Origin of the sequence: Rhizobium sp. CB3090 (assembly GCF_029714285.1) — a bacterium.
Lineage (GTDB): Bacteria > Pseudomonadota > Alphaproteobacteria > Rhizobiales > Rhizobiaceae > Rhizobium.
In genome coordinates, this window is the sequence record NZ_CP121662.1 from 675766 (window position 1) to 733436 (window position 57671).

Sequence of the window (57671 nt, forward strand, 5' to 3'; positions counted from 1 at the left end):
CGGGCCGCGGCGGCATTGACGACGGCGCGTTCCGTGCCCGGCACCAGCACATTGTCCGGAAGGCCGTAAGCCTGCTGGAAATGGCCATTGCACATGACCAGGCGATCGTTCTTGTCCCAGAGCACGAAAGCTTCCGAAGTGCACTCGATCGCATCGGCCAAGCGCTGGTCGGCCTCGGCATAGCGCTGTGCCAGCCGATGCTGTTCGGTGACGTCCATGGCGATGCCGATCATGTGGACATGACCCGAATTGGTGCGGATGACCTGGGCGCGGGCACGCATCCAGACATAGTGTCCCTTGGCATGACGAATGCGCAGGATCTGATCCACCTGGCCGGCGGTGCCGCGGGTAACCGATCGGGCCAGCACATGTAGGCTGTTGTCATCGGGATGCATCATCCGGGCCGCATCGGTGAAGGACAGCGGCCGGTCGGCAGCCGGCAGGCCGAGCATGTCGTACATCGACCGCGACCAGAAGAATTCGCGGCTGGCGAAATCGAAATCCCAGAGACCACAGCGCCCGCGCGACAGCGCGGTCTCGACGCGCAGGTTGGATTCGAGGAATATCTCGTCGGCGTCGCGTGCGCGTTTCACCTGGGTATAATAGGCGTAGAGAATGACGAGCAAGATGGAGGAAATGCCGGCGAAAAGCGTGACATTGAGCGTCAGCTCATCGCGCCAGAGCTTGTCGATCTGCTCCATTGAGGCGGCAGAGAGGACGAAATCGCCCTTGTCTCCGATCAAGGAAATCGCCGCATAGAAGGGTGCACCGTCGATCATCGTCTCGATGACGCCGGCATGGTCGCCGAAACTTCTGATTGTTGACACTTCGGGGAAGAAATCCGAGATCGTCAGGCCGATATAGCCGGAGCCGGCGGCCGATGAACCAAAGACACGGCCGCTCGCTTGCACGAGCAGGACGAATGCGCCTGTGTCGAGCCGGTCCTGCGGAAGGTAAGCCGCGAGTTTCTTTTCGGCGCCGTTTCTATCGCCGGCCTGGAACAGGCTGGCATCGTTGGAAAAGGCCGCAGAAGCGGCGGCAATGGAGAGCGATGTCGCGCGCCGCGCCGCAGCCGCCATTCGCCCATGTTCCATCATCATGCCGAAGAAATGCGAGGCGGCGACGACCATCAGAAAGGAGACGATGAGGACGGGAATTACCCGTTTCAGTATATGTTCCGCCTGCGGAAAACGGCGGGAGACCGTCTCCGCCCGTACACCCGCTCGATCGGTAACACCGCTATGCCAGGATTTCAGACCGTCGAAATTAACACGCAGCCGTCCATCGGCCGCGGTTGTCCGCCGCACGTCCACCATCGCTCTAGCCTTGTCCCTCGTGTGATTCGCAACGCCGCTCGCCCGAATCTGCCTTAATGAATCACTCGTGATTCGCCTTGTCCAGAGGGTTAGGTAAAACTTTCTTAACCATCTGCGATTTCGTGCTTTTTATGCTCGCAATGGTAAGGCGCAGGTATCTGGAGACTCGTTCCGGCTGAAAAAGGCGGGCCCAAATCACCCGCCTTGATCTTAGATAGACAAGTAAAAATCATTCCTTGAGGATGCGGTCCACGATATCGCGAACATCTGTCGAGAGGTTGCCGGCGCGTTCGATTTGCATCAAAGCGGAGCGGGCATGATCGGCGCGGACTGGCTCCAGCAAGCGCCAGGAACGCATGGAGGTCAGTATGCGTGCCGCCAACTGCGGGTTGCGCTGGTCGATGTCGAGGATTTCCTGCGCGAGGAAGCGGTAGCCGGCTCCATCCGCACGACCGAAGCCGGTGGGATTGGCAAAGGCGAAGGTGCCGAGGAGGGCGCGCATGCGGTTCGGATTGGTGCGCTTGAAAAGTGGCGTTTCCATCAGGTCCTGGATACGCTCCAAGGTCGCAGCACCCGGAATAGCCGCCTGAATGGCAAACCACTTGTCGATGACCAGCGCATTTCCCGCGAAGCGATCGTGGAAGGCCGCGAGCGCAGCCTTGGCTTCTGCGGTCTCCGGGAACCGGTGAGCGAGGATCGTCAGAGCGGCACTGAGATCGGTCATGTTGTTAGCCGCATCGAAGGCTGCTTTGGCGCGAGCCGGGGCATTGTCCGACTGCGACAGATAAGTGAGCGCGGTATTCCGCAAGGCTCGCCGTCCGGCGCTGGCGGCATCCGGGCTGAAAGGCCCCGATGTCTGCATGGTGTCATGGAGGGCGGCAAAGACGTTTCTTCCGGCTTCGGCGACTAGTGCAAGGATCGCCTGACGGCCCGCATGGATCGCGTCCGGATCGTTGTTGCCGCCGAGTTCGCGGGCGATGTCGGCCTCACTCGGCAGGGCGAGCGCCTGGGCGCGAAAGGCTGGCTCCAGGCTTTCATCGCTTGCCGCCGCAAGAAGCGCATCGACGAAGGCTGAGTCGCACGTGACCGGAATGCCCTGACGCGCGTCGCGAGCGGCTTGCAGCAGGTTGGGAAGGCCAAGGTCGATCAACGCCTGCCAGCGGGCGAAATGGTCGGTTTCATAGCGAGCGATCAGCGCCAAGTCCTTGGCGCTCTGGCTGAGTTGAAGATTGATCGGCGTCGAGAAGCTGCGGTTCAGCGACAACACCGGCCGCGAAGGAATGCCGTGGAAGACAGCGGTCTGCGTCCGCGCAGTCAGGTGCAGGACATCGTCGGTCAGTTCCGCGCCGGTGACCGATGTCGGCGCCAACAATGCCCCATCCGCGGCGAAAAGCGCGGTGCGCAGCGGAATATGCATCGGTTCCTTATTCGCCTGGCCGGGAGTGGCTGGGACCATCTGCTCGAGCGAAAGAGCAAAAGTCTTGGCTGCCGCGTCATAGGTGCCGGAAGCGGTCACCAGCGGCGTGCCGGCCTGATGATACCAAAGCGAAAATTGCGTCAGGTCACGCCCGCTCGCATCTTCGAAACATTTGATGAAATCCTCAATCGTTACAGCCTGGCCATCGTGACGGTCGAAATAGAGATCCATGCCCTTCTTGAACAGATCGCGGCCGAGGAGCGTGGCGATCATGCGCGTGACTTCGCTGCCCTTCTCGTAGACCGTCGTCGTATAGAAGTTATTGATTTCGCGGTATTTCGTCGGGCGCACCGGATGAGCAAGCGGCCCGCTGTCTTCCGGAAACTGTTCCGATTTCAGATGGCGGACTTCGGCGATGCGCTTGACCGGCCGCGAGCGCTGATCGGCCGAAAATTCGTGGTCGCGATAGACCGTCAGGCCTTCCTTGAGGCAGAGCTGAAACCAGTCGCGGCAGGTGATGCGATTGCCGGTCCAATTATGGAAATATTCATGCGCTATGATCGCCTCGATATTGGCATAGTCGGCATCGGTGGCGAGTTCCGGATCAGCCAGCACATATTTGTCGTTGAAGACGTTGAGGCCCTTGTTCTCCATCGCCCCCATGTTGAAATCGGAGACGGCGACGATCATGAAGATATCGAGATCGTATTCGCGGCCGAACCGCTCCTCATCCCATTTCATCGAGCGCTTCAGCGCATCCATGGCATAAGCAGCGCGTGGCTCCTTGCCGTGTTCGACATAGATCTTCAGCGCCACTTCCCGGCCGGACATCGTGACGAACGTATCCTCGACCACGCCGAGATCGCCCGCGACAAGCGCAAAGAGATAGCTTGGCTTCGGATGCGGATCGAACCAGGCGGCGAAATGCTTGCCTTCGCCATAGCCGGCACCGCCAAGAAAATTGCCGTTCGACAACAGCAGCGGATTGGCGGCTTTATCCGCGATGATATTGACCGTGTAGGGAGCAAGAACATCGGGGCGATCGGGGAAATAGGTGATGCGGCGGAAGCCCTCGGCCTCGCATTGGGTGCAATAGATGCTGCCAGTGCGATAGAGCCCCATCAATTGCGTGTTGGCTTCGGGGTTGATGATCGTAGTGATCGTCAGCTCGAAAGGTGTGCTTTCCGGCAGGTCGCGAACGGTCAGGCTGTCCGCTGTCGCCTCGAATTGCCCAGCCGGGACATCGACCTGATCAAGCAGCAGCCCCGATAGGCTGAGCTCGTCGCCATCGAGCACAAGCGGCGCCTTAATGTCGGTACCTTCGCGGCGATGAAAGATCAGCCGCGCTTCGACCTTGGTCTCGGTCGGATGCAGATCGAAGGTGAGGTCCACGCGTTCCAGAACGAAGTCGGTGGGACGATAATCTGCCAGATGGACGATCTGGCCGGTGTCTGTTCGCATGGTCTATCCTGATCAGGCTTATACTGCGGCGGGCGGCGTCGATCCGAAGCAGCGCTCCGGAAGGAAATCCGCGCGCATCATTACATCGAAATCTGAACCAAAGTTAAAGTCATATCATTAGGCCGCGACAATTCGTGATGGCGAGCAAAGTATTTGATCAGGAAGGCGACGTTTCATTTCAGGTTGAACGTCGCCTTGATCGCGTCGTGGGCTTCCGTTTGCTGTACGACGACCCATACTATCCAAGGCCATCATGGGTTTCACGACCGAGCGTCTTGGCGCAAGCGATGATGGCGCCGTTATTGTGGTGGTAGCTACTCTGCGTCATGCCTTCGGATTGGCGAGCGCACATCTTGGTCGGCAGATCCGACGACATCAGTCGGCCGTAGACTGCATCGTGCGGACCGTAGATTCGCTGCCGCGGACAGGCAGAGGTATGGACTGGAAATCCGTCTTTTCGACGCGTCCCTCGTTCGGTTTGCGCCTGGCGATGCGCCAACCGGCATAGCCGGCATAGAGCGCAAAGAAGAGAGCCAGGAACCAGAGAAGGCCGGATGGGCCTGCGACTTGCATCATCGCCCCGCCGATCAGCGGCCCCGAGACCGTGCCTAACCCGTAGAGCAGCATGATGCCACTGGAAATGGTGACATATTCATCCGGCGCCGCGCGGTCATTGGCATGGGCGACATTGAGTGCATAGATCGGATAGAGCACGGTACCGATGAAGAAGCCGGCAATATAGAACGTTAACTGCGCATGCACGTCGAACAACGTCATGATGCCGCAGGCAAGGACGCCGACAATGCCGCAGACGATCATCACGTAGCGACGGTCTGTCAGGTCCGATATGCGGCCGATCGGCATTTGCGATACTGCGCCGCCGGCGAGCACGCAGGCCAGCAGCGTCGCGCCCTCCGCCGTGTTCATGCCGACATTCTGGGTATAGACGCCGCCAAGGCTGCTCCAGGTGCCGGAAAGGGCGCCCGACAGCAGAGAGCCGATGAAGGCGATCGGCGATAGCCGGTAAAGTTTCGGCAGGTCGAATTTGGCCTGATGGATCGGCGTGGGCGACTTGGCGGTCGACAGCGCCGTCGGCAGCATGGCGAGCGCGAAGATGACGCCGCACAAAATGAAAAGTGAGGTGTTGCTGGGATCGCCGAGCGGCACCAGATATTGACCGCCGATCGAGCCGATCAGGGAAGTGATCATGTAGACCGAGAAGATGGTCGCGCGATTGGCGTTGGTGACGCGCTCGTTCAACCAGCTTTCGATGATGAGATAGGCGCCGGCGATGCCGAAGCCGCTGATGCAACGGAAAGCCAGCCAGGCGCGCCAATCGACCATCAATGCGCATAGCAGAATGCCGATGCTGAGCAGCGAGATCAAGGCGCCGAATACGCGCACATGTCCCACCCGTTGCACGAAGCGCGGCGTGACGATGCAGGATATGGTGAAGCCGAAGGTGTAACCGGTGGCGATCACCGAAATGGTGAAGGTCGACCAGCCTTCCGCCACGGAGCGGATCGGGACGACGAAGTTCATCAAGCCATAGCCGACCATCATCAACAGCGTTGACAACATCAGACTGGCGATCGAGACGAGGCTTGCCAGCATTGAAGCGGGATTCCGGTCGATTGGTTGAAGCAGATGCGCATCGTGAAACGCATCTTGCCCTAACCCAGCAATGATGCGCGATCAATCGCGACGGCCTATGGCGCGGGTGGTCGATCTATGCCCCGTCTCGCAAGCAACTAAAAAAGATGATGGTGAAAGAATGGTTTTAAAGCTAAATTATTTGTTTAACTTCTTGCGATAACAGTATTTTCACGGAACTATAGCATGCTATCTGATATCGGAGCTGCGATCTGAAGCCGCAGTTTATTTAAAAAATGAGAACAATTCCTTCCGATCGGTATTTTTAGAAGGGCGCCATAAGGAGGCCCGATTGAGCTTTTCCGTCGAGCAACTTGCTTCCCATCCCGAACTGGTATCCTCCCTGCGGTTTTTGGCGGAGGCTTTGCGGGATCGCTACGATAGCGGACCGCGGATTGCACGGCTGTTGGCCTCGCATCAGCGCTGGCTCCTGACCCAAACGGCCTATGCACTTCATCTGGAATATGACCCTGCCGTCGCCGGCTCCGGCCTGACCGTCGTCAAGCTTCGGGATGTCATCACACAATACCGCGTCGCAAGCCGCAACACCGTGCTGAGCTATATCGAAGAACTGCTGACGTATCGCTTCCTCGTTCCCGCCGCTGGCGTTGTCCGACGTCCGCGCCGCTACGAGCCGGCCGAAGTCAGTCAAACCGCAATGTTCAGTTGGTATCTCGCCAATCTCGCGGCACTCGATCTGCTCGACAATGGTGGCCGTGCCGCGACGCTTGCCGCTCATCCGGTACTGATCGATCTCGCGCAGCCGCGCATGGCGCGCCGCTGCCTGGAGACATCAGCCTGGCGCGAGCCGCCGGAGCGGGTCGGTTTGTTTCTCTGGACGGAAGCGGGGGGCCTTGTGATGGACCATCTCGTCGCCCGGCTGGATCTGAGTACGGAAGTGGACGGACGCGTCAATCTTGGGCGCATAGATACACGGGCAATCGCTGCACAATTCATGATGTCGCGCACCCATTTGCAGCGCCTTCTGCGCAAGGCTATCGATGGCGGCAGTTTGGGCTGGTACGACGAATCGAAAAAGACACAGCTTTGGATGTCTCGTGACTTTCTTGACGAATATTGCCGCTGGCAGGCCGTGAAACTCGCTGCCGTGGATGAAGCTTTTACCTGGGCGCAATCGGCAGCGGCATGTGCGGTTTCAGAGCACTGAGCCAAATAGAAACGCCAGCTAGGCCCGGCGCTGCTCTTCATGAAAAATCTCTTATAAAATCCGAAGCAAAAGGGACGGGATCATCGATCTCACCCTTTCCAAACCTACAAGGGGATGCCGGCAGCCGCCGCGCGTGCGCGGCTGAGTTCGCTCTTTTCGGCCTTGCGCAGGCTGCGCGAGCGCTCGAATTCCTCCGCCGCGCGCACCGCTGCGCCAATATGGCCGACGGAGTCGATAAGGGTGCAAAGCGAGCGCAAGCCTAAAGACACGGTGTTAGCACTCACGGAAATCGGCGAAAATAGCGGTCGGACGTGCAACGCGGGCAGACATTCCGGTGCCGCGAGCAGTCATCTGCTCATTGGCGGCGATGCCGAGGCTGCGATGGCCATTGGTGGCGCGTACAGGTACGATAACGCGACGCAGGGTATCAAACCCGCTATGGATAGGACGGAAACGAGCAGTCATGGCCTTGGTTCCTTTCAAATTTCCTCCCAAGACACACCGCATATATTGCAATGCAGCATTGATTCTGCAATGCACAAGGCCGGAATACTGCCATGCAAAGAACGCATGGCAAGTTTCATCTTCCGTTAATATCGATGAAAAATTAGTCCGAAATCTTGGCGCTGACACGAATTTTGAAGCTCAGAAGATCATTCCACGCCAATCGCTTATTGATAGGAGCCGTCAGCAGTTCCTGAGGATGGAGGCTGGCGATTGCTGGTATCGCTCGGCCGGCGATCGTCACGTCCCGCCACTGTCCGCGCAGGCCGTGAATAGTTTCGTTGCTTTCGAAGAAATGACGAGCGGTGAAATTGCCGAGCAGCAGCAAGGCTTTCGGCTCCGCCAGCGCAATCTGCCGTTCGATGAAGGGGCGGCAGATCTCGACTTCCGGAGCCGACGGCGCGCGATTTCCCGGCGGGCGCCAGGGAATGACATTGGTGAGCAGGATGCCGTCGCGCTGCAGGCCGATGGCGCCCAGCATCTTGTCGAGCAATTGTCCGGTTCGTCCGGCAAAGGGCAGGCCTTCGCGGTCGTCGTCGGCGCTGGGCATCGGGCCGATCACCATGATACGGCCTTCGGCGCTGCCGCTGGCGAAAATGGTCGAGCGCGCGCTGTTTTTCAAGTTGCAGCCGTTGAAGGCCTCCAGCGCCGTCTTGAGTTCGCTGAGCGACCGGGCGCTTTCGGCGGCGAATCGGGCCTGTTCAATGGCTTGCTCGTCAGGGATGGCCGGTGTGCTTCGCGGCGACATCGGCGGGGCAGCCGGTTGCACGGCCTGGCGACGTTCCGGCTGTGTTGATGGCCTTGTGACGGGCTGGGGTGTCTCGGCGCGCGGCTGGACTGGCCGGGTGCCTTGGCGAGCGGCCTTCATCGTTTCGAATTCGGCAAAGCGGTCGACGGCCTCCTCTTCCAGCAGCCATTCGACGCCGGCATCCGCATGAAAATGCAGAAGAGCGGCAAGTTCGGCCGGAGTGAGGTCGTTGGCGGAGATCATTGGCGAACTCTAACCAAAGCAGCGGAAGAACGAAAGGGCAGGGCGTTCTCCACCCTCACGCCGTCCACTGGCTGATGTCGTCGCGCTCGCCGATCAAAGCGAGGCCGTGAGCGATCGACAGCAGCTCGCCGCCGGTTTCGATCCGTTCCTGACCGAAGCGTTCGGTGAAGATGCGGCGCACCGCGGGCACGAAAGAGGTGCCGCCGGTAAGGAATACCTTGTCGATGGCTTCCGGCGCTGTGTTGGTCGTCGCCAGCACGTCGTCAAGCGCGCCTTCGATGCGGGCGAGATCGTCGGCGATCCAGCTTTCGAAATCGGCGCGGCGCACTGTTTTTCGGCCGGCGCTGCCGAGCGGCGGGAAGTTGAATTCAGCTTCCTCGTTGGCCGAAAGCGCCATCTTCGTCGCCGACACCGCTTGATAGAGCGGATAGCCTTCGTCGTGTTCGACGAGCTCGATAAAGGTCTCCAGCTTTTCCGGCTCCAGGCTGCTGCGCACCAGCGCCTTCAGATCGGCATATTCGCGCGAGGTCTTGAAGATCGAAAGCTGATTCCAGCGGCCGAAATTGGCATAGTAGGAGGTGGGTACTTCCAGCAATTTGTCGAAGCTCTTGAAGAGGCTGCCCTTGCCGATCGCCGGCGATACGATGTTGTCGATCATCCGGAAGTCGAAGTGATCGCCGGCGATGCCGACGCCGGAATGGCCGATCGGGGTTGCCGTCAGCTTTCCGCCGTGCGTCTCGAAGCGGATCAGCGAATAGTCCGTGGTGCCGCCGCCGAAATCGGCGACCAGCACGGTCGCGTCCGCTGTCAGATGCTGGGCGAAATAGAAGGCGGCTGCCACCGGCTCGTAGACATAATGGATTTCAGGAAAGCCGAAGCGCGACAGCGCCTCGTTATAGCGGGCTGTGGCGAGCGATGCATTCGGATTGGCACCGGCAAAATGCACCGGCCGGCCCGCGACGATGCGGCCAACATCCGTCGGCCAGCCCTCGCCGGCATAAGCGCGCAGCCGGCGCACGAAGATCTCCATCAGGTCCTCGAAGGTGTGGCGTTTGGCGAAGATCAGCGTGCCCTGGAAAAGGGCGCTTGCCGCAAAGGTCTTGATCGATTGCAGAAAGCGGCAATCGCCGGGATTATCGATGAACTGCCGGATAGCGGCATGCCCTGCCTCGACCTTCAGCGCCGCAGCCCCCAGTCCCGGATCCTTCATGAAGGACAGGGCCGTGCGCATGCTGTCAGCGGTGCCGGCGACGCTGGTGAAGGCGACCGATTGCGTCGCCGGACCATCGGCCATCGCCAAAACCGTGTTTGTTGTGCCGAAGTCCAAACCAAGCGCCCGAGCCATGCCCGCACTCCCTTCTGCTGAAAATTTTTTGGATTGGGGCTATGCCCCTCATGGAACGCGAGACGCGCCCTTGTCGTAAAGAGGGCGCGTCATGGCATGGCTGGACTGTGAGTGCAAGACTTGAACGAGCATTTGTTTCGCAGGAGCGTGCCCGAAAACCGCTTCGCGGTTTCAGGATCGCGCCAAAGTAAAACGGGCGCCTCGCAGCGCCCGTCCGTTATCATTCGGCAGCGATGGCCGCCGGCCTTTTTTCTTCGTGCTGATGCTTGCCCTTGCGCTTGCCGAGGCGAACCAGGAAATCGCTCAGAGAATTCATCTGAAGGAAGATGACTGGCGTGATGAACAGCGTCAGGATCTGCGAGACGACAAGGCCGCCGACGACGGCAACACCGAGCGGCTGGCGCAGTTCCGAGCTGGCACCGCCACCGATGGCGATCGGCAGTGCGCCGAGCAGGGCGCAGAAGGTCGTCATCATGATCGGACGGAAGCGGCGCACGCAGGCTTCGTGGATCGCCTCCGCCGGCGATATGCCGGCGGTCGATCGAAGCGTGTCCAGCGCCACGTCGATCATCATGATCGCGTTCTTTTTGACGATACCGATCAGCATCAGCAAGCCGATGAGCGCGATGATCGACAGGTCGAAGCCGAAGACCTTCAGCGCAAGCAGCGCGCCGAGTGCAGCGGCGGGCAGGCCGGAGAGGATAGTCAGCGGATGGATGAAGCTCTCGTAGAGAACACCGAGAACCACATAGATCGTAAGCACAGCGGCAAGGATGAGGTAAGGCGTGCTGCCTTGCGACTGCTGGAAGATCTGGGCAGTGCCGCCATAGGACGTGAAGACGTCCGCCGGCATGTTGATGTCCTTCTTGATCTGGTCGATCTGGGCGGTGGCGTCCCCGAGTGCTTCGCCGGCCGGCAGGTTGAAGGACACGGTGGTCGAAACGAGCTGGCCGGTCTGGTTGATGGTCACCGGGCCGGTGGTCCGCTCGACATGCGCGAAATTTGACAACGGCACCAGAGCGCCGCTTGCCGAGGCGATCCGGATTTCCTGCAGCTTCTGGTCATCCCAGGGCTTGCTGGTATCGTATTCGACGATCACGTCATAGCTGTCGCCGGTCGACTGGATCTGTGCCGCGGCATAACCACCAAAGCCTTCTTCCAGTGATGTGCGTAGCTGATTGTTGTTGATGCCGTAGGCGGCAGCCTTTTCGGTATCGACGACGATATTAGCCTGCAGCGCGTTGTTCTGCTCGTCCGAGGCAACATCCGTGAAGCGCGGATCGCGGCGCATCGCATCCTGGATCTTGTTAGCCCAGAAGTTGGTCTGGTCTGCGCTCAGCGCCTGAATGACGAGTTGGTATTGGCTGGCGGTCTGACGGCCGCCGAAGCGCAAGCTTTGCTGGGGCGTGATATAGGCCTTGAGGCCGGCGATCTTGCTGATGCCGGCGCGCAGCTCCCGCAGGGTGTTGTCGAGCGGCTCACGCTGATCCTTCGCCTTCAACTCGACATACATGGTGCCGTTGTTCAACGGCTGGCGCACGTTGCCGCCGACGATTGACATGACGTGGGCGACGGCCGGGTTTTGTTTTACGATTGCCGCTGCCTGGTTCTGCAGGTTCTGCATTGCAGGATAGGAAATATCCTGCCGCGCCTGGGTCGAGATCGTCAGGCGGCCGATGTCTTCGGTCGGGAAGAAACTGGCGGGCAATACCATGAAAAGGTACGCCGAGAGACCGACCGAGCCGAAGAAGCAGAGAAGAACGGTACCGCGATGGCGCAAGCACCAGCCGACGCCCCTGTCGTAACAACGTTGGGTCCAGTCGAAACCGACGTTGAAAAGACGCACCGGCAACGGCGGCTGGTCGTGACCGGCCGACAGGCGCGAGCTGAGCATCGGTGTGACGCTCAAGGAGACGATGGCCGAGGACACGATGGCGATCGCGACCACCATGCCGAACTCGTTGAAGATGCGGCCGACGACGCCGCCCATCAGCAGGATCGGAATGAACACGGCGATCAGCGAAATCGACATCGATATGATGGTATAGCTGACTTCCGCCGAGCCCTTGAGCGCTGCCTCGAGCACGGGCATGCCTTCTTCGACATGCCGCAGTATGTTTTCGAGCATGACAATGGCGTCGTCCACCACGAGACCGACCGCAAGCGTCAATCCGAGCAGCGAAATATTATCGATGCTATATCCGAGAATGTACATCATGCCGAAGGTCGCAATAAGCGACAGCGGTACGGCAAGGCCGGGGATGATCGTTGCCGTGACATGACCGGTGAAGAGATAGATCACCAGCACGACGAGGCCGATCGTCAGCATCAGCGTGAATTTCACATCCGAAATCGCAGCGCGGATCGGCTGCGCTGAGTCGTTCATGACGGTTGTCTTCACCGAGCCCGGGATTTCCGCGTGTAGCTGCGGCAATTTGGCGTTGATGGCGTCGACCACATCGACCGTATTGGCATCCGGCTGGCGCTGGATGGCAAGAATGATCGCCCGCTTGCCGTCATACCAGGAGCCGGCATTGGTGTTTTCCACGCTGTCCTGCACGTCGGCAACGTCGCTGAGGTGGATCGGCGCGCCGTTCGGGTTGGCGATGACAAGTGACCGGAACTCCGCGGCATTGGTGCGCTGCGTGTTGGAGTTGATGGTCATGCTCTGCGAATTGTTCTGCAGAGTGCCCACCGGAACCTGGCTGTTGGCGTTGACTAGGGCATTGTTGACCGTATCGATGCCGATGCTGCGGTCCTGCAGCTTGGCGGGATCGACTTCGACGCGCACCGCATATGTCTGGGCGCCGAACACCGTCACTTCCGCCACGCCCGGAAGCGTGGACAGAGACGGCGAGATGATGTCTTCGGCGATTTCGTCAAGCTTGCTGCGCGGCATCGTATCGCTCTGCACGGCCAGAAGCATGACCGGCGCATCGGCCGGGTTGGTCTTGCGGTAGCTTGGTGGCACGGTCAGATTGTCGGGCAACTGACGTGTCGCGTGCGAGATTGCAGCCTGGACGTCAGCCGCAGCGGCATCGATATCGCGATTAAGATCAAACTGCAGCACGATGCTGGTGTTGCCGAGCGAGTTCGTCGACGAAATTTCGCTGATGCCGGGAATGGTCTCGAACTGCTTGATCAGAGGCGTCGAAACCGACGTCGCCATGGTCTGCGGCGAGGCGCCTGTCAATTGCGCGGTAACGTTGATCGTCGGAAAGTCGACCTGAGGCAAGGCCGCCACGGGCACGAGGCGATAGCCTGCCCAGCCTGCCATGACCACCCCCAAGGCCAAAAGCGTCGTCGCGACCGGCCGTCTTATACAGAAGCTGGGGATCATTGCTGCGCTCCGACAGAGATCGTTTCGGTTTTCTGACCCGACTGATCGTCAGCCGAGGCGACTTTCTGCGGCGTGGCATCGCTGAATTGTTCGACAACGCTCTGGCCGTCATTCAACTGAACCTGTCCTTCGGTTACGACGTGGTCGCCTTCAGAAAGGCCCTTGGCGATCGCGGTGTACCCACCATTCTGGCGCGCAACGGTGACCGGTGTCATATGCACCTTGTTGTCCTTGACGACAAAGGCAAAGAAGCCGTCCGGGCCGGGGCTAATGGCAACGGTGGGTGCGACGAGAACAGGCTGGTTGTCGTTGAAATGCACGACGATGTTGACCGACTGGCCGGGCCAGATGGCACCGTTGGCATTGTTGAACTTCGCCTTGGCGAGGATTGTGCCGGATGCGGCATCGACCTGGTTGTCATAAAAGCTCATCGCGCCCTGGCGCGACTTGCCTTGTTCCGACCGGGGTACGGTGCTGACGGGAACGGTTCCGGCCTTCATCGCCTCCTCCAGCTCGCGCAGGTGGCTCTCCTGCAGGTGGAACTTGACATAGATCGGATCGTACTGGGCGATCGATACGATTGCGGTGCCGGGGCTCACATAGGCGCCGACGCTGAGGGCGACGTCGCCGAGACGGCCATCATAGGGCGCGCGGATCTCAGTGTGCTCGAGCAGAACCTGATCAGATGCGAGCTGCGCCTTGTCGCCGTTGACCGTCGCGACAGCCGTATCGCGCGCTGCGACCGCCTGGTCTACCGTCTGCTGTGTGCCGGCGTTATTCAGGAGGGTCTTGGCCCGCGTCAGTGCCGCTTCGGCTTCGGTGAGCGTCGCCTGGTCCTTGGCAAGCGTTGCCTGGTCCTTGTCGACGGCGGCCTGGGCCGTGCGCGGATCGAGCTTGGCGATCAGGTCGCCGGCCTTGACCATGGCGCCATCCTGAGCTGCTATCGAGGTGATGATGCCGGACTCCTGCGCGGCGATTGTGGTCGTATCCTGCGCATCGGCCCAGCCGGTGGCGGTAACGTCGTTGGCGAGCGTCGTTTTCGTGACCGCCACGGTTTTGACCACTTGCGGCGCAGCCTGGCGCCTGGCGTGGCCGGCGGCATCCGCAGCCTTGCTGCTATCCTCGGTCTTGGCGGACGCCCTGTCGATTAAATCGGACATAAAGGGGATACGGTCGCGGTAGCTCCAGACTCCAAGAGCTGCAACAGCGAGAAGGCAGAGGAAGAGCCCAAATTTCTTCATATTTTAAAAACCGATCGAGGCGAGTTGCAGGAAATGCGGTGACCTCGAAGTGGGTTTATCGCAGCGCAAAAAAGGCGCGTTTCGCCATAATCCATCACATCGCCGGTACCGCTAACGTTCGGTATTCTGTCCCTATAACGTGAATTGATGAACGCTAGTTCGCAGTAACCTACCATCTGTTCGACAGGGTGGAAAATTAACAGTTGGAAAGCTTTGCCGGTAAGCTTCCGTTTGCAGTGCAATAGATAGTTGAAATGACTATTTTTTGATTGCCGCTATGTAATAAAGGCTGAGAAATGCCGGTCTTTTGCCTTCACCCGTCCGGAATCCACAGGTTTGGGCTTGGCACTAGCCAATTCGTTTCTCACGCGATTGTGTTCAGAAGGTCGCTTTTCTGAGGATGAATGCCTCCTTCGTTGAGCGCGCATTCAAAGAGAACGTGCCGCACCCCCGTCGCAGCGGATCATCGAGCCGGTGACATAGCTTGCGGGTTCGCTGCAAAGAAAGGCGGCCGTCGCCGCAAATTCCTCGACCCGGCCATAACGGCCGGCGGGAATGCGCTGTTGCCGCTCGGCCTCGATTTCCTCCAGGCTTTTACCGCTGCGTTTGGCTGCCGCGCTATCAAGGTCGGCCAGCCGGTCGGTGGCGATGCTGCCGGGCAGCAACATATTCACGGTAATGCCATGCGCTGCCACTTCCGCCGCCAACGTCTTGCTCCAGCCGGCAAGCGCAGGACGCAGCGTATTGGAAAGGGCAAGATTGGGGATCGGTTCGATGACGCCGGAGGAGGCGACGGTCAGGATGCGGCCCCAACCCTGCGTCTTCATGCCCGGAAGCAGCGCATTGGTCAGCGCGATGACCCGCGCCACCATCGACAGGAAATAGGTTTCCAGCTTGTCCGAAGTCATATCTTCCGAGGTTCCCGGCGTCGGCCCGCCGGTATTGTTGACGAGAATGTCGAGGCCGCCGAGCTTTTCGGTGACCGCTTTGCTGACGGTCTCGACGAACATCTCGTCGTTAAGATCGGCCCAGATCCAATCGGCCCGGCCTTGTCCTTCGGCGTTGATCGCCTTGCAATTGCTCTCCAGCCTCTCACCGCTGCGACCGCAGAGCAGGACATTTGCCCCTTCGCGCGCCAGCGCGACGGCTATGCCATGGCCAAGCCCCTTGGACGAAGCCAGAACCAGCGCTCGCTTTCCCATGATGCCGAGATCCATCTTGTTCACTCCTTACGCTGTCCGGATGCTTCCAATGGGTTTTATAGAATGCCGCGAATGCTTTTTGGAAGCTAATAAACAGCAAACAGCAAGCACGTGCACATTGACGTTGACGTAAGGTGATTTTAATTTTCACGCCAGTTGTGCGAATTGGAGGATCGGCTGTCGCTTCCCGGCTCGACAATCCTCTCCCGTTTTGACAAGAGATAGCCAAACGGGGAGACGCCCAAAAAAGGGAGAAGGCCGCGCCCAATCAACCGGAGCCTGGCCAATCGGAGACAGAGTGAATGACTGACGTTAGCGAGCTGCCTGAACGCGAGAGCATGGAATTCGATGTGGTGATCGTCGGCGCGGGGCCGGCAGGTCTTTCGGCGGCGATCCGCCTGAAGCAGGTCAATCCCGATCTCACCGTCGTCGTGCTCGAAAAGGGAGCGGAAGTCGGCGCGCATATCCTGTCGGGCGCCGTGGTCGATCCGATCGGCATCGACCGCCTGCTGCCCGGCTGGCGTCAAGAGGAAGGCCATCCCTTCAAGACCGAGGTGACGGACGATCACTTCCTGTTCCTCGGACCCGCCGGCTCCATCCGCCTGCCGAATGCACTGATGCCGCCGCTGATGAACAATCACGGCAACTACATCGTCTCGCTCGGTAATGTCTGTCGCTGGCTCGCCGAGAAGGCCGAGGCGCTGGGCGTCGAGATCTATCCCGGCTTTGCCGCAACCGAAGTGCTTTATAATGACCAAGGCGCCGTCATCGGCGTCGCCACCGGCGACATGGGCATCGAGAAGAATGGTGAGCCCGGCCCGAATTACACCCGCGGCATGGCGCTGACGGGCAAATATGTGCTGATCGGCGAAGGCGTGCGCGGCTCGCTCGCCAAGCAGCTCATCGCCAAGTTCGACCTGCAGAAGGGCCGCGAGCCGCAAAAGTTCGGCATCGGCATCAAGGAACTCTGGCAGGTGAGGCCCGAGAAGCACAAGGAAGGCCTCGTGCAGCACTCCTTCGGCTGGCCGCTTGGCATGAAGACCGGCGGCGGCTCCTTCCTTTATCATCTCGAAGACAATCTCGTCGCCGTCGGCTTTGTCATCCACCTCAACTACAAGAATCCTTATCTCTATCCTTTCGAAGAGTTCCAGCGCTTCAAGACGCATCCGGCGATCCGCGGCACCTTCGAAGGCGGCAAGCGCATCTCCTATGGCGCCCGTGCCATCACCGAAGGCGGCTATCAATCGGTGCCGAAGCTCTCCTTCCCCGGCGGCGCGCTCATCGGTTGTTCGGCCGGCTTCGTCAACGTGCCGCGCATCAAGGGCAGCCACAATGCGGTGCTTTCCGGCATGTTGGCGGCCGACAGGATCGCCGCAGCGATCGCGGCCGGCCGCGCCAATGACGAAGTTGTCGAGATCGAAAACGAATGGCGCGCCAGCGATATCGGCAAGGACCTGAAGAAGGTCCGCAACGTCAAGCCGCTGTGGTCGAAGTTCGGCACGGCCGTTGGCGTGGCCCTCGGCGGGCTCGACATGTGGACGAATACGCTGCTCGGCTTCTCCTTCTTCGGCACGCTGAAGCACGGCAAGACCGATGCTCAATCGCTGGAGCCGGCGGCCAAGCACAAGCCGATCGCCTATCCGAAGCCGGATGGCGTTTTGACCTTCGACCGGCTGTCCTCGGTGTTCCTGTCGAACACCAATCATGAGGAAGACCAGCCGGTGCACCTACAGGTCAAGGACATGGGCCTGCAGAAACGTTCGGAACACGACATCTATGCCGGTCCGTCGACCCGCTACTGTCCGGCAGGCGTCTATGAATGGGTGGAGAAGGACGGGAAGGACACGTTCGTCATCAACGCCCAGAACTGCGTCCACTGCAAGACCTGCGATATCAAGGACCCGAACCAGAACATCAACTGGGTCCCGCCGCAGGGTGGTGAGGGGCCGGTCTATCCGAATATGTGATCAGCATGGGGGAGATCGGGCAAGACGCCTACAAGATCCGCCTTGCTCGTTCCGCTGATCTGGATTTCCTGGCGGAAATCGAGATCGATGCCTTCGCAACTCTCGGCCAGGCGTTAGGCAGGGAGGATGATGGCAGGACCGTGCCGCGCGACAAGCTGGAGCATTCGCTCGATGCGAAGCTGCTGTTTGTTGCTTCCGATCACCTGGATCACCCCTTTGCTTTCGCCGCGGGGGCCGAGCTTGATGGCGCGGTCTATGTCTTGGAAATCGATGTCATGCAATGCTGGCAGCGAAAGGGTGTCGGGCGGCGCTTGATGCAGGCCGTGATCGAGACTGCGCGGCAGCGAGGCGCATCGGGTGTCACACTGACGACAGACCGTTATGTGCCATTCAACGCACCGTTCTACGCCTCGCTTGGATTGCGTGTGTTGGATGAACGCGAGATGCCGGCGGGGCTGTTTGAAATCTTGAAATTCGAGATCGACCATGGCGCTGATCCCGAACGGCGCGTCGCCATGGCGGTGTGGTTCTGATGAAAATAGTCCATCCAGATTGTCGTATCGATATAAGATCATCGGACGTCAAACACACCGAAGGCTGCCGACGGCAGCCTTCGATCTTTTCTTTACCGACCCTGGTACTTATTTCCTCGACAAGATCCCTGTTGAAAGTGCGACGCCCATTCCGGTGACGACAGCGGCGGCAAGCTCCGTCATGCCTAGTGGTTCTCCGAGAAACAGCCCGCCGCCGAAGGTGGCGAGAACCGGGGTAATGGCGGTGAAGGCGGCGGCCTGCGTGCCGCCGAGGGCCTGGACGGCAAGACCGTAGGCAAGTGTGGCGGCGAGGCCGGAAAGCAGGCCTTGGCTTACGACCTGAAGGCCGATTTCCGGTAGCGGGACAGAGGCGAGCGAGCTCCCAAAGATCAGGGCCAGACCGACATGGATGAGGAACGACCAAATAGCGATAATGGCGCTTGACTGGATGGCGTTCAAACCGGAGCGGCGGAACGCGTGGGTGTAACCGGCCCAGAGCAAGGCACCAAGCGGCAGCAACGTGAAGCTCACCCAGGAAATCTCCGCGCCGGAAAGGCTGCGTACCAAAAGGATGGCGACGCCGGCGACGATGCCGCCGAGGCCGAGCCAACGGGTCATGTCGGGCCGCTCGTGAAACAGCAACACGCCGATCAGTGCGGTTGCTAGCGGCATCGAGCCCCCGAGCAGAATGCCGGCCGACGCGGCGGGCGTGGAGTGAATGGCGAACGTGGTCAATTGGAAGAAAAGCGCCCCCGAGCCGCAGACCATGAGTGCCAGCAGTTTCAGCGGCACACCCTTCGGCGACAGCCCCGTGCGCAGCCAGACGGGAGAGAGCACCAGCGCCGGAATGCCGTAGCGGATCAGACCGAGGTCGATCGTGCCCATCTGCGTTTCGGCGGTGTGGCGCGTGGCGAGAATCCAGTTGGCCCAGATCAGCACCGTAATGATGGCGCCGGCATAGCCGACCGTGGCAGGCATTGTCTTGCGGGGAGAGAAGGTCAAAGCACTCATCGACGTATCCTTTCGAACCGTCCGGATCATCATCCGGTTGAAGAAAAGATAGCTCCGAAGGCCGAGGCATGTCCTTGCTAGTTATGGCTCGAGGAAAGTGATATGAGCAATTATCTGCCAATATAGGCTGGAGAGCTTCATAGAAATGCCAAAACTGGATAAATTCGATATTGCCATCCTCAACTGCCTGCAAGAGGATGCGCGCGCCACGAATGTCGAGATCGCCGAGCGCGTGAACTTGTCGCCGTCACCCTGTCTGAGGCGCATCCGCAATCTGGAAAAATCGGGTCTGCTGCGCGGCTATCGCGCCGATATCGACCGCAAGGAGGCCGGCCTCGGCTTGACGGTTTTTGTCGAGCTCAAGGTCGGGCATCACTCCAAGGAGAATTCGGAGGCGCAGCAGGCGGCGCTGCTCGCTATCCCCGAGATCGTGTCTTGCCACCTGATTTCGGGAGCGGCGGATTTTCTGGCGGAGGTCGTCGTCGAGGATCTGGCCGCTTATGAGAGGGTGATGTCGGAAAAGCTTCTGACTCTCCCCGGCGTTTCCGACCTGCGCTCGAATTTCGCGATCCGCAGCGTCAAGACCAACGGCGCCCTGAAGCTGCCGCAGCCGGCTTGAAAATGAAAAGGGCCGTCGCCGGCCCCAGTCAAGGTTTGCACTACTCTTAGAGCATCGTGCCGCTGAGGATCAGAAGGGCGACCGAGAAATAGATCACCAGCCCGGTCACATCGACCAGCGTTGCGACGAACGGCGCCGATGCGCTGGCCGGATCGAGGCGCAGCTTCTGCAGCGCGAACGGCAGCATCGAGCCGGCCAGCGAACCGAATGTGACGATGCCGATCAATGCGGCGAAAACGGTGACGCCGACCAACTGCCAGTGCGGACCATAGTCGAAGAGACCGATGGTCTGCCAAAGCACGATGCGGGCAAAACCGACAAGGCCGAGGATCGAGCCGAGCACGATGCCGGTCGGCATTTCGCGCAGAGCGACGCGCCACCAATCGGACAGCTTGAGTTCGCCGAGCGCCAGTGCCCGGATGATCAGCGAGGTCGCCTGTGAGCCGGAATTGCCGCCCGAGCTCATGATCAGCGGGATGAACAGCGTCAGCACGACGGCCTTCTCCAACTCGCCTTCGAAATGCTGCATGGCGCTGGCCGTCAGCATTTCGCCGAGGAAGAGGGCGGCCAACCAGCCGGCACGCTTGCGGATCATGCCCGCAAAGCCGATCTTCATGTAGGGTTGGCCCAGGGCTTCCATACCGCCGAATTTCTGCGCGGCTTCCGTCGTATCGGCGATCATCGTATCGATGACGTCGTCGACCGTAACGATGCCGAGCATCAGGCCGTTTTCGTCGACAACCGGCAGGGCGAGCAGGTCGTGACGGCGGATCAGCCGGGCGACATCCTCCTGCTTCATCAGCGCGGGTGCCGTGACCGGCGTACCCTTCTGTGCCACGGTCAGAATACAGGCGTCGGGCTGGCCGGTGATGAGACGGCGCAGCGTCACCACATGCAGCAGGGCATGTGTGTCGTCGTCGAGCACATAGATTGCATAGACCGTCTCGCGGGAACGCTCGACCTGGCGCACATGATCGAGCGTCTGCGCAACGGTCCAACTGGCGAACACGCTGACGTACTCCGTCGTCATGATGCCGCCAGCCGTGCGCGGCGGGTACCCCATCAGGCCTTGGATTGCGACACGAGCCGGCTCTTCAAGGGTCGCGAACAGCCGGGCGCGTGGGTCGTCGTCCAGTTCGAGAAGAATGTCGGCCACGCGGTCGTTGGACATGCCGTGCAGCAGCCGTGCGGCATCCGCATTGGTCATGACTTCGAGAATGGCAGGGGCGTTGCGCAGCTCCGGCCGATCGAGAATGCGAACGGCCCGCTCCTCCGGCATCTTGGCGAGGAGCCGTGCGGCTTCGTCAGCCTCGAGCGCGTTCAGCGACTCAACGCGTTCTGCAATGGTAAGGGCGCGATTATTATTGATGAATGCACGAGCGGCATTGCCAGCCCGCACGGGAAAGCTGTTGATGTTCATTATAGCTCGCCTTTCCGGTCGATCCGCCGTCATGGGCAGATCGTGGCGAGCCGACAGGAGTCGGTTACAGCACGAGTGCCACTGACGGCAAAGGCAATCGACTACTACTGTCGCTAGGCATCGTAAGATGGCTCCGGTTGATCGGTATGGAAAACACGTGTTCCCCACGCCGGGAGAAGTCGCTCCGAAGGGGCGAAAAGTCAAGTGGCGCCGATGGTTGATGCCATAATAATGTCGCAGATAATTTTTTGTTGGGCGGCTAAAGGCTTATGCGTTGCAGCAATCGCTGTTGCAAAAATGCCGGAACCGGATCGGTCGGGTGGCATGCACCCAGCCGATCGAAAGGAATGAGTGGGTTCAGAAACCGGCCAGAACAACCTTGCCCTTCGGCCTCATGCGCCTCGGCCATTGCGTTCCAAAGCGACCGACAGTCCGAAAACCATCAGGCCGAAGACGGAGAGCACTGCGCCGACATAGCCCGTCGATGCCGCGGTAAAGCCCCAGGAGATCACTAGGCCGCCAAGCCAGGCGCCGAGCGCATTGGCGATATTGAAGGCCGAATGGTTGGAGGCGGCAGCCAGCGTCTGCGCATCCGCCGCGACATCCATAAGACGTGTCTGTACGGCAGGACAGGCAGCAAAACCGCAGCCGATCAGGAAGACGCAGAGGCAGAGCATCACCGGGTTGGTCGCGGTCAGCGAAAACAGCGTCATGATGACGACATTGAAGACCATCATGCCGCCGATCGTGCCCTTCAGCGACAGGTCGCCGAGGCGCGAGCCGACGACATTGCCGACATTCATGCCGATGCCGAAGAGCGCCAGCACCACCGGCACCATGCCCGTTCCCAAGCCGGCAATCTGCGTTGTTGTCGTCGCGACATAGCTGAAGATCGAGAACATGCCGCCGAAACCGACCGCGGCGATGCCGAGCGTCAGCCAGACCTGGATGCGGCGAAGAGCGCCCAGTTCACGGGCGATGCTCGCGCCTTCCTCGACCTTGTCTTTCGGCAGGAACAGCGCAATGAGCAGCATGGTCACGAGGCCGATGCCGCCGACCATCATGAAAGCTGCCCGCCAATTCAGAAGCTGGCCGAGAAAGGTGGCGATCGGTGTGCCGATCAGGGTGGCGATGGTGAGGCCGAGCATGACCTGACCGACGGCACGCACGCGGCGGTGGACAGGCACCATCGAGGCGGCCACAAGTGCAGCGACGCCGAAATAGGCGCCATGCGGCAGGCCGGTGATGAAACGTAGAGCAGCGAAGCTTTCGAAGGTCGGAGCCAGGGCGCTCGAAATATTGCCGGCGGCAAAGATTGCCATCATCAGCAGAAGCAGAGTGCGTCGCGCCATCTTGGCGGCGAGGACCGCGATGACAGGCGCGCCGACGACGACGCCGAGCGCATAGGCGCTGATGACATGACCCGCTTCCGGCGTCGTGACACCAAAGGTATCGGCGACCTCGGGCAGCAAGCCCATAATGACGAATTCACCCGTGCCGATGCCGAAGCTGCCGACTGCGAGCGCCAGCGTGACGAGGGCGACCGCCGCGCGTGACGGCGCTTCGAGGCTGGATCGGGAATCGATAAGGTCGACAGCGATATCGCTCACGAAAACTCCTTGGCGGCGATCATGCAGAAGGTGCCGCGAAGCGGGCAACGGGCAGGAAAACCGGGATGCGGTCTCGGATACACGATGCGGAATGAAAGACGGGAGAGGCGCGAACGCACCTCAATTAATACTATGAATCAGGGCGATACCGCTGTCGCGTGCGTTTTTTGCAGCGCAGCATATCGCTTTGCGCATAAGTGTTAATGGAGTTCTTGCCCCATCCGTCACCCGCGCTGATTGCCCCGATGGCTGGATAACGCTTGAAATCGCCCTTGCCGAAACCATTTTTGGATTAGCAGGTGCGGGGGAGCATATCCTTTTTGAGACAGATTCAACGGGAAAACCGGGAGCCTTGATGAAACTGATCGGCTTTTTCAATCGCGATGGCGGCACGTTCAAGACGACGGACATGGCCGCCTACGAAATGAAGGCAGAGCAGGTTTTCCGGGATGCCGGCCATGATTTCGAAGGTCTGGTCGTGTCAGGCCGCGAAGTCGTTGCCGCCATGGAGCGTGCGGCGCGTCGTGACGATATCGATGGCATCGTCGCCGGCGGCGGGGATGGAACGATTTCCGCAGCCGCCGCGGTTGCCTGGAGAAATGGCGTCGCCCTCGGCGTCATACCCGCCGGCACGATGAACCTTTTTGCTCGCTCGCTCCGGCTGCCGCTCGATATCTACCAGGTGCTGGACGTGCTGGCGACGGGCGAGGTCGATCAGGTGGATATAGGCAGCGCCAACGGCCGACCTTTCATCCACCAGTTTTCTGCCGGCATGCATGCGCGCATGGTGCGCTACCGCAACGCCTATAGCTATCGCTCGCGTTTCGGCAAGATGTCGGCCAGCACGCGCGCCGCTCTGGGCGTCGTCTTCAACCCGCCGGAATTCGATGTGGATTTTGAAGCCGAGGGCGTTCGGGAGCGCCGCCACGTCTCGGCGATTTCCGTGTCCAACAATCCCTTCGGTCCCAACACCCTGCTTTATGCCGACGATCTGCGCGGCGGCGAGCTTGGCTTCTATACGGCGGGGCCATTGCGGCCGCTTAGCGTGGCGCGGCTCGCCATCGACATGCTGCGTGGCCGGTTTCGCGAGAACGCCGATGTCATGGTCATGCATGCGCGCCAAGTGCACCTGCATTTCCCGAAGCTGCGCAGCCTGGCAAATTGCGTCGTCGACGGCGAGCTACTGCCGCTGGAACGCGACATCGCACTCAAACTTCATGCCGGCGAGCTGAAGGTGATGATCAAGCAGGGCACGGCCGCGCGGGTTGCCGAGGAAGACTCCATCAGCAGTGCGGTTGTCTGAAATCCGTCAAAGGCGCGGCAGATAGGTCCGGTAGTCGAAATCGGATACGGTGCGCAGATAGCGGATTGCTTCCTTGTGCTTCGTATCGCCGTAGAGCTTTTGATATCGCTCCCCGAAAATATCGGCGATGAAGGGAGAGGCGCGGAAGCGTTCGACCGCGGTCAGGAAATCATGCGTCAGGCGCGGCGCATTTGTCGGCACACGGCTTGGTATCGTCTCTTCCCCAGGATCGAGCTCGTTCTGCAATCCAAGCAACATACCCCCGAGAATCGCCGCCAGCATAAGGTAAGGATTGGCATCGGCCCCCGCGACGCGGTGCTCGATACGGGCGCCCGACCCGTCCTTTTCCGGGATGCGCACCGTCGTTCCGCGATGCCCGTGGCCCCAGGTGAGATCCACGGGCGCGAACGAGCCCGGCTGGAAGCGGCGATAGGAATTGGCATAGGGCGCAAAGATCAACTGCGCATCCTGCAACGTTTGGAGCAGACCGGCACAGGTCGACTTCAGCTTCTTCGGCTCGCCGCCGGCCGCATCGAGAATATTGCGGCCGTCACGGTCGATGATGCTTGCGTGCACATGCAGGCCGGAGCCGGCATGATCGCTATAGGGTTTCGCCATGCAGGTCGATTTGAGCCCGTGCTTGCGTGCCGCCTGCTCGGCTGCTCTTTTCAGAAAGATGCAGTCATCGGCGGCGGCGAGCGCGTCCGGGCGATGCAGCAGATTGACCTCGAACTGCCCTGGACCGAATTCCGCCGTGGTCGCGTCCGCCGGCAGGCCTTGCGCCCTGGCATAGGCGCGCAAGGTTTCGAGATAATCGCCGAGCAGATCGACAGCATCCATATCGTAGAGCTGATAGCCGTTCGGCTCGCCGCGATACGTCAATGCCGCCGGCGGCGAGGGGATGCCGCGCTCGCGCCAGTCGCCGGCGAGAAGATAGAATTCCAGCTCAGTAGCAACGACAGGCGTCAGACCGAGGACCGTATAGCGATCGACGACCGCCGCAAGAATGGCGCGCGGGTCCTGGAAACTCGGGCTGCCGTCGAGTTCATGCATTGTGGCCAACACCTGCTTCGATCCCGGCGGCGCCCAGGGCATATCCGCAAGCGTACGCCGATCGGCGACGCAGGTGCCATCGGGATCGCCGATCGTCAGCGACAGGCCGGTGAGGTCGTCATTATCGTCTCCCCAGATATCGAGGGATTGTGTCGACGTCGGCAGGCGCACCGCACCGGACCAGACTTTCTTTTCCGCTTCCAGGGGGACCTGCTTGCCACGCAGTCGGCCGTTCATGTCCGATATCAACACTTCGATGCGCGCCGCGCCCTCGGTTGCATTGTCAGCCGCCATGCCCTTGTCAATCCCCCTTGCTCACGTCATGGTCGTAAACGATCGAGGTCAGCCTTTCAATCCGATAGGGATTCTGCAAACGATGTCCGACACTTCCCGCCGTTCCAATCTCGCCGCCGTCGATGCCGCTCATCATCTCCATCCGTTCGCGGACATGAAGAAGTTGAACGCCGACGGCGCCCGGATCATTCAGCGCGGCAAGGGCGTCTATATCTTCGATAGCAACGGCAACAAATATCTCGACGGCTTTGCCGGCCTTTGGTGCGTCAATATCGGCTACGGCCGCACCGAAATAGCCGATGCGGCAATCCGCCAGATGAACGAGCTACCCTATTACAACACCTTTTTCGGCACGACGACGACGCCGGCCACGCTCTTGTCCGAGAAGGTCTGCGCCCATGCCGGTCCGCATTTCAACCATGTCTTCTTCACCAATTCCGGCTCCGAAGCCAACGACACCTGGTTTCGCATGGCGCGCGTCTATTGGAGTGCGGTGGGCAAACCGGCAAAAAAGATCGTTATCGCTCGGCGCAACGGTTACCACGGGTCGACCGTTGCCGGCGCCAGCATGGGTGGCATGAAATACATGCATGAGCAGGGTGACCTGCCGATCCCCGGCGTCGTCCATATCGGGCAACCCTATTGGTACGCCTATGGCGGCGATCTCTCTCCGGAAGAGTTCGGCCTCAAGGCCGCCCGCGAGCTGGAAGAGAAGATCGATGAACTGGGCGAGGACAATGTCGCCGCCTTCATCGCCGAGCCGGTTCAGGGGGCAGGCGGCGTCATCATTCCGCCCTCGACCTATTGGCCGGAAATCGCCCGCATCTGCAAGGCGCGGAATATCCTGCTCGTCTGCGACGAGGTGATCTGTGGCTTCGGAAGATTAGGTTCCTGGTTCGGTTATCAGCATTTCGGGGTGAAGCCCGATCTCGCGCCGATCGCCAAGGGCCTGTCCTCGGGCTACCTGCCGATCGGCGGCGTGTTGGTGAGTGACCGCATCGCTGATGTGCTCATCAATGATGTCGGCGAGTTCAATCACGGCTTCACCTATTCCGGCCATCCGGTCTGCGCCGCTGCAGCGCTGGAAAATCTGAGGATCATCGAGGATGAGAAGTTGATCGAGCGCGTCCGCGACGATATCGGACCCTATTTCGCGAAGGCCTGGGGCAGCCTGGCGGATCACGACATGGTCGGCGAAGCTGTTAGCATCGGGCTGATGGGCGCCCTGCAGCTTGCCGCCGACAAATCCACCCGCCGCCGTTTCGAGAAGCCGGATGCGATCGGCTCCGCCGTGCGCAATCACGCTTTGAGCAATGGTCTGGTGCTGCGCGCCACCGCGGACCGCATGCTGGCCTCGCCGCCGCTCATCATCAGTCGCGAGGAAGTGGATGCAATGGTGCGTATCACGCGGCTGGCGCTCGATGCGGTGTGGGCGGAGACGAAAGCGTAGTCAGCTCCTGTCAACCAGGGCAGACGCATCCCATTTGCCCGCTTTGTGCAGGGCTAGCGTCAGCGCCGCGATGTGAATGGTCTGAATCATCTTGCCCTCCAGCGCCAGTTTGATGGCCTGGCGGATCGGCATGCGAATAAGCCGAATGCGTTCCGTCGGATCGTCCACGGGCTTCCCTGATATCTCGACATTGCGAGCAAGCACGATATGGGAACGGTTCGAGTGGGTGGCCGGATTAGGTGCAAGCGCGCTGACATATTCCCATTCGGAGGCAGACAGGCCGGTTTCTTCCCTCAGCTCGCGCGTGGCTGCCTCGACAGGACTGGCGTCGTTCGCATCAATCGCCCCGCCCGGCAGCTCCAATGAGACGACGCCCAGAGCATGGCGATACTGTTGGACTAGGTAGATGTTATCCTCTGCATCCAGCGCCACGACTTGCACCCAATCGGGATATTCCAGCACGTAATAAGGGGCGATCTCCACGCCCTCGGCGGTAACACAGGCGTCAGCCCTGACTTTCAGCCACCGGTCATGAAGTAGATGCTTGGAGCTTTTCACTTGCCATGGCGGAAGATCGGTAGCGTCAGGCAGGATGCTCGTGAGCGTGTCGGTGGGCGCCATAAGTGGCTCCTGCATTGAAAATTGAGAATGGACGGCCGATCACCATGGATCGAGTGATCGGCCCTTATTTTGGATAGATCCAGGCATAGGCAAAGGCCGCCATGTCGCCGGGTTTGCCATGAATGTATTGGACATTCGCGAACTTGACATCCGGCGCCCTATATTGCGAGCCGAGCGTTTCTTGCAACCAGCTCGTCAATGGTGGCGGCACGCCATCGGCGTTCTTCCCCGGCCGCCATACGACGAGGATCGGCTTGTCCGCACTCCACTCATAGTCTGCCTTCAGATTTCCGAAAAACAACGACATGGCCGGCACGTCGGGCAATTGTAAATGCAGGTTTCCGGCCGGCAGCCAATTGTCCGTCAGCACCAGCCCCGGCTTTTTGCCTTCCGTCGCCACGACCTGACTGACAAAGGCCGGGTAGGGGGTATTGTAATGGTCATAGGAGCCGAAGAGCGTCGGAAGCGTGACGCGGATCAAAAGCAGCGCCGGAATGATCAGCATCATCGCCAGCGGGATATAGAAGAAGCGTTTGCCGAAATCCGCCGCTTTGATGCCGGCCGCTTCCATCTTCAGGCAAAGATAGATCGGCAGCAGGAACAGGAAGGGCAGCAGCCAGCGGTCCCGCAACGCCGTCATGCCGATGGCGACAATCAGGATCAGCACCAGTACGGCGATAGCAACGAACAGGACCTCAAAAAAGCGCGTCCATTCGTTCGATCGCCCCAGATTTTTGAAGAGGCTTTTGCCGAACACCAATGCATAGATGACGAGCGTCGGCGCGCAGATGACGATGACCAGCTTCACGAATTCCAGTGGTCCCTGCACCAGCTTGGCAAAGGCGCTTTGCGGCGCATCCTGCTCCATGATTCCAAGGGTCCGTCCCGAGGCGAGGTCAAGATTGTGGATCAGCCACAGCCCATGCGGCAGGAAGATCAACAGGGAGATCAACGGAATCAGCAGAAATCGCTTATCGAAGATGCGCGCGCGCCCCTGCGGATGCATCAGGACGGCAATGACTGCGGCCGCGGCAAGCAGTGCGAAATTATACTTCGACAGCATGCCGAGGCCGAGGGCGATGCCGGTAAATACGTAGGAGCCCGTACTTGGCGCCTTCAGCGTGCGGATTGCGCCGTAGAGGAAGAGATTGATGGTCAGGAGCTGCGCGACCGTATGCGTAAGGTCCCGTTGCGCCTCCCAGAAGAGCTGCGGAATTGTCAGCAGCGACACCGTGGCGATCGCCGCGAAAACCTTGTCGGATAGTACTAGCTTCGCCAGCTTGTAGTAGCTGAAAAAGACCAGAAACAGCACGATGTTCTTGACGATGGAAATTGCCGCCAGCGACAGGCCGAAGACGGAGACCACCAGCGCCTGCACCCAATTGTAAAGCGGCGGCTGAGAATCGTAGCCGAGAGTCAGCCATTGCGAGAACAGCGCCTGCTGCGATTCGTCGTAACGCATGCCATGCGGCATGGCGAGCCGCACCAGGAATTCCAGAGCGAAGTAGCCGGCAAGCAGAAGGATGATAGTATCCGGTCGGCGGACCAGAAGCCTATGCATCGTGATGATCCCGATCGAAGATCTTGCGGACGATGTAGTTCGGCGACAGGTCGTCGCGATAATAGATGCGCGCGATCATCTCGGCCAGGATGCCCGTGGTGATCATCTGCACCGACGACAGCAGGAGCACGACGCCGACCAGTAACAGCGGCCTGTTGCCGATATCGTCGCCGAAGATGAACTTGTCGACAAAGAGCCAAAGCAGGATCAAACCGGCGAGCGCCCCGAGGCCAAGACCGAGCGAGCCGAAGAAATGGCCCGGCCGCGCCTTATAGCGCATGAAGAACATCACCGACAGCAGATCGAGAATGACACGGAAGGTACGCGAAATGCCGTATTTCGATATGCCGTGTTGGCGCGCGTGATGGGTAACGACCATTTCGCCGATACGCGAGCTCGGAACGACGCCCGCGACCCAGGCCGGGATGAAGCGGTGCATCTCACCCATCAGCTTCACCTGCTTGATGATCGAGGCGCGGTAGATCTTCAGGCTGCAGCCATAGTCGTGCAATTTGACGCCCGTGATGCGGCCGATGAGATAGTTGGCGCACCAGGAGGGAATCTTGCGGAGGAAAAGCCCGTCCTGACGGTTCTTACGCCAGCCGACGAGCAGGTCGAGCTGCCGCCGTTCCAACTCCTCGACCATCGAGGGGATGTCCTTCGGGTCGTTCTGCAGGTCGCCGTCCATCGTGGCGATCAGCCGGCCGGTGGCAGTATCGATGCCAGCCTGCATAGCGGCCGTCTGCCCGAAATTGCGTTGAAGCTCGACGATGCGCAGCGTCAGACCCTCGCGCTCGATCGAACGGCGCGCGTTGGCAAGCGTGGCATCGGTGCTGCCGTCGTCGATCAGGATCAGTTCCCAGGGCTTGGTGAAACCCACCATGGCGGAACAGATGCGCTCGATCAGCGGTCCGACGCTTTCTTCCTCGTTAAAGACGGGCACGACCAGCGAAAGTTCAATAGCGCTTGCCGCGTCGGTCAGGGGGCGGATCGACTCTGCCGTTGTCTGCAACTCTTCTTTCTCCTAAAAGACCGGCAGAACCGGCCGGACGGAACGAGCGACATGTCCGGCGTCTGCCTCCGCTCGCATTTGGTGCCTTAACTACATGAAGACTCCGATGGTTGCCAGCCGACAGAACTGGTTTATTCGCAACCGCATGACGCTGCTGACATTGGCCGTCGTCCTTGCCTATGCCGCCTTCATCGAATGGTTCTGGGGGTGGAGTTCGATCCTGGCGCAATGGGGCAAGGTCGGTCTCCTGCCCATCCTGCTGGCAATGGCGCTGCTGACCAGTACCTACTTCCTCCGCACCTGGCGCATCTATGATTATTTCCCCAAGGAGACCGGCGGTCATTTTGCCGCGCTCTTTCGTGTGACGCAGGTCCATAATCTGCTCAATATCATGATGCCCTTCCGCACCGGCGAGACCAGCTTTCCGGTTCTGATGCGCTCCGAATTCGGCATTCCCTTGGCGCGCGGCACCTCGGCGCTGTTCGTCATGCGGCTGCTGGATCTGCATGCCTTGCTCGCCGCAGCCGGTGTCGGCTTGGCTCTGGCCTCGCCCTATCGCGCTCTTGCCTGGGTTCTGTGGCTTGCTTTCGTGCTTTTGCCCGTCGCCGGCTTTGTCCTGCGCCGTCCCCTGATCAAATTTGCCGGCAGGGCATTGCCGAAGAAGGCGCAGGGGCTGGTGCATGAACTGGAACGCGGCCTGCCGGCCAACGCGAGTGCTTTTGCCCGTGCCTGGCTGACGACGGTGGTCAATTGGCTGGTGAAGGTCGTGGTGCTCGCCTGGGCGCTGCGCCTCATGAATGTCACGCCGCTGTCGGCAAGCTTCGGCGGTGCGCTTGGCGGCGAACTTTCCTCCGTACTGCCGGTTCATGCGCCCGGAGGAGTGGGCACATATCCGGCAGGGATTACCGCCGGCGCCATGGCTTTCGGAGCGCCGGGAGAAAAGGCCGCGCTCGACAATCTGGCGCAGGCCAGCATCAACGCGCATCTTCTGATCGTCGTTTCCGCTCTGACGGGGACGGCACTCGCCTTGCTTAGCTCCAAGAAGCGCCCCTAATCCGGCCTATTGCCCTGTCCTGCCGGCGAGCTCCGCCAGTCGCTTGCGCAGGAACGCTTGTTCAGGCGCCTGATGGCAGAGGGAAAGCGCCGTCTCATAGGACTGTCGCGCTTCGTCGTTGCGGTTGAGCTGCCGCAGGAAGTCGGCCTTTGCCGCATGAGCCAGATGGTATCGAGCCAGCCTGTCGTCGCTCAGCAGGCCGTCGACGATCCTGAGCCCGGCCGCCGGCCCGTCGCACATTGAAACCGCGACAGCTCGATTGAGTTCGACCACCGCCGACGGATGTGCGACCAGCAGCAGATCGTAAAGCGCGACGATCCGCCGCCAGTCCGTCCGGTCCGCCGTTGGCGCACGCACGTGCTCGGCGGCAATGGCCGCCTGCAGCGCATAGCTGCCGACGCTTTCGCCCGCCATCGCCTCGGCGGCGAAGGCCAATCCCTCGTGGATTCTTTCATTGTCCCACAGCCCACGGTCTTGATCCGCAAGTAGGATCAGATCGCCGGACGCACTCGCCCGCGCCAGCCGCCGTGAATCCTGCAGAAGCATCATCGCCAGCAATCCGGCAACCTCCGGATCGGGCAGCAGCCCCAGAAGCAGGCGGCCGAGACGGATGGCTTCGGCGGCAAGGTCGGCGCGGACGATCGTCGTGCCTGATGATGCGGAATAGCCCTCGTTGAAGACGAGATAGATGACATGCAGCACCTGCGCCAGCCGCTCCGGCAACTCCGCCTTTGCCGGAACTTCGTAGGGAATTTGCGCTGCGCGAATGCGGTTCTTGGCGCGGACGATACGCTGGGCAACGGTCGGCGCCGAGACGATAAAAGCATGGGCGATCTCTTCCGTCGTCAGGCCGCAGACCTCGCGCAAAGCCATCGCCGTCTGCGCCTCCGCCGGAATGATCGGATGGCAGCAGGTGAAGATCAGCCGTAGCATATCGTCTTCGATCTCCTGGCTTTCGGCGCTTTCGATCATTTCGCCCTCGGGATACAGACTGTCGGCGATGTCGGCCTCCGAGGCATCGAAGCGCGCTCGCCGCCGGATATGGTCGATCGCCCGAAAGCGGCCGGTGGAAACCAGCCAGGCATAGGGGTTGGCCGGCAAGGTCTCTTCCGTCCATTGCTGCGCCGCTGCCGCAAAGGCATCGTGAAGCGCCTCCTCCGCCCGGTCGAAATCGCCGAGCAGGCGGATCAGCGTCGCGAACACGTGGCGCGATTGGCTGCGGTAGATGTCGTCGATGATTTCATTCAGCGCCACGGCGGTCTCTTGCTCTCCTGTCAGGTTCCGGGAAAGGTCAGTATCCGGATCGGATGGATTTCGATGGCGCCGTATCGGGCCGAGGGGATGCGACGGGCAATTTCGGTTGCACCGGCCATGTCGACGGCCTCAACGACATAGAAGCCGGCCAGATGTTCCTTCGTCTCTACGAATGGGCCATCTGTTGTGGAAAGCGCCGATCCGCGCGCGCCGATGACGATCGCCTTGTCCGGCCCTTCTAGCGCATCCGACAGGATCAACGTGCCTTTGCGTGCCAGGCTCTCGTCATATTCGAAGTGTTCTGCGATCAGCGTATCGCCCTCGCTGGGGCTCAACATTCTGTCCAAGTCGGCCGGCATATAGATCAAGCATAAGAACCGCATGTCCATGTCCTCCCGCTCTTTATCTATTCGTCTGGAAACCGGATGTCGTAAGCCGCGCGGACCTCGATCATGCCATACTTGGCAACGGGGAAGGCGGCGGCGATGCTGGTCGCTTCGTCCATATCCTTCGCTTCGATCAGTACGAAGCCGCCAAGATGCTCCTTCATTTCGGCAAAGGGGCCGTCGGTGACCGTGGCTTTGCCTTCGCGCACCCGAACCGTTCTGGCTGTCTGCGGCGCGCGCAGCGCGTTCGCCACGACGATATGCCCGCTGTCGCGCAGCCTGTTGTCGTTATCGATGGAGTCCTGCGTCAACCGCCGTCCTTCCTCTTCGGAAAGCGTCATGATCTCGGCAGTTTCGAACCAGACCTGGCAGAGAAATTTCATCGTCGCCTCCTTATGCTTCGGGACCGAAGGAATAGATCGGCCGTACCTCGATGCTGCCGAGCTTGGCGAGCGGAATGCCCGCTGCAACCCGGATCGCGTCGTTCAGGTCCTTGGCTTCGATCAGGATGAAGCCGCCGAGATATTCCTTGGTTTCAATGAAGGGTCCATCCGTCACCGACGTCTCGCCGTTGCGGACCCGCACCGTCACGGCCGAGCTTGGCGATTGCAGCGCTTCGGCATGGATCATGTGGCCGCTTGCCATCAGATCGCGGTCATAGCCGAGCGAATCCGAATCGAGCCTGTGCTTTTCCTCTTTCGTCATGGCATCGAGCTTCGTGCCGTCGAACCAGACCTGACAAAGATATTTCATCGCAGCGCCTCTCCATTCCCGTTTGCTGACAGTCATAGACGAGCGGTCCGCAAGGAAATCGACATCCCGACCGGCACCATGACAAAAAAATTCTTCGCTGTCGAAAAAGGGTAGGGCCGCTCGACAAGTTCCGTCATCACCAAAGGAGAGACGGACATGCACACCTTGGAAACAGCGTTGGTGAATTACTGGTGCAGGAAGACGTTGTCGGAGAGGGATTTGATGGAGGCGCCCGATCTCGGCAAGGTCGTTCTTCGCACCATGATCGGCTTTGCCGCTTTTGCGGTTCTGATCCTCTGCCTGGATTGGATGGCAGCTTCGGCGATCGATCGGCCGCAAGTAGCGGCTGTCGCTCAAATAGAAGCAATGCCGAAGATAAAAGAATAAGGTCCTAACTGAAATGCGGAATCCGAGGTGTCGATTGGTGCCTCATCCGCTTGCGGCATAAAATGTCAGGCGGTTTTCCTTGCCGGAATTGTCTTTGTGAAGCATCCTGCGCGCTCGCCTGGCCTGGTGGTTTTAGGAACACGAAGGAGAGATGCTCAATGGTGAGGAAATCGGGTGTCGTGCTGGAAGAAGTCCGTCGGTTTCACGCGCAGATGATGGCAGTGGCCACGGGCTCGCCGGATGAGCGGTTCGAACGCATATTGAGCTTGTACCCCGCGAAGCCTTCCTTGGCCCCGGTCCCTGGCATATCGCCGTCCATCCCTGGAAGAAGTCGTATCGGCATCGCTACATTGAAACACCGAGCAACAATCCCGTGCATGTCAATCAAAACGTTGGACCGGACGAAGGGCATCAACAATGGCGAGCCTATGTTGCATGCGGCTTGGCTTGGCAGCGTCAATCCGCAGGGTGGGGAAGTGGTGACCCATATCGGAGCTGGTACCGGCTACTACACCGCGATCCTCTCCATGCTGACGCTTCCGAATGGCCGCGTGCATGCCTTTGAAATCGATGAGCGCCTTGCTGAGCGGGCGCGCGAGAACCTCGCGCCCTTCGAAGATGTTTCGGTTACATCCGGTGATGCCACCGCGCTCCAGCTGCCGCCATCCGACCTCATCTACGTGAATGCCGGCGTAGTAGCCCCGCCCGTGCATTGGCTGGAATCCCTGCGCCCAGGCGGTCGGATGATCTTTCCCTGGCATCCCAGCGAGGATGTTGCCTTCGCCATGCTGATCACCCGCGGCCAAACGGAATTCTCTGCACGGCCGTTGATGCCGGCTTGGTTCATTCCATGTATTGGCGCAAGCGACCCTCAGCTCAGCCTTAAGGTGCCAGACAGCGCCGGCGCAAAAACCATCCGCTCCGTCTGGCTGACCAAAGATCGAGAGCCGGACGAGAGTGCAATTGCGATTTTCCGCGACGTCTGGTCTCGGATGAGGCCGCTACTCCGATCGCAGTTGCTGCATAAGCCGCGCCGCTGAACTCTTTGGCAAATTCCTGTTGCAAAACCCCTCGTAAAAGTCGGAGTTTCGCAACAGGCATTTTGCGACAGGGCGTATTTCACACTTCAGTTAAGGGGCGAGCGAAGCCCCTTATTTCTATTGAAATGCCGTTTCGAAGAAACTGCGCAGCTTGCGTGAATGCAGCGTTTCCGGCGGCATCGCGGCGAGTTTCTGGATGGCGCGGATACCGATCTGCAAATGCTGGTTCACCTGCGTCCGGTAGAAGGCAGTCGCCATACCCGGGAGTTTCAGTTCGCCATGTAGCGGCTTGTCGGAGACGCAGAGCAGCGTGCCGTAGGGAACGCGGAAACGGAAACCGTTGGCGGCGATCGTCGCCGACTCCATGTCCAGCGCCACAGCGCGAGCCTGCGACAGGCGCTTGACCGGCCCTGCCTGATCGCGCAGTTCCCAGTTGCGATTGTCGATCGTGCCGACCGTACCCGTGCGCATGATGCGCTTCAGCTCGAAGCCCTCATAGCCGGTAATTTCGGCAACGGCTGCTTCCAGCGCCACCTGCACTTCGGCGAGCGCCGGGATCGGCACCCACACCGGCAGATCGTCGTCGAGAACGTGATCCTCGCGCATATAGGCATGGGCCAGCACATAGTCGCCGAGCCGCTGGCTGTTGCGCAGGCCAGCGCAATGGCCGAGCATCAGCCAGGCATGCGGGCGGAGCACGGCGACATGGTCGGTGATCGTCTTGGCGTTGGAAGGACCCACGCCGATATTGATCATGGTGATGCCGGCATGGCCCTTCTTTTTCACATGGTAGGCTGGCATCTGCGGCAGCCGGGGCGGGGTCGTGTTCCCCTCCGGATTGCTGGCACCCGCCGGCGTGATGATATTGCCCGGTTCGACGAAAGCGGTGTAGCCGTCGCCGCCCTTGGCCATCAGGTCTCGCGCCCAGTTGCAGAATTCGTCGATATAGAACTGGTAGTTCGTGAAGAGCACGAAGTTCTGGAAATGGTTCGCACTGGTCGCAGTGTAGTGGGCGAGGCGGGCGAGGGAATAGTCGATGCGCTGCGCTGTAAATGCCGCCAGCGGCGACGGCTCGCCGGGCGGTGGGATATATTCGCCGTTGGCGATTTCGTCGTCGGTGGTGTTCAGGTCCGGCGTATCGAAGAGATCGCGCAGTGGGATATCGTCGAAAGCGGTGGCAGACGCTTCCACATGCGCGCCTTCGCCGAAGGCGAAATGCAGCGGGATCGGCGTCGTCGATTCCGACACCACCACCGGCACGTTATGGCTGCGCATCAACAGCGTCAGTTGTTCTTTCAGATAATGCCGGAAAAGCTGCGGACGGGTGACAGTGGTCGTGTAGACGCCAGGCGCCGTGACATGGCCGTAGGAAAGACGCGAATCGACATGGCCGAAGCTTGTCGTCTCGATGCTGACCTGCGGGTAGAAGGCGCGGTAACGCGCCCGGACCGGCGCACCCTTGGCGAGCTTGGTGAAGCTGTCGATCAGGAAAGCGGTGTTGCGCTCGTAAAGCTCGGTCAGAGCTTCGACCGCCTTGGCAGGATCGTCGAAGCTCCGCGGCTGAAACGGACTGGGTGAGGAAATATCGAGGGGTGAAAAAGGAGAGATTCGGTTGCTCATGCGCTATTATAGAGTGCCGTCTTTAACAAGCAAACGACGTTACAAGGCGCGGTCTCCGATTCTCGCAGCTATTTTTATAGCGCTTGGCAGTTCGGTTCCCGAAACCGGCGAAGTCGGTCCTATTGTACCGTCGTGCAATAGGGGCTGCCTGTCTGCAGGCAGGTGAAGCTTGCGCCGAAATGCGATTGCGCACCGCTGCGGCCGGTATGTTCGACCGCCACCGAAAAAGTGATCGCAAAGATGGCGGCAAATAGCATGATGATGCCGAAACGCCGCGCCATGATGATCGTGTTCATTGTCCTGGCCCTGCCCGTGCCCTATCCTGGACACTGTTTTGCCATGGTCAGGCTGAACAGGTGCTGAGACACTGGTTCATCCAGTGTTCAGAAATATTACCGGGTTGATGACCTTGGACCAAAGGTCTTTCCCGGGCGAAGCACGTATTGATCGGCCCCCGCGTTCGCCCGGCAAAGTATTTTTTAAAGCTTCGTCCAGGTTTGCGACTTGCAGAAGATCTTGAGAACGCAGCCCTGCATCTTCACGGTTTTACCGCTGACAGTGCCGGAGCCGCTATAGGTCTTGTTCTCCTCTGGATCCGTAAGTTCGCCGGTGTAGGCTCCGTCCTTGCCCTGCATCTTGCCGATCTGGCGGCCGGCATATTTGCCGGTCTTCAGCGTCACGCAGTAGCTGTCGGCGCAAGGCGTGATGGCGGCGGTATCACCTTCCACCGTCTTCCAATTGCCGACGATCGGCTCGTCGGCTAGAGCCACGCCCGCGCTAAAGAGCAGTGCTGCGGTGAGAATGGTGGCGCGAATCATAGTCTTTCCTCCCGAATGTCCTTCGGCCCCACAGCCCGGACATGGCGAAGTTATCCAATACGGACGGAAAGGCAAATAGACTTTCCGGCGCGATTTTCCTGCCGGTCAGCCCTTCCGATCGCATAAAAAAATAGCGAACCTTGTTTCAGCGGCTGTTTTCATGGTGAACGAAGGGTTTAGATCCAAACCTTAACGAGGCGTAAAGCTCGCTCAAAAATCCTTAATTTGCAAGGGAAGCGATGTTTAACAAAATGCCAAGTTTACCAAGCATTTGTACTTTGTTTGCATCGAATTAAGCATGCATTTTAGCCGTTTTTTGAAAGCCGTCTGCGATAGTGAAGCCATCAAACGAGCGGGGCAAACCCGCCGACCGGAAGGATCATCAAGCCGCGATAGACGGCAAGATCCGGAAGGAAAAACAGGGCCGATAACGAATAGACTAAAACAGGGATTGAACCGATGGCACGCTTCGAAATACCGACATCCGAAATGGCCATGATGGGTGGCAACAGCGCTGAAGCCCTTTGCGAATTGGGCATAATCCATGCAACCGGCAGGGGCTGCAAGGCAGACCTCGTTACCGCCCACAAATGGTTGAATATCGCCGCCATCAAGGGCAGCGACCGCGCCGCCGAGCTCCGCGCCGACGTCGCAGCCTCGCTGACCAAGATGGAGCTCGCCACAGCGCTCCGCGCCGCCCGCGAGTGGATGACCACGCACTGAAGCGCGTCACAAGGAATACGACAAACAGCCTCGAAAGAGGGGACCGGTAGCGGGCGGAGAGGCGCGCTGCCACTGTCAGAAAAACCGCGACCGGCCGGAAACAAGGCCGGCGCGGTTTTTCTATGTTTGTGTCAGCCGATCGCTTTCAACACCTTCGGTAGCGCTTCCGCCAGAAGGTCGAGATCGCGCTTTGGCCCGACGCTGATGCGAATGCAGCGATTGAGCGGCGCAACGCCCGGCATTCGGATGAAGACACCGTGCTGGATCAGCCCATCGACGATGGCGCGCGCATAGGCCCCGTCGCGGCCGCAATCGACGGCAACGAAATTGGTGGCAGAGGCGAGCGGTAAAAGCCCGTTGTTGCGGGCAATCGTGCCGATATGGTCCCTCGCGGCGTGGATTTTGCCCACGACTTCGGCGAGATAGGCCTGATCCTTCAGCGCCGCAAGCGCGGCCGCCGTCGCCAACCGGTTCATGCCGAAGTGATTGCGGATCTTGTCGAAAGCCAGCACCGTCTCCGGCACGCCGATGGCATAGCCGACACGTGCGCCGGCAAGGCCGTAAGCCTTGGAGAAGGTGCGGGTGCGCAGCACATTCGGCAGATCGATCAATGCGGAAATATCGGGCAAGGAGTCGGCGGGGCCGGTTTCGCTATAGGCTTCGTCGAGGACGAGCAGGCAGCTTTCCGGCAGTGCGCGGGCGAAGGCGACGATCTTCTCGGAATCCCACCAGCTTCCCATCGGGTTGTCGGGGTTGGCGAAATAGACAAGAGGCGCGTTTTCGCGCTTTACCGCCTCCAGTAGCCCGTCGAGATCCTCACGATCGTCGACATAGGGCACCGTTTCCAGCCGACCGCCAAAGCCGGCCACATGGAAATTGAAGGTCGGATAGCCGCCGAGCGACGTGACGACGGGTGCTCCCGGTTCGACCACCATGCGCACGATGAGGCCGAGCAGGCTGTCGATGCCTTCGCCGACCGCAATGTTCGCGGGCTTGACGCCGAGATGCGCAGCGAGCGCTCCCTTTAAGGCGAAATTTTCCGGATCATTGTATTTCCAGATATCACCTGCCTGCTCGCGCATGGTCTCGATGACGGAGGGAGCGGGGCCGAAGCCGTTTTCATTGGCGCCGATACGCGCTTGGACGGTCAGGCCGCGCTGGCGTTCGAGGGCTTCCGGGCCAACGAAGGGCACAGTGGAGGGGAGGGCGCTGATCAGCGGGGTGAAGCGCGAAAAGGCGGACATTCTGGCTCGTTTTCCCGAATTCGGTTGCAAGGCGCAGCACAATAGGCGCTTGGCGAGCCGTTGCAAGGGTGGAAAAAGCCTGATGCCGACGCCTATTGCCGCTTGCCTCGGGCCGCCATCGCTTCGACATTGCCGATCATGAAATCGGCGCGCACGACGCGTCTCAATGTTTCCGGCTCGATCAGGTTGATGAAGCGAACATTGACGCGGTTGCCCATGCGGCTGATCTCGGCGCAGCCGATGCGATAGGCGAGACCTAGTATGTTCAAATAATAGTGTTTCGGAAGGCCAACGGTCGTGCCGACGATGAAGCTGGCGCCGCCTTGTGAAATGTCGATGATCTCAGCACTGCGGCTTGAGATGCCTGTCAGGCATGGGCGTACGGCAATAATACGGGCCGGCCGCTGAACGAAGAACCGTTCCCACTTCCGTTCGTAGACTTCGGATTTGACTTTCGCCAGATGCGTTGCGCGAAGCATTGTCATTCCCCGGTTGGAGGCTACCGAATTCATCTCGGTTATCGCATCAACCTTGCACGGAGGTTTTGCCTAAGCGTCAATCGAGCCAATCGAATTTTAACGATTAGGCGGTTTTTCAGCCTGTCGGGCTATATCGCATCCCCCGATAGGTAGTTTTGAACCCTTCGCGTCATGAGACGTTCCTTTTCGTTGGCGGTTTTTTGGCCGTTTCATAAAGCGTGAGGACAGGGATGATGGTTGATATCAGAATTTCCCGAGGAACATGGGTTGTCGTTTGCGACGGCGCCAAGGCGCTGATCCTGAAGAGTTCGGATAGCGGCCCGCATCCGGATTTGCGAACGTGCGAAATCATGGAGCAGCCGCATGCACCGGATCGGGAACTCGGCGCGGACAAGCCGGGACGCACGCACCAGGCCGAAGGATTCGGAGCCAGCGCCGTGGAGGAAACGGAATGGCATGAGCAGGCGGCGGCCGAATTTTTGAAAAGCGTCGCGACAAAGGTCGATGCGCTCGTGCAGCAGAAAGGCATCAACCGCCTCGTCCTCGTCGCGCCGCCGCGCGCGCTCGGCCTCCTGCGCCCATGTCTCGGGGCTCATTCGCAGGCGGTTATCGTCGCCGAAGTCGCCAAGGACCTGACGAATTTCCCCGTCGATCAGATCGGGCGTCATCTCGTCGCCTGAAAAACTTGAAAAGGTGGGAAGGGGCGAATACCTCCTCCCTCTTAACTGCGCAGCACCGTCTATAATAATGCTTCATCTTGACATCGGTAGTGGCTTCGATCATACGAAAATCCGGTTCGAGGCACCGGCCGCTCGCGGGTGGAAATCCATGGTGAAGCCTCGCGAATATGGTCACAGCCATCTGGCGCATGCTGACTGGCGGTAATGCGAGCTCCGATCTGCAGTCGTAAACGCATGCCTTCCGAGAGGCTGACTCCGTGACGACGATCTATCCGTCCATCGATGAATTGAAAGCGCAGGCCAAACGTCTGCGTCAGGCCATCGCCGAGCGCGGTGGCGACATTACCCACAGTGCTGCCCTTGAGCTGGTTGCCAAGCAATATGGACTTCGCGACTGGAACACGCTATCGGCACTTGCCGCAAAACCGAACGCGGTGCCCAGCGCGCCGGTTGCCGTCGGAACAGCGGTTCGCGGCCGCTATCTGAACCAGCCCTTCACCGGCAAGGTTCTGGCACTCTCCGAACAGTCTGGCGGGCTTCACAGGATCACCATCCATTTCGACGCTCCGGTGGATGTCGTTACCTTCGAGAGCTTCTCGGCCTTCCGGCAGCGCATCAACGCCCAGATCGATGCCAACGGCATCTCGCCGCGCAAGACCTCGGATGGCGTGCCGCATCTGGTGCTGGACATCTAACCATTCATCCTTTCATCAATCGATCGCAGCCGTCCTTCGGCGGCGCGCGATGCTGCATGGATTTCGCTATGACGAATTATTCCGAAAACAACATCTTCCTGAGCGGTTGGCTGCCGGGCATCTTTGCCCGCACGGCCGCGCCGATCATCATGATCACAACCATCAACGGCCTGTTTGCCGTCGTCGACGCTTATTTCCTCGGCGTCTTCGTGGGTGCCGACGCGCTCTCGGCGGTCAGCCTCATCTTTCCGGCGTTGATGTTGTTGATCGCGCTGCAATCGCTGGTTTCCAACGGCATGGCGAGCATCCTGGCGCGCCGTTTGGGGGCGGGAGATCGAACGGGGGCGAGGCAGGTTTTCAGCGCCGCCCATGGCTTGGCCTTAGCAGTGGTGATCATAATCAATGCGCTCTATTGGATGGCCGGGCGGCAAGTGATCGCGGCAGGTGCTGCTGGCAATGCCGCGGTCGCCGCCAATGCCGGCGCTTTCATGGGCATCATGGTCGGCTTTGCTCCGGTGAGTTTCCTGCTGTCCGTGCACATCGATGCTCTGCGTTGCGAGGGCAAGATCGGCTTCATGACGCTGGTGACGCTTGCCTCGACCCTGCTCAATATTTTCGCCAACTGGCTGCTGATGGCAGTGATGCATTGGGGTGTCATCGGTTCGGCCGCCGGTTCGATCGCGGCGCAATTCATTTGCCTGGCGATCATTCTGCTCTACCGGTGGCGACAGCCGGGCGCATTGAGGCCGTCGCTGTCATTTCCGATTGCCGAATGGCGTGGGATCGTCGCCTTCGGTGCGCCGATGAGCCTCGGCTTCATCGGCATATCCCTGAGTTCTGCGGCAATCCTCTTCAACCTGGCGATTTGGCACGAGGGAGACTATGTCGCGACGGTGGGCGCTTACGGAATCATCACCCGGGTGATGACCTTCGCCTATCTGCCGCTCCTCGGTCTCAGTATCGCCCTGCAGACGATATCCGGGCACAATCACGGCGCCTCACTTTCCGCCCGCGTCGGCCGGAGCCTGCAGATCGCCATGGTGTCGGCGCTGATTTATTGCAGCGTGGTGGAACTGGCCGTCGAAATGCTGGCGGGCAGGCTTGGTGCCCTGTTTGTCGGCAATTCCGTCATCATCGGGGAGGTGGGGCGGATATTGCCCTGGACGGTCGGCGCCTATTTCCTCTTCGGGCAGATGATCGTGCTGTCGTCCTATTTCCAGTCGATCGGCGATGCCAAGCGGGGTGCGATTTTCGGCCTGGCACGGCCCTATCTCTTCACGCTGCCGCTGACGTTCCTGCTGCCCTTCATCTTCGGCGAAACCGGGATCTGGATGGTGCCTGTCTTCGCCGAGACGGGGATGCTCCTGCTCGCCTGCTTGGTGTTGTCGCGCAATGCCAGGGACCGCGGCTGGCGATACGGTCTGCTACCGGCATAAGCATAAAGGCCGCGCCTTCGAGGCGCGGCCTTGCCATGCTCTTGGGAGTTTATGCCTTCAGAAGCCACTCATGTTCCGGCGCATTGTGGAACTTCCAGACGCGTTTCGGACCGGCCATGACGTTGAGATAATAGAGATCGTAGCCATGGCAGGCGGCGCAGGGGTGATATCCTTTCGGCACCAGCGTCACATCGCCATCCTCCAGCACCATGACTTCATCCAGCGAGCGATCATCGGTATAGACCCGCTGGAAGCCGAAGCCCTGCGGCGGGTTGAGACGGTGATAATAGGTCTCCTCGAGGAAGCTTTCGTTCGGCAAATTGTCCTGATCGTGTTTGTGCGGCGGATAAGACGAGGTATGGCCGCCCGGCGTGATGACTTCGACCACCAGGAGGGAGTGCGCCGCACCGTCATCTTCCGGCATGATGTTGTTGACATAGCGGACGTTGGTGCCCTTGCCGCGCGTCAGCGCCGGATGCGTGCCCGGCGGAATGGCCCGCGCCTCATGGGAGCCACCGCCCGGAGCCGAGCAGACGGCCAGTTCGAGATCGGTCTCGGCAACGACGGACCAGTTGGAGCCGGCCGGAATATAAAGCGCGTGCGGCGCGCCTTCGAATGGGCTCATGCGGCCGCCGAGGGAGCCGAAATCCTTGCCCCCCGCCTTGGCGCTCGCCTTGCCGCTGACCCAGACGAGGCAGACTTCGCGGTCGCCGGTCTCGGCGGAAGCGGTCTCGCCGGGCATCAAACGGTAAAGGTCGAAGCCGACATAGGTCCATCCGGCGCTTTCGGGCGTGACACGGGTGACGCGACCGTGGAAGCCATCAGGTTTGACCTTGAGATTTGGCATGGATGTTTTTCCTCTGCTGCTTGGGAAAACCCCCTCGCCAATCTTCGATGGGGCGAGGGGACGCTCGTCTTCCGTTACCCCTTGGGAAAGCCTTCGGTTTCCACCGTATAACCGGCTGCCGTCATGACGCGCATCAATTCGGCGTGGCCGATCTCGGCCATCTTCTGCGGCGGAGCCTTGCGCGGGTCCTGTTCGGCCTCGACGACGAACCAGCCTTCGTAACCGTAATCCGCAAAACGCTTGACAATAGCGCCGAAATCGAGCGAGCCGTCGCCCGGCACTGTGAACGCGCCGAGTGCCACCGCGTCGAGGAAGGACTGCCGGCTGCGATCCAGCCCGTCCACAACGGACTTGCGGATGTCCTTGACGTGAACGTGGTTGATGCGGGCGTGATGATTGTCGATGGCGCGGAGCACGTCGCCGCCGGCAAAGGCCAGATGACCCGCATCGAGGAGAAGCGGAATGCCTTCGCCGGAATTGCGCATGAAGGCGTCGAGTTCCGGCTCAGTTTCGACGACGGCCGCCATGTGATGATGGTAGGAGAGCGGCATGCCCTGCTCGGCGCACCATTCGCCAAACTCGGTGACGCGGCGGGCGTAGGACTTCATCTCTTCATCCGAAAGACGCGGCTTGGTGGCGAGCGGCTTGGAGCGGTCGCCCTGGATGGAACGGCCGACTTCGCCATAGACGATGCAAGGCGCATTGACCGCCTTGAACAGCTCGATCATCGGAGCGATGCGATCCTTGTTCGCGGCCAGCTCCTCATTGACCAGCGTGCCCGAGAACCAGCCGCCGCAAAGCGTCACGTCGGCGGCGCGCAGGATCGGCAGCATCTCATCGGGATTGCTGGGGAAACGCCGGCCCTGTTCCATACCGGTAAAGCCGGCGCCGCGTGACTGGCGCAGGCATTCCTCGAGTGATACGTCGTCGCTGAGTTCCGGAAGATCGTCGTTCCACCAGGCGATGGGCGACATGCCGAGTTTGGCCTTCATCAATAGTCTCCTTAAAAGCAGTGTTGGAGGAGCGCGGCCGCTCCTCCAGAAAGATGGCGAAAATCGATTAGCCGATGCGCTGGGCGGCGCGGGCTTTTTCATAGCCGGCACGGGCCTTGTTGACTTCGGCGCGCGGGCTGACCTCGGGAACGGCGACATCCCACCAGTGCCCGCCTTCGTCCGTGGTAATCAGCGGATCGGTGTCGATGACGATGACCGAGGTGCGGTCGTTCTTTTTCGATGCTTCGATTGCCTGTTCCAGCTCGGCGATAGAGGCAACTTTGACGGCAACGGCGCCCATGCTCTCGGCATGCGCCCGGAAATCGATCTCCGGCATGATTTCGTGCCGCGAATCCTTGAGCAGATTGTTGAAGTTCGCGCCGCCGGTCGCCATCTGGAGCCGGTTGATGCAGCCGTACCCTCTGTTGTCGAGGAGGACGATGGTGAGTTTCAGGCCGAGCATCACAGAAGTCGCCAGCTCCGAATTCAGCATCATGTAGGAGCCGTCGCCGACCATGACGACGACTTCCTTGTCCGGGCGCGCCATCTTCGCGCCAAGGCCGCCAGCGATCTCATAGCCCATGCAGGAGAAACCGTATTCCATGTGATAGCTGCCGGGCGCGGTCGCCGGCCAGAGCTTATGCAGCTCCCCCGGCAGGCCGCCGGCCGCGCAGAGCACAATGCTTTTCTCGCCGCCGATCGTGCGGGTGACGGCGCCGATCACCTGGGCATCGGAGGGCAGGGCGGTATTCGTCGTTGCCATCGCCTTGGCAGCAGCCTCCAGCCAGATCTTCTTTTCCTGTGTCGCCTTCTCGACAAGCACCGACGGAGCTTTCCAGCCGGAAAGGCCGGCGGACAAAGCTTTCAGTCCTTCGCGGGCATCTGTCACTAGGGGGTGACCACTGTGCTTCGACGCATCATAGGCCGCAATGTTGAGGCCGATCATCGTTAGCTTTTCGTTCTTGAACAGCGCCCAGGAACCGGTGGTGAAATCCTGGCAGCGGGTGCCGACAGCGATAACCAGATCGGTTTCCTCGGCAATCGCGTTTGCGGCCGAAGTGCCGGTGACGCCGACCGAGCCAAGCGCCAGCGGATGCGTTTCGTCGATCGCCGATTTACCCGCCTGTGTCACGACGACGGGAATGGCATGTGCTTCCGCGAAAGCAGCAAGCTCCTTCGTCGCCTGGGAATAAAGCACGCCGCCGCCGGCGACGATCACGGGCTTTTCGGATCTGCGGATCAGCGCGATGGCGTTTGCCAGTTCATCCGCATCCGGCTGCGGGCGGCGCGGCGTCCAGACGCGTTCCTCGAAGAAGCTCTCCGGATAGTCGAAGGCCTCAGCCTGCACATCCTGGCAAAGCGACAATGTCACCGGACCGCAATCGAGCGGATCGGTCAGAACCTGCATGGCGCGCTTCAGCGCCGTGATGATCTGCTCGGGCCGGGTGATGCGATCGAAATAGCGTGAAACAGGACGGAAGGCATCGTTGGCCGATACCGTGCCGTCGCCGAAATCCTCGATCTGCTGCAACACCGGATCGGGAGCGCGGTTGGCGAAGACATCGCCGGGGAGGAAAAGCACTGGGATGCGGTTGACATGCGCCACGCCGGCGGCGGTCACCATATTCAGCGCGCCAGGACCGATCGATGTCGTGCAGGCCATGAAGCGCTGGCGGAAGCTGGTCTTCGCATAGGCAATGGCGGCATGCGCCATGCCCTGTTCGTTATGGGCGCGGTAGGTCGGCAATTCCTCGCGCACCTGGTAGAGCGCTTCCCCCATGCCGGCGACGTTGCCATGGCCGAAGATCGCCCAGACCCCGCCGAAGATCGGCTGTTTCTGGCCATCGATCACGGTCATCTGCTTTTTGAGGAAATGCGCGACGGCCTGCGCCATCGTCAATCGGATCGTCTTGCCCATGGGGCGCCTCCCAAATGCATTTTAGTCCATTGTTTGCGCATCGCTTTACCGGAAAACCGGTATCCACGTTTCGGAGCGATGCGCCAGCTATTCCAGGCCGCGGGTTTTCAGCCACGCCTGGGTCAATTGCCGGAAGCGGCCGGCCATGTCGGCTATCGCTTCCTCGTCGTTCATGCCGCCCGACATCCAGGCGCGCGCCGCATCGGAAAAGATCGTCCGTCCGACGGCGAAACCCTTGACGGAGGGCGCGGCGAGCGTGGCTTCAAAGCTGCGGATCAATTCCTCAGCCGGCGCTTCCAGGCCAAGCAGCACGATACCCCTGCACAATGGATCATTTTTGGCGATTACGGCATCGATTTTTTTCCAGGCCGCGGTCGATTCCTGCGGTTCCAGCTTCCACCAGTCCGGCTTGATGCCGAGCGCGTAGAGTTCTTCCATTGCCGTCGGGATCGTATCGTCGGTCAACGGTCCGTTCTTGCCGGCGATGATTTCGACCAGCAGCTCGCGGCCAACCTTGCGCGCGGCTTCGAACAGAGTGCGCAGCTTTTCCTGCTGCTCCGCCTTCAATTCCGCGGGATCGTCGGGGTGGTAGAAGCACAGGCACTTGATGCAATGATTGAGCGGCCATTCAACGAGTTGTGAGCCGATATCCTGGCTGAATTCGAATTTCAGCGGCTTCGATCCCGGCAATTCGACGGGGCGGCCGATCCAGGTGAAGTTCTTTGTGGCGGCGTCGAAGAATGCGTCGCGACCGAAGCGCTCGTCGATCAGCATGCCGTAGCCGGCGCGCCCATCCGAAACGCGTGCCGCCGCCTCGACCGCAAGCCGTTTGAAGGCAATGATCCTGTCGTGGCCGATACCCAGTTCATCAGCAACGCTGACGAGCTGCGAGCGATGATCGATGGCGAGCGCCATCAGCAACGGGATTTCGTCACCGCGGCGTGTCGTCGCCCAATGAATGTGGTTGATCGCCTCGTCCTTACGCAGCGCCCGATGTTCGCTGCCTGTCTTCAGGAAGAAATCGAGTTCGGCCCAGGTCGGATATTCCGGCGAGCAGAGCAGGCGAGAGACCGCAAAGGCGCCGCAGGCATTGGCCCAGGTGGCGCAGGTCTTCAGCGGTTCGTCACGCAAGAAGCCGCGCAGGAAGCCGGACATGAAGGCATCGCCGGCACCAAGCACGTTGAACACTTCGATCGGAAAGCCCTGGCCGACGATGCCGGCTTCGAGGTCGTCGGAGATCGGGCCATCATAAACGATGCAGCCCATGGCGCCGCGCTTCAGGACGATGGTTGCCGAGGAAAGGCGGCGGATTTCCTTCAATGCGCCAAGCACATCGTCGGCGCCCGAGGCAATCATGATTTCCTCTTCGGTGCCGACGATCAGGTCGCAATCCGGAAGCGTCTCTTTCATCTTCGAGGAGACACGATCCGACTTCACATAACGTTCGAATCCCTCGGCGTGGCCGGCGAGGCCCCAGAGATTCGGCCGGTAATCGACATCGAAGATCACCTTGCGGCCGTTCGCCTTGGCGATGCGGATCGCCTTGCGCTGTGCTGCTTCCGTATTCGGCTTGGAAAAATGCGTGCCGGAGACGAGGACTGCGCGGGAGGACTTGATGAAATTCTCATCGATGTCACCCTCGTCGAGCGCCATGTCGGCGCAGTCGGAGCGATAGAAGATCATCGGCGACACGCCCTCGGCCTCGACCGCAAGCAATACCAGGGCCGTCAGCCTTTCCTTGTCGGTGGCGATCCCTGCTGTCGCCACACCTTCGCGTGCCGTCTGTTCACGGATGAAACGGCCCATCTGTTCGTCGCCGACGCGGGTGATCAAGCCGGATTTCAAGCCGAGGCGCGCTGTGCCGATAGCGATATTGGCGGGGCAGCCGCCGACGGATTTGGCAAAGGATGCAATATCCTCCAGCCGCGAGCCGATCTGCTGTCCGTAAAGATCGACGGAGGAGCGGCCGATGGTGATCACGTCGAGTATTGGCTCCGGCTGGGCGCCAGGATTGTCTTGTGCCATTATGTCCTCCCGTCCAGGCATGATCCCGATAACTCTTCAGTTTCCGATGGGGTCACGCGTCATTGAAAGTGCCGGTCCGTCCGTCTTCGTTTTCGTCCGGGCTCTGGTAGATCTTGCGGCCATCTCCTGCAGCCGCGTTCATGGATGTAATGAAACATTGGTTCCGTAATTTTGTCAATTCGGAATGTTTATTCCATTTTGGATTTGTGGAATTTTGCGACCGCTTCTTTCCTCCGCCGTTCGGCTATAGCGACGGGGAAGGCCATGATCAGCGCCATGGATGCCGACAGCGAGCGGAAGCCGGCAAAATCGGCCTCCGCCACCTCGAACCAATGGGTGGCGCAGCCCGTAAGCGGGGAAAAGGCCGAATCGGTAATGGCGATGACCGGCACGTTGCGTCCGGCGAGATCCTGCGCCTGGGCCAGGCTGTCGGCGGCGTAAGGGGAGAAGCTCGCAGCAATCGCCGCGTCCCTTTCCGTGGCAAAGCGGGCAAGCTCGCCATCGATGCCGTTCGGCGAAGCAACGATCTGATGGCGGATGTTCAGTTTGGAAAAGGCGTAAGTCATGTGCGCCGTCAACGGGTATGAACGGCGCTTGGCGATAAGATAGATCGTCTCGGCCGCGGCAAGCACATCGACCGCCTTGGCAAAGGTATCCGTCTCGATGGTCGCGGCAAGCTTGTTGATCGACTGACTGGCGGCAGAAAGGAAGCCCGAGAGAATGCCGGCCTCTTCATCCTCGATGCCGGATTGTTCGAGCGTGATCAGCCGCTCTTCGTAGCTCAGCGTCCGGTCGCGGAGCCGCTCGCGGAAAATGCTCTGCAGGTCGGAGAAACCGCCATATCCGAGATGATGGGCAAGACGCACCAGCGTAGAAGGCTGGACATCGGCTGCCGTGGCGATGCTTGCCGTGGTGCCGAAGGCGATTTCATCCGGATTGCCAAGTGCGAAAGCCGCAACCTGCGCCAGACGTTTCGGCATGGAATTCTTACGCTCGATAATGGTGCTGCGGAGGCTTTCAAAATCTCGCGGCACCTTGGTTCGCGTTTCGATTTCGTTATCCATGCCTGCGCCCTTCTCGACGGTATCTCCGTCGATGAAACAAATATTCCATATTTCCCACGATAACGGATTTTGAATGAATCGGCACGATTATTTTTAAGCGCATGAATTTACTTCCATAAATATCATTTCATAGATGATACGCCATAATCGATCGGTGCGCCGGCTTGTCAAAACGGTCCAAATATTCCAAAAATCGCCCCTGGCTTCAGGAGGAAGCTGATGGAGGAATGGATATGAAGTCGCTTGGCGTCGGATTGATCGGAACCGGCTATATGGGCAAATGCCATGCGCTCGCTTGGAATGCGGTCAAGACCGTGTTCGGCGATGTGGAGCGCCCGCGCCTTGTGCATCTTGCGGAAGCCAATGCCGACCTGGCGAAAGCGCGGGGCGACGAATTCGGTTTCGAAAAGGCGACCGCCGACTGGCGCGCGCTGATCGCCGATCCCGAAGTCGATGTCGTCTCCGTCACCACGCCCAATCAGTTCCATCCGGAAATGGCGATCGCGGCGCTGGAAGCCGGCAAGCATGTCTGGTGCGAAAAGCCGATGGCGCCGGCTTATGCCGATGCCGAACGCATGTTGAGCGCCGCCAAAGCCTCCGGCAAGGTCGCCATCCTTGGCTACAATTATATCCAGAACCCGGTGATGCGGCATATCAAGGCGCTGATCGGCGAAGGCGCGATCGGCGAGGTCAACCACGTCCGTGTCGAAATGGATGAAGATTTCATGGCCGATCCGGAGGGCTTCTTTTATTGGAAAAGCGAGCTTGCGAGCGGTTATGGCGCGCTCGACGATTTCGCCGTGCATCCGCTGTCGCTGCTCTGGTTCCTGTTCGGCCATGTCGAAGCTGTTATCACCGATATGGGGAAGCCCTATGCCGAACGTCCACTGAAGGACGGCGGGCGGCGCGCGGTCGAGAATCACGATCTCGCCAATGTGCTGATGCGGCTCGGTGGTGGCATTTCCGCTGTGCTGATGGCGAATCGCTCCGCCTGGGGCCGCAAGGGCCGTATCGCGCTGCAGATCTTCGGCTCGAAAGGCTCGATCGTCTATGACCAGGAGCGCATGAACGAATTCGAGCTCTATCAGGCGGATGGCAGGCAAACCGAGCAGGGCTTCCGCAGGATTCTCGCCGCACCGGCTCACCGGCCCTATGACCGGTTCATCCCGGCTCCTGGCCATGGACTCGGATTCAACGATCTGAAGATCATCGAATGCCGGGAGCTGATCAGTGCCATTTCCGGCGATATGGCGTCCGTCGTAGGCTTCGCGGATGGCTTGCGCATCGAAAAATCGGTGCACGCGATGGCGCAATCGTTCCATGAACGTCGCTGGGTCGAGATATCGGCCTGAGCGTTTGCCCTAATTTCCTCCCGATCTCTGGCGCAAGGTCAGCTATGATTGACGCTTGCAAGGGGAGGCGTTACCCCTGAAATCCATGAGAGCGTCGCCCTATATCAGGATAACGACCGCTATAATCATATAATGGAGTAAGAATCGTGACGGGCAGATTGGTCATTGTCGGGGCCGGACAGGCCGGTTTCGCGTTTGCCGCCAAATTGCGGACGCTTGGAGATTCGAGGCCGGTCACCATTATTGGCGCGGAGGAAAACCTTCCCTATCAGCGGCCGCCGCTGACCAAGAAATATCTTCTCGGCGAGATGGCCTTCGACCGGCTGCTGTTCCGCCCCGAGCATTGGTATTCCGAGAACAATGTCGAGATTCGTCTGTCTACCTGGGTCGAGCAGATCGACCGGGCGGCAAAGCAGGTAGTCATGCAGGACGGTTCGGCGCTGGCTTATGATGTGCTGGCGCTGGCGACCGGCGCCACGCCGCGCCGCTTGCCGCCCTCCGTCGGAGGCGCGCTCGAAGGCGTCTATCTCGCCCGCGACAAGCGCGATGCCGACCAGCTTGCCAGCGAAATGCGCGCGGGCCGCCGTGTTCTCATCATCGGCGGCGGTTATATCGGCCTCGAAGCCGCGGCGGTTGCCCGCCACCGCGGCCTCGAAGTCACGCTTATCGAAATGGCCGACAGGATCCTGCAGCGCGTCGCCGCCAAGGAGACGGCCGACATCATGCGGGCGATCCACCGCAAACATGATGTCGTCATTCGCGAAAAGACCGGCCTCAAGCAGTTGATAGGCAAGAACGGCCATGTCGTCGCCGCCGAGCTGTCCGATGGCTCCACCATAGACGTCGATTTCGTGATCGTCGGTATCGGCGTTGCCCCGAATGACCGGTTGGCCAAGGAGGCAGGGCTGGAAGTTGGTAACGGCATCATAGTCGATTCGTTTGCCCGCACCTCCGATCCCTCGATCTTCGCCGTGGGCGATTGCGCCGAATTGCCTTGGAGCGACGGCCGCATCCGTCTCGAATCGGTACAGAACGCCGTCGACCAGGCCGAAGCCGCAGCCGGAATCATCGCCGGCGGCAACGAACCCTATGATCCGAAGCCATGGTTCTGGTCGGATCAATATGACGTGAAATTGCAGATCGCCGGCTTCAACCACGGCTACGACGAAACCCTTCTGCGCGCCGGCACCCGTGAAGGGTCGGCTTCGGTCTGGTATTTCAAAGAGGGCAGCTTCATCGCCGTCGATGCCATCAACGACGCAAAGGCCTATGTGACCGGCAAGAAGCTGCTGGAAACCGGCACCAACCCGGCAAAGGCTGTCCTGGCCGACTCGGCCGCGGACCTTAAGCAGTTGCTGAGTTAAGAGGGAGCCGCACGCCGGCTCTCGGGTTCCCTCTGCAGGATGCGCATATCGCCGAATGCAGGGAGAACGTGCATGGAGGCGAAAAAGCGCTTGCGTCGATAAATGAATGGCCGTATCAGGGCCGCACCGGAGAGGTGGCCGAGTGGTCGAAGGCGCTCCCCTGCTAAGGGAGTATACGTCAAAAGCGTATCGTGGGTTCGAATCCCATCTTCTCCGCCATCAACTCATACCGAAGACATAGGTAACGGTTCGTCCCTGAGGCATGGGTGACAACGAATTGCCGATGGTTTGCAGGGCCCTCCGCTTCAAACCGATATGGCCCGGATCGTAGGGCATGAACGCACCGGCTGTTCCGACCGATTCGTCTGCGCCTCCAGCCCTCGCTCTTGGAATGATTGACGATCTTGCAGCCGGTCTTGCGCGAGATAATGAGCTTTCGGCACTCGCCGCTCACGCCTTCACCCTCCAGTACATGGTCGACGAATCGAAGACGTTCCTCCATCACCGAAATCTCTCTCCGCCACATCAACACCTCTCGCTCGACGCGGAAAGTGTTACCCATGTCTCCGGTTATTACGCCCACCTACCGCCAGGTTAGGCTACTCCGCCGCTGGGCACTCTACAGAACAATCCCTCCAAATTGATGATGCGAAGTAGGGCATCTCTGAACTTCGTCCGCAACCGATTCTCTTTTGTCATTCCGCTGCAATCTTGTTGGCGGATAACTGTTAATGCCGATTCTTGATCGAATCGGCCGCAGCAGAATCACCGTCTCGCGATTCCGTGCTGAAGCGGCGAAGGTGGATTTGCTCGTTCGGCACGGTTGATGGCTGTCCCGGCGGATGTCGAAAATGGCGAACAACACGTCGCGGCAGCCATGGATTTGCCCTGGAACGGCCACTGTGATGGCCTGCCCGCTCCCTACCTTTTCATTTAAAAGCGGCCTGTAAGTGCTGGTGCCTTAAGGGCTTTCTTAACAAACTATAAACAAATCCGCGGCCTGCATCGTGGACTTGTGTCCTTTCGGCAACAGGAATAACGGAAGGCTCATGCAAATCCCTCTTTCCGGCAAGATGTAGATTGCGTGACAGTTCGCGTCTTGTATTTTCAATCTCGGAAGCGAGGGCGATTGATCGTCCACTTCTTGAAACACGAGGATGGGGCAGGGAATGCCTTCGGGTAGTTCTCATTCTCGATTGAAACTTTGACTGGAGGTCAATAATGAACATCAAGAGCCTTCTTCTCGGCTCCGCTGCTGCGCTTGTAGCAGTTTCCGGTGCTCGCGCGGCTGACGCTGTTGTTGCCGCTGAGCCGGAGCCGCTCGAATACGTTCGCATCTGCGACGCATACGGCGCAGGCTACTTCTTCATTCCGGGCACCGAAACCTGCCTCAAGATCGGCGGCAAGGTTCGTACGGAAGGTGAATGGTACGACGCTTACAACCCGAACAATGTTCGTGGCACGCTCTGGCATACCCGCGCTGAGCTGAACGTCGAAACCGCGACCGACACCGAATACGGTCCGCTGAAGACGAACACCATCCTTCGTTGGGATTGGCAGGAAGGCGGCTCCACGAGCACGAACCTTCTGTGGTCGTACATCAGCCTCGGCGGCTTCAGCGTTGGTAAGCAGGACTCCTGGTTCAACCAGTTCACTGGTTACGCCGGCGACGTCATCAACGACGACGTGGTCTATGATGGCCCGTACGAACTCAACCAGATCACCTACAACTATGATGCCGGCAACGGCTTCACGGCTGTGATCTCGTTGGAAGACAGCAACTCCGGCGTTGGCGCAACCGGCTCTAACGGCGAAGACAGCTCGGATCACTACGCTCCGGACGTCGTTGCCGGTGCTGGCTACAAGGCTGGCGCATGGTCCTTCAAGGTCGTCGGTGGTTATGACTCCATCGTCGAAGAAGGCGCCATCAAGGCTCGTGTCGACGCTGACTTCGGCGCCTTCTCGGCCTTCTTGATGGGCGGCTGGAACACGGACGGCGACAAGCTGAACAAGTATGCTGGCTCGAACGGTGGCGGCGACGCTGCTGGCATCGGCTGGGGCGACTGGGCAGTTTGGGGCGGCGTTGGCGTTCCGATCAACGAAAAGCTGAAGTGGAACCTGCAGCTCGCCTACACCGACTCGAAGATCTTTGCCGCTACGACGAACCTCAAGTTCAACCCGGTCAAGAACCTGCTCATCGAGCCGGAAGTATCTTACACCAACTGGGATTCGATCAACGAAGATCAGTGGGCTGGTATCCTCCGCTTCGAGCGCACTTTCTAATCTGATTTGACCTCGGTCATGATCTGATTGTCACATTCGTGACGAAAAGCCCGGCTTTCGAGCCGGGCTTTTTGCATTTCGGGACACACGATCTGAGGGCCTCCAATACCGGAAAGACATCGACCTTTATTTCCAAAATTTATAACATTCTAATTAAGTATAGATGCTTTAAATTTGAGCGCCTTCGAAAGTAACACCAAGTAGAGTTCTACTTTAGAGCGCAGCAACTATGTGACAGTTTTGCGACGTGATTTTTGTGCAACGCAAAATTCGAAACCATTGTCACATATGATTATAGTTTGTCTTTGATATTGCTCTGAAAAATTTGATCTGTAGGTTCGCAACCCGGAAGCAAGGCTTATCGTCTTGGTTCTCCCAGATCAGGGGTCAACTTTGAACACAGGGGTGGGGTAAGGCACGTCGTTTTTCGGCGCGAATTCTCATGCCTAATCGATATTTAGAACTGGAGTTATTATGAACATCAAGAGCCTTCTTCTCGGCTCCGCTGCTGCGCTGGCAGCAGTTTCCGGTGCTCATGCAGCCGATGCCGTCGTTGCTGCCGAGCCGGAGCCGCTTGAATACGTTCGCATCTGCGACGCTTATGGCGCTGGCTACTTCTTCATTCCGGGCACCGAAACCTGCCTCAAGATCGGCGGCCGCGTTCGTACGGAAGGTGGTTGGTACAACGCTTACAAGGCTGGCCAGGACGCAGGCGCCCGCGGCACCTATTGGCATACTCGTGCCGAACTCTCCGTAGATACCGCCACCGACACCGAATATGGTCCGCTGAAGACGGATACGGTTCTCCGTTGGGACTGGCAGGAAGGCGGCTCGACGGCGACGAAGCTCCTCTGGGCGAATATCAGCCTCGGCGGTTTCCTGGTCGGCAAGAACGATTCGGTTTACTCGAGCTTCCTCGGCTATGCCGGCGACGTTATCAACGACGACGTGATCGAGTACGGTATCAACGGCACCGATGAACTGAACCAGATTACCTATAAATATGATGCGGGCAACGGCTTCACGGCAGTGATCTCGTTGGAAGACAGCAACTCCGGCACCGGCGCAACCGGTGCGAACGGCGAAAACAGCTCCGATCACTATGCACCTGACGTCGTTGCCGGTGCTGGTTACAAGGCCGGCGCATGGCAGTTCCGCGTAGTCGGCGGTTATGATTCCATCGTCGAAGAAGGCGCCATCAAGGCTCGTGTCGATGCTGACTTCGGCGTTCTGTCTGCCTTCGTTATGGGCGGCTGGAACACGGATGGCGACAAGCTCAATAAGTATGCCGGTGCTGGCGGTGCTGGTCTCGGCTGGGGCGACTGGGCAGTTTGGGGCGGCATTGGCGTTCCGATCAACGACAAGCTGAAGTGGAACGTTCAGGTTTCTTACGACGACCTGAAGACTTTCGCAGCCACGACCAACATCAAGTGGAACCCGGTGAAGAACCTGCTGATCGAGCCGGAAGTCACCTACGTCAACTACGATGCGGTCAACAAGGACACCTGGGCCGGCATCCTGCGCTTCCAGCGTAACTTCTAATAAAGAAGTCCGCTCACTGATCTGACCTCCGATCAGAAGGGATTGGCCCGGTTTTCCCAATCGGGCCTTTCCTTTTTTGCGTTTCAGCTCTCTGAATTCTAAAACTGCAGCGACCTTTCTGCGTTCAAATTGAACGTAGCGCTCTGGAATTCAAATCGTGGCAAGGAAATGCCGAATCGCGGCCGGAATATCTCCGAGGTGCAGAATCGGAGCATGTCCCTGGCCGACGGCAATCTTCACCCTCATGCCGGGATGCCGCCTTGCCATCTCTTCGATACTGGCCGTCGTCAGCAGTTTCGAATTCTCCCCGCGAATCACCATCAAGGGAATTTTCTGAAACGATTCGAATTGCGGCCAGAGATCCGGCAGCGGCGCTTCAAGGTCGAGTGACTTCATCTGTGCGGCAATAGCGGGATCGAAATCCGCAATGATTTTTCCATCTCTGTACGTATAGATCGCCTGCGCCATGTCGCGCCAATCGTCTGCCGTCAGCGCCGTGAAAGCGTCGCCATGATTTTCCCTCAGAATCTCGACAGCCTCGTTCCAATCGGCCGGCCTCCTGTCACGATTCAGATAGTCTCGGATGTTGCCGAGCCCTTCTTTTTCCAGAACGGGACCGATGTCGTTGAGAATGACAGCCTTCAGGATATCGGGATGGCTTGCGGCCAGCAGATGCAGGACGAGGCCGCCGCGCGACGTGCCGATGAAAACGGCCTTCGATATATTCAGCGTGGCGCAGGTCGCGAGCACATCCTGGGCCTCGACGGCGAGATTGTAGTGGCTCTTGTCATCGTCCCAGGCCGACAAACCTCGTCCCCGGGCATCGAGCGTAATCACTCTGCGCGGTTTCACCGGATCTCGCGACAGAAGCAGCGCCAAATCGTGAAAATCCCGGGAATTGCGGGTCAGACCCGGCAAGCAGACGATCGGCGACAGGCTTGAGCTCGACGATTCGCCACCGTAATCGCGTGCGTGGAGCCTCAGCCCGTCCGGCGCCGGGATTGTTCTGCTGACAAAGCCGCTCTCATCGTCATTGCGCATGGATAGCCCTCATGGGTGGCGTTTCACGAGGGATGTAACGCGATTTTGTCGTTCTGAACAATCGCGTTGCGTCGGTGCAGAGCTTAGCCGCGTCCGTAGATCAGATCGTGTTCGATATCGGTCTTCTGCCCAAGCCGAGCCTTGTAGACCTGATAGTTCTCCATGACGCGCTGGACGTAGTTGCGCGTTTCGGGGAAGGGGATGCGCTCGATCCAGTCGACGACATCGTCGATCGATTTGCCACGCGGATCGCCATAGCGGTTGATCCACTCCGGAACCTTGTTCGGGCCGGCATTGTAGGCAATGAAGGTCAGAATGTAGGAGCCGCCGAAGGCATCGATCTGCTCGCCGAGGTAATGGGCTCCAAGCGTCGCGTTGTAGCCGGCATCCTGCGTCAGCTTGTCCGCCGAATAGGCCATGCCATGACGGCCGGCGACGGCCTTGGCCGTCTTCGGCAGAAGCTGCAGCAGACCGCGCGCGTTGGCAGACGAGATTGCTGCCGGGTTGAAGGCGCTCTCTTGCCGGGCGATGGCATAGGCGAGCGCCTTGCCGGAACCGGAAATATTGGCACTGTCCGGAATG

General features: G+C 59.8%; 52 protein-coding genes and 1 tRNA gene (2 of these 53 only partly in view). 19 read left to right on the plus strand and 34 right to left on the minus strand.

The window, feature by feature from the left end; all coding sequences use genetic code 11:
* From QA646_RS03330 to QA646_RS03345, 4 genes are all read right to left on the minus strand, one after another.
* Nucleotides 1-1316, minus strand: partial view of a PAS domain-containing sensor histidine kinase gene (locus tag QA646_RS03330; protein WP_283057589.1) — the 5' portion only. The gene continues 1000 nt to the left of window position 1, outside the view; only the first 1316 of its 2316 coding nucleotides appear in the window; it begins with the start codon at nt 1314-1316; its stop codon lies off the left edge, out of view.
* A 229-nt stretch (nt 1317-1545) separates the two neighbouring features.
* The gene (gene pepN / locus QA646_RS03335) at nt 1546-4194 is read right to left on the minus strand and encodes an aminopeptidase N (RefSeq protein ID WP_283057591.1); all 2649 of its coding nucleotides are present in this window, start codon (nt 4192-4194) and stop codon (nt 1546-1548) included.
* A gap of 238 nt (nt 4195-4432) precedes the next feature.
* On the minus strand, nt 4433-4570 hold the full coding sequence (locus tag QA646_RS03340; protein ID WP_283057592.1) for a hypothetical protein: 138 nt from the start codon (nt 4568-4570) through the stop codon (nt 4433-4435).
* Nucleotides 4570-5808: an MFS transporter gene (locus tag QA646_RS03345; RefSeq protein WP_283057593.1), complete on the minus strand. Its 1239-nt coding sequence runs from the start codon at nt 5806-5808 to the stop codon at nt 4570-4572. The genes QA646_RS03340 and QA646_RS03345 overlap by 1 nt, the downstream gene beginning before the upstream one ends.
* A gap of 331 nt (nt 5809-6139) precedes the next feature.
* Here QA646_RS03345 and QA646_RS03350 point away from each other — a divergent pair, with 331 nt between their 5' ends.
* Nucleotides 6140-7015 carry a hypothetical protein gene (locus QA646_RS03350; RefSeq protein ID WP_283057594.1) on the plus strand — a complete coding sequence of 292 codons (876 nt, stop codon included), beginning with the start codon at nt 6140-6142 and terminating at the stop codon, nt 7013-7015.
* A 104-nt stretch (nt 7016-7119) separates the two neighbouring features.
* Here the strand turns inward: QA646_RS03350 and QA646_RS03355 are convergent, their stop codons facing one another.
* The 7 genes from QA646_RS03355 to QA646_RS03385 form a co-directional block, all read right to left on the minus strand.
* Entirely contained in the window at nt 7120-7284 is a 165-nt protein-coding gene (locus QA646_RS03355; RefSeq protein ID WP_283057595.1) for a hypothetical protein, read from the minus strand.
* 4 nt (nt 7285-7288) lie between these two features.
* Entirely contained in the window at nt 7289-7480 is a 192-nt protein-coding gene (locus QA646_RS03360; protein WP_283057596.1) for a hypothetical protein, read from the minus strand.
* Nucleotides 7481-7622: 142 nt separating this feature from the next.
* Entirely contained in the window at nt 7623-8510 is an 888-nt protein-coding gene (locus tag QA646_RS03365) for a uracil-DNA glycosylase (protein ID WP_283057597.1), read from the minus strand.
* Between the two features lie 55 nt (nt 8511-8565).
* Nucleotides 8566-9855, minus strand: coding sequence for an Hsp70 family protein (locus QA646_RS03370; protein WP_283057599.1), 1290 nt, complete (start codon nt 9853-9855; stop codon nt 8566-8568).
* 220 nt (nt 9856-10075) lie between these two features.
* On the minus strand, nt 10076-13195 hold the full coding sequence (locus QA646_RS03375; RefSeq protein WP_283057600.1) for an efflux RND transporter permease subunit: 3120 nt from the start codon (nt 13193-13195) through the stop codon (nt 10076-10078).
* Nucleotides 13192-14436 carry an efflux RND transporter periplasmic adaptor subunit gene (locus QA646_RS03380; RefSeq protein ID WP_283057602.1) on the minus strand — a complete coding sequence of 415 codons (1245 nt, stop codon included), beginning with the start codon at nt 14434-14436 and terminating at the stop codon, nt 13192-13194. The genes QA646_RS03375 and QA646_RS03380 overlap by 4 nt, the downstream gene beginning before the upstream one ends.
* Nucleotides 14437-14864: 428 nt before the next feature.
* Entirely contained in the window at nt 14865-15653 is a 789-nt protein-coding gene (locus tag QA646_RS03385) for an SDR family oxidoreductase (RefSeq protein ID WP_283057603.1), read from the minus strand.
* A gap of 287 nt (nt 15654-15940) precedes the next feature.
* On the opposite strand from QA646_RS03385, the gene QA646_RS03390 reads away from it, so the two are divergent.
* Nucleotides 15941-17605, plus strand: a complete 1665-nt coding sequence (locus QA646_RS03390) for an electron transfer flavoprotein-ubiquinone oxidoreductase (protein WP_283057604.1) — start codon at nt 15941-15943, stop codon at nt 17603-17605.
* Between the two features lie 5 nt (nt 17606-17610).
* The gene (locus QA646_RS03395; protein WP_283057605.1) at nt 17611-18138 is read left to right on the plus strand and encodes a GNAT family N-acetyltransferase; all 528 of its coding nucleotides are present in this window, start codon (nt 17611-17613) and stop codon (nt 18136-18138) included.
* Between the two features lie 108 nt (nt 18139-18246).
* On the opposite strand, the gene QA646_RS03400 is transcribed toward QA646_RS03395, so the two are convergent.
* Entirely contained in the window at nt 18247-19149 is a 903-nt protein-coding gene (locus tag QA646_RS03400; RefSeq protein ID WP_283057606.1) for a DMT family transporter, read from the minus strand.
* 145 nt (nt 19150-19294) lie between these two features.
* On the opposite strand from QA646_RS03400, the gene QA646_RS03405 reads away from it, so the two are divergent.
* A complete protein-coding gene (locus QA646_RS03405; RefSeq protein ID WP_283057607.1) occupies nt 19295-19768 on the plus strand; it encodes an Lrp/AsnC family transcriptional regulator in 474 nt (157 codons plus the stop codon).
* 46 nt (nt 19769-19814) lie between these two features.
* Here QA646_RS03405 and mgtE read toward each other — a convergent pair whose 3' ends face one another.
* Both mgtE and QA646_RS03415 read right to left on the minus strand, forming a co-directional pair.
* Nucleotides 19815-21188, minus strand: a complete 1374-nt coding sequence (mgtE, locus tag QA646_RS03410) for a magnesium transporter (RefSeq protein WP_283057609.1) — start codon at nt 21186-21188, stop codon at nt 19815-19817.
* Between the two features lie 392 nt (nt 21189-21580).
* Nucleotides 21581-22798 carry an MFS transporter gene (locus tag QA646_RS03415; protein WP_283057610.1) on the minus strand — a complete coding sequence of 406 codons (1218 nt, stop codon included), beginning with the start codon at nt 22796-22798 and terminating at the stop codon, nt 21581-21583.
* A gap of 355 nt (nt 22799-23153) precedes the next feature.
* Between QA646_RS03415 and QA646_RS03420 the strand changes: the two genes are divergently transcribed.
* Nucleotides 23154-24101, plus strand: coding sequence for a diacylglycerol kinase family protein (locus QA646_RS03420; protein WP_283057612.1), 948 nt, complete (start codon nt 23154-23156; stop codon nt 24099-24101).
* 6 nt (nt 24102-24107) lie between these two features.
* On the opposite strand, the gene QA646_RS03425 is transcribed toward QA646_RS03420, so the two are convergent.
* Nucleotides 24108-25448: a glutamine synthetase family protein gene (locus QA646_RS03425; protein ID WP_283057613.1), complete on the minus strand. Its 1341-nt coding sequence runs from the start codon at nt 25446-25448 to the stop codon at nt 24108-24110.
* Between the two features lie 82 nt (nt 25449-25530).
* Between QA646_RS03425 and QA646_RS03430 the strand changes: the two genes are divergently transcribed.
* Nucleotides 25531-26898 (plus strand): aspartate aminotransferase family protein, encoded by a 1368-nt coding sequence (locus QA646_RS03430; protein WP_283057615.1) that lies wholly within the window; start codon nt 25531-25533, stop codon nt 26896-26898.
* Here QA646_RS03430 and QA646_RS03435 read toward each other — a convergent pair whose 3' ends face one another.
* From QA646_RS03435 to QA646_RS03445, 3 genes are all read right to left on the minus strand, one after another.
* Nucleotides 26899-27519 (minus strand): NUDIX hydrolase, encoded by a 621-nt coding sequence (locus QA646_RS03435; protein ID WP_283057616.1) that lies wholly within the window; start codon nt 27517-27519, stop codon nt 26899-26901.
* Nucleotides 27520-27583: 64 nt separating this feature from the next.
* A complete protein-coding gene (locus QA646_RS03440; protein WP_283057617.1) occupies nt 27584-29080 on the minus strand; it encodes a glycosyltransferase family 39 protein in 1497 nt (498 codons plus the stop codon).
* A complete protein-coding gene (locus QA646_RS03445) occupies nt 29073-30092 on the minus strand; it encodes a glycosyltransferase family 2 protein (RefSeq protein WP_283057618.1) in 1020 nt (339 codons plus the stop codon). Before QA646_RS03445 ends, QA646_RS03440 begins: the two co-directional genes overlap by 8 nt.
* A 94-nt stretch (nt 30093-30186) precedes the next feature.
* On the opposite strand from QA646_RS03445, the gene QA646_RS03450 reads away from it, so the two are divergent.
* Entirely contained in the window at nt 30187-31146 is a 960-nt protein-coding gene (locus QA646_RS03450) for a lysylphosphatidylglycerol synthase domain-containing protein (RefSeq protein WP_283057626.1), read from the plus strand.
* A gap of 6 nt (nt 31147-31152) precedes the next feature.
* Here the strand turns inward: QA646_RS03450 and QA646_RS03455 are convergent, their stop codons facing one another.
* The 4 genes from QA646_RS03455 to QA646_RS03470 are packed head-to-tail and all read right to left on the minus strand — an operon-like array spanning nt 31153 to nt 33539.
* Complete coding sequence (locus QA646_RS03455) at nt 31153-32394, minus strand: RNA polymerase sigma factor (protein ID WP_283058958.1); 1242 nt, start codon at nt 32392-32394, stop codon at nt 31153-31155.
* Between the two features lie 26 nt (nt 32395-32420).
* Complete coding sequence (locus QA646_RS03460) at nt 32421-32783, minus strand: YciI family protein (protein WP_283057627.1); 363 nt, start codon at nt 32781-32783, stop codon at nt 32421-32423.
* 23 nt (nt 32784-32806) lie between these two features.
* Nucleotides 32807-33169 (minus strand): YciI family protein, encoded by a 363-nt coding sequence (locus QA646_RS03465; RefSeq protein ID WP_283057628.1) that lies wholly within the window; start codon nt 33167-33169, stop codon nt 32807-32809.
* A 10-nt stretch (nt 33170-33179) separates the two neighbouring features.
* Nucleotides 33180-33539 (minus strand): YciI family protein, encoded by a 360-nt coding sequence (locus tag QA646_RS03470; protein WP_283057629.1) that lies wholly within the window; start codon nt 33537-33539, stop codon nt 33180-33182.
* Between the two features lie 156 nt (nt 33540-33695).
* Here QA646_RS03470 and QA646_RS03475 point away from each other — a divergent pair, with 156 nt between their 5' ends.
* Nucleotides 33696-33926: a hypothetical protein gene (locus QA646_RS03475; protein WP_283057630.1), complete on the plus strand. Its 231-nt coding sequence runs from the start codon at nt 33696-33698 to the stop codon at nt 33924-33926.
* Nucleotides 33927-34303: 377 nt separating this feature from the next.
* Nucleotides 34304-34966 carry a methyltransferase domain-containing protein gene (locus QA646_RS03480; protein ID WP_349254255.1) on the plus strand — a complete coding sequence of 221 codons (663 nt, stop codon included), beginning with the start codon at nt 34304-34306 and terminating at the stop codon, nt 34964-34966.
* Nucleotides 34967-35083: 117 nt separating this feature from the next.
* Here the strand turns inward: QA646_RS03480 and QA646_RS03485 are convergent, their stop codons facing one another.
* The 3 genes from QA646_RS03485 to QA646_RS03495 all read right to left on the minus strand — a co-directional run bounded on the left by QA646_RS03485 (nt 35084) and on the right by QA646_RS03495 (nt 37404).
* The gene (locus QA646_RS03485) at nt 35084-36586 is read right to left on the minus strand and encodes an AMP nucleosidase (RefSeq protein WP_283057631.1); all 1503 of its coding nucleotides are present in this window, start codon (nt 36584-36586) and stop codon (nt 35084-35086) included.
* Nucleotides 36587-36705: 119 nt separating this feature from the next.
* Complete coding sequence (locus QA646_RS03490; protein ID WP_181316024.1) at nt 36706-36882, minus strand: hypothetical protein; 177 nt, start codon at nt 36880-36882, stop codon at nt 36706-36708.
* A gap of 183 nt (nt 36883-37065) precedes the next feature.
* Complete coding sequence (locus QA646_RS03495) at nt 37066-37404, minus strand: DUF2147 domain-containing protein (protein ID WP_283057633.1); 339 nt, start codon at nt 37402-37404, stop codon at nt 37066-37068.
* A gap of 459 nt (nt 37405-37863) precedes the next feature.
* Between QA646_RS03495 and QA646_RS03500 the strand changes: the two genes are divergently transcribed.
* Nucleotides 37864-38127 carry a sel1 repeat family protein gene (locus tag QA646_RS03500; RefSeq protein ID WP_283057634.1) on the plus strand — a complete coding sequence of 88 codons (264 nt, stop codon included), beginning with the start codon at nt 37864-37866 and terminating at the stop codon, nt 38125-38127.
* Between the two features lie 131 nt (nt 38128-38258).
* Here the strand turns inward: QA646_RS03500 and QA646_RS03505 are convergent, their stop codons facing one another.
* Nucleotides 38259-39371: a pyridoxal phosphate-dependent aminotransferase gene (locus tag QA646_RS03505; protein WP_283057636.1), complete on the minus strand. Its 1113-nt coding sequence runs from the start codon at nt 39369-39371 to the stop codon at nt 38259-38261.
* Between the two features lie 92 nt (nt 39372-39463).
* A complete protein-coding gene (locus QA646_RS03510; protein ID WP_283058959.1) occupies nt 39464-39856 on the minus strand; it encodes a PilZ domain-containing protein in 393 nt (130 codons plus the stop codon).
* A 227-nt stretch (nt 39857-40083) separates the two neighbouring features.
* Here QA646_RS03510 and QA646_RS03515 point away from each other — a divergent pair, with 227 nt between their 5' ends.
* From QA646_RS03515 to QA646_RS03525, 3 genes are all read left to right on the plus strand, one after another.
* On the plus strand, nt 40084-40530 hold the full coding sequence (locus QA646_RS03515; protein ID WP_283057638.1) for a host attachment family protein: 447 nt from the start codon (nt 40084-40086) through the stop codon (nt 40528-40530).
* A 257-nt stretch (nt 40531-40787) separates the two neighbouring features.
* Nucleotides 40788-41225, plus strand: coding sequence for a glyoxalase superfamily protein (locus QA646_RS03520; protein WP_283057639.1), 438 nt, complete (start codon nt 40788-40790; stop codon nt 41223-41225).
* Nucleotides 41226-41293: 68 nt separating this feature from the next.
* Nucleotides 41294-42661, plus strand: coding sequence for an MATE family efflux transporter (locus QA646_RS03525; RefSeq protein ID WP_283057641.1), 1368 nt, complete (start codon nt 41294-41296; stop codon nt 42659-42661).
* 49 nt (nt 42662-42710) lie between these two features.
* On the opposite strand, the gene iolB is transcribed toward QA646_RS03525, so the two are convergent.
* The 5 genes from iolB to QA646_RS03550 all read right to left on the minus strand — a co-directional run bounded on the left by iolB (nt 42711) and on the right by QA646_RS03550 (nt 49507).
* Nucleotides 42711-43508, minus strand: coding sequence for a 5-deoxy-glucuronate isomerase (iolB, locus tag QA646_RS03530; protein WP_283057642.1), 798 nt, complete (start codon nt 43506-43508; stop codon nt 42711-42713).
* Between the two features lie 74 nt (nt 43509-43582).
* Nucleotides 43583-44500, minus strand: coding sequence for a myo-inosose-2 dehydratase (iolE, locus tag QA646_RS03535; RefSeq protein WP_283057643.1), 918 nt, complete (start codon nt 44498-44500; stop codon nt 43583-43585).
* A 67-nt stretch (nt 44501-44567) separates the two neighbouring features.
* Nucleotides 44568-46418: a 3D-(3,5/4)-trihydroxycyclohexane-1,2-dione acylhydrolase (decyclizing) gene (gene iolD, locus QA646_RS03540; protein WP_283057644.1), complete on the minus strand. Its 1851-nt coding sequence runs from the start codon at nt 46416-46418 to the stop codon at nt 44568-44570.
* A gap of 87 nt (nt 46419-46505) precedes the next feature.
* The gene (gene iolC / locus QA646_RS03545) at nt 46506-48443 is read right to left on the minus strand and encodes a 5-dehydro-2-deoxygluconokinase (RefSeq protein ID WP_283057645.1); all 1938 of its coding nucleotides are present in this window, start codon (nt 48441-48443) and stop codon (nt 46506-46508) included.
* Between the two features lie 188 nt (nt 48444-48631).
* Nucleotides 48632-49507, minus strand: coding sequence for a MurR/RpiR family transcriptional regulator (locus QA646_RS03550; RefSeq protein ID WP_283057646.1), 876 nt, complete (start codon nt 49505-49507; stop codon nt 48632-48634).
* Between the two features lie 233 nt (nt 49508-49740).
* Between QA646_RS03550 and QA646_RS03555 the strand changes: the two genes are divergently transcribed.
* The 6 genes from QA646_RS03555 (at nt 49741) to QA646_RS03580 (ending at nt 56048) form a co-directional block, all read left to right on the plus strand.
* Nucleotides 49741-50859, plus strand: coding sequence for a Gfo/Idh/MocA family oxidoreductase (locus QA646_RS03555; protein ID WP_283057647.1), 1119 nt, complete (start codon nt 49741-49743; stop codon nt 50857-50859).
* A gap of 146 nt (nt 50860-51005) precedes the next feature.
* Nucleotides 51006-52223 (plus strand): FAD-dependent oxidoreductase, encoded by a 1218-nt coding sequence (locus tag QA646_RS03560; protein ID WP_283057648.1) that lies wholly within the window; start codon nt 51006-51008, stop codon nt 52221-52223.
* Nucleotides 52224-52351: 128 nt separating this feature from the next.
* Nucleotides 52352-52442 (plus strand) — tRNA-Ser (locus QA646_RS03565).
* Nucleotides 52443-52557: 115 nt separating this feature from the next.
* Nucleotides 52558-52821, plus strand: a complete 264-nt coding sequence (locus tag QA646_RS03570) for a hypothetical protein (protein ID WP_283057650.1) — start codon at nt 52558-52560, stop codon at nt 52819-52821.
* A 623-nt stretch (nt 52822-53444) separates the two neighbouring features.
* Nucleotides 53445-54506, plus strand: coding sequence for a porin (locus tag QA646_RS03575; protein WP_283057651.1), 1062 nt, complete (start codon nt 53445-53447; stop codon nt 54504-54506).
* A 474-nt stretch (nt 54507-54980) separates the two neighbouring features.
* Nucleotides 54981-56048, plus strand: a complete 1068-nt coding sequence (locus QA646_RS03580; RefSeq protein WP_283057652.1) for a porin — start codon at nt 54981-54983, stop codon at nt 56046-56048.
* Nucleotides 56049-56198: 150 nt separating this feature from the next.
* On the opposite strand, the gene QA646_RS03585 is transcribed toward QA646_RS03580, so the two are convergent.
* Complete coding sequence (locus tag QA646_RS03585; RefSeq protein ID WP_283057653.1) at nt 56199-57089, minus strand: alpha/beta hydrolase; 891 nt, start codon at nt 57087-57089, stop codon at nt 56199-56201.
* Between the two features lie 83 nt (nt 57090-57172).
* Nucleotides 57173-57671: the final stretch of a lytic transglycosylase domain-containing protein gene (locus tag QA646_RS03590; RefSeq protein WP_283057654.1), read on the minus strand. The gene runs 1556 nt beyond the window's last position; only the last 499 of its 2055 coding nucleotides appear in the window; its start codon lies off the right edge, out of view; the stop codon is at nt 57173-57175.

Excerpts from the sequence above, each read along its gene's own strand:
- QA646_RS03400 (WP_283057606.1), bottom strand. The coding sequence starts at position 19,149 with ATGAGTGCTTTGACCTTCTCTCCCCGCAAGACAATGCCTGCCACGGTC.
- QA646_RS03345 (WP_283057593.1), bottom strand. The coding sequence starts at position 5,808 with ATGCTGGCAAGCCTCGTCTCGATCGCCAGTCTGATGTTGTCAACGCTG.
- QA646_RS03480 (WP_349254255.1), top strand. The coding sequence starts at position 34,304 with ATGTCAATCAAAACGTTGGACCGGACGAAGGGCATCAACAATGGCGAG.
- QA646_RS03430 (WP_283057615.1), top strand. The coding sequence starts at position 25,531 with ATGTCCGACACTTCCCGCCGTTCCAATCTCGCCGCCGTCGATGCCGCT.
- QA646_RS03370 (WP_283057599.1), bottom strand. The coding sequence starts at position 9,855 with ATGGCTCGGGCGCTTGGTTTGGACTTCGGCACAACAAACACGGTTTTG.
- QA646_RS03485 (WP_283057631.1), bottom strand. The coding sequence starts at position 36,586 with ATGAGCAACCGAATCTCTCCTTTTTCACCCCTCGATATTTCCTCACCC.
- QA646_RS03500 (WP_283057634.1), top strand. The coding sequence starts at position 37,864 with ATGGCACGCTTCGAAATACCGACATCCGAAATGGCCATGATGGGTGGC.
- mgtE (WP_283057609.1), bottom strand. The coding sequence starts at position 21,188 with ATGAACATCAACAGCTTTCCCGTGCGGGCTGGCAATGCCGCTCGTGCA.
- QA646_RS03460 (WP_283057627.1), bottom strand. The coding sequence starts at position 32,783 with ATGCGGTTCTTATGCTTGATCTATATGCCGGCCGACTTGGACAGAATG.
- QA646_RS03585 (WP_283057653.1), bottom strand. The coding sequence starts at position 57,089 with ATGCGCAATGACGATGAGAGCGGCTTTGTCAGCAGAACAATCCCGGCG.
- QA646_RS03425 (WP_283057613.1), bottom strand. The coding sequence starts at position 25,448 with ATGGCGGCTGACAATGCAACCGAGGGCGCGGCGCGCATCGAAGTGTTG.
- QA646_RS03555 (WP_283057647.1), top strand. The coding sequence starts at position 49,741 with ATGAAGTCGCTTGGCGTCGGATTGATCGGAACCGGCTATATGGGCAAA.
- QA646_RS03360 (WP_283057596.1), bottom strand. The coding sequence starts at position 7,480 with ATGACTGCTCGTTTCCGTCCTATCCATAGCGGGTTTGATACCCTGCGT.
- QA646_RS03395 (WP_283057605.1), top strand. The coding sequence starts at position 17,611 with ATGGGGGAGATCGGGCAAGACGCCTACAAGATCCGCCTTGCTCGTTCC.
- QA646_RS03470 (WP_283057629.1), bottom strand. The coding sequence starts at position 33,539 with ATGAAATATCTTTGTCAGGTCTGGTTCGACGGCACGAAGCTCGATGCC.
- QA646_RS03380 (WP_283057602.1), bottom strand. The coding sequence starts at position 14,436 with ATGAAGAAATTTGGGCTCTTCCTCTGCCTTCTCGCTGTTGCAGCTCTT.
- QA646_RS03515 (WP_283057638.1), top strand. The coding sequence starts at position 40,084 with ATGGTTGATATCAGAATTTCCCGAGGAACATGGGTTGTCGTTTGCGAC.
- QA646_RS03525 (WP_283057641.1), top strand. The coding sequence starts at position 41,294 with ATGACGAATTATTCCGAAAACAACATCTTCCTGAGCGGTTGGCTGCCG.
- QA646_RS03435 (WP_283057616.1), bottom strand. The coding sequence starts at position 27,519 with ATGGCGCCCACCGACACGCTCACGAGCATCCTGCCTGACGCTACCGAT.
- QA646_RS03365 (WP_283057597.1), bottom strand. The coding sequence starts at position 8,510 with ATGATCTCCGCCAACGACCTCACTCCGGCCGAACTTGCCGCTCTTCTG.
- QA646_RS03490 (WP_181316024.1), bottom strand. The coding sequence starts at position 36,882 with ATGAACACGATCATCATGGCGCGGCGTTTCGGCATCATCATGCTATTT.
- QA646_RS03550 (WP_283057646.1), bottom strand. The coding sequence starts at position 49,507 with ATGGATAACGAAATCGAAACGCGAACCAAGGTGCCGCGAGATTTTGAA.
- QA646_RS03375 (WP_283057600.1), bottom strand. The coding sequence starts at position 13,195 with ATGATCCCCAGCTTCTGTATAAGACGGCCGGTCGCGACGACGCTTTTG.
- iolB (WP_283057642.1), bottom strand. The coding sequence starts at position 43,508 with ATGCCAAATCTCAAGGTCAAACCTGATGGCTTCCACGGTCGCGTCACC.
- iolE (WP_283057643.1), bottom strand. The coding sequence starts at position 44,500 with ATGAAGGCCAAACTCGGCATGTCGCCCATCGCCTGGTGGAACGACGAT.
- QA646_RS03450 (WP_283057626.1), top strand. The coding sequence starts at position 30,187 with ATGAAGACTCCGATGGTTGCCAGCCGACAGAACTGGTTTATTCGCAAC.
- QA646_RS03340 (WP_283057592.1), bottom strand. The coding sequence starts at position 4,570 with ATGTCGTCGGATCTGCCGACCAAGATGTGCGCTCGCCAATCCGAAGGC.
- QA646_RS03495 (WP_283057633.1), bottom strand. The coding sequence starts at position 37,404 with ATGATTCGCGCCACCATTCTCACCGCAGCACTGCTCTTTAGCGCGGGC.
- QA646_RS03570 (WP_283057650.1), top strand. The coding sequence starts at position 52,558 with ATGAACGCACCGGCTGTTCCGACCGATTCGTCTGCGCCTCCAGCCCTC.
- QA646_RS03475 (WP_283057630.1), top strand. The coding sequence starts at position 33,696 with ATGCACACCTTGGAAACAGCGTTGGTGAATTACTGGTGCAGGAAGACG.
- QA646_RS03505 (WP_283057636.1), bottom strand. The coding sequence starts at position 39,371 with ATGTCCGCCTTTTCGCGCTTCACCCCGCTGATCAGCGCCCTCCCCTCC.
- QA646_RS03420 (WP_283057612.1), top strand. The coding sequence starts at position 23,154 with ATGAAACTGATCGGCTTTTTCAATCGCGATGGCGGCACGTTCAAGACG.
- pepN (WP_283057591.1), bottom strand. The coding sequence starts at position 4,194 with ATGCGAACAGACACCGGCCAGATCGTCCATCTGGCAGATTATCGTCCC.
- iolC (WP_283057645.1), bottom strand. The coding sequence starts at position 48,443 with ATGGCACAAGACAATCCTGGCGCCCAGCCGGAGCCAATACTCGACGTG.
- QA646_RS03510 (WP_283058959.1), bottom strand. The coding sequence starts at position 39,856 with ATGACAATGCTTCGCGCAACGCATCTGGCGAAAGTCAAATCCGAAGTC.
- QA646_RS03390 (WP_283057604.1), top strand. The coding sequence starts at position 15,941 with ATGACTGACGTTAGCGAGCTGCCTGAACGCGAGAGCATGGAATTCGAT.
- QA646_RS03575 (WP_283057651.1), top strand. The coding sequence starts at position 53,445 with ATGAACATCAAGAGCCTTCTTCTCGGCTCCGCTGCTGCGCTTGTAGCA.
- iolD (WP_283057644.1), bottom strand. The coding sequence starts at position 46,418 with ATGGGCAAGACGATCCGATTGACGATGGCGCAGGCCGTCGCGCATTTC.
- QA646_RS03385 (WP_283057603.1), bottom strand. The coding sequence starts at position 15,653 with ATGGATCTCGGCATCATGGGAAAGCGAGCGCTGGTTCTGGCTTCGTCC.
- QA646_RS03440 (WP_283057617.1), bottom strand. The coding sequence starts at position 29,080 with ATGCATAGGCTTCTGGTCCGCCGACCGGATACTATCATCCTTCTGCTT.
- QA646_RS03580 (WP_283057652.1), top strand. The coding sequence starts at position 54,981 with ATGAACATCAAGAGCCTTCTTCTCGGCTCCGCTGCTGCGCTGGCAGCA.
- QA646_RS03405 (WP_283057607.1), top strand. The coding sequence starts at position 19,295 with ATGCCAAAACTGGATAAATTCGATATTGCCATCCTCAACTGCCTGCAA.
- QA646_RS03465 (WP_283057628.1), bottom strand. The coding sequence starts at position 33,169 with ATGAAATTTCTCTGCCAGGTCTGGTTCGAAACTGCCGAGATCATGACG.